We start from the raw sequence: 55,763 nt of genomic DNA, 5'->3' as shown, positions 1-55,763 counted from the left end.
GATTGCAGATGCGCCGGCGGTGACTCCATCGACCGGGCAGTATAACCATGTCCAATCAATCAGTGTGGTTGTACCGGATAAGTATACGGCATATTACACGACGGATGGATCAGATCCGGATCCGGAAAATAATTCTGCGACGCAGGAGTATACCGGGCCGATCGTAATGCCGGCGGGAAGTACGATTTTCAGCTTTGTTCTGCAGGACCAAAAAGGCAGATTAAGTGATGTCACAAGAAGAAATTATGAACTGAATACAGATTAAAACCCGATTATAAGAAGAGAGTATGCCGAGCCGTCCGCTTGTCAGAGCATGACTGGTAAAGCGTACTCTTTTTCGATTACTTTCATTTTTGAAAAATTTGCGTAAAATATGTGAAATATATCACAAATCAAATATTTTATGAATAGAGTGAGTATAATATGGTTTATTAAAAATGTATAATTGTATGGAAATAAGTACAATTTATTTGTGGTAAAATGTTGCAAAAAGCATAGAATTGAGATACAATATGATTGTCAAAAAGATAACATACTTTAAGGGCAAAGGAGTGTTTGAAATGAGCAGATTTACATTACCAAGAGATATTTACCATGGAAAAGGATGTCTTGAAGAACTGAAGAACCTGAAAGGAAAAAAAGCAATCCTGGTTGTCGGAGGAGGTTCCATGAAGCGTCAGGGATTCCTCGACAGAGCTGAGAACTATCTGAAAGAAGCAGGAATGGAAGTAAAGCTTTTTGAAGGTGTTGAGCCAGATCCATCTGTTGAGACCGTTATGAAAGGTGCAGCAGTTATGCAGGAGTTCCAGCCGGACTGGATCGTAGCTATGGGTGGCGGATCACCGATTGATGCTGCAAAAGCAATGTGGGCATTCTATGAATATCCGGATGTTACATTTGAAGATCTCTGTATTCCGTTCAATTTCCCGGAATTAAGAACAAAAGCAAAATTTGCTGCAATTCCGTCAACATCAGGAACAGCAACAGAAGTAACAGCATTCTCCGTTATTACCAACTATCAGACCGGAGTAAAATACCCACTTGCCGATTTTAATATTACACCGGACGTTGCAATTGTAGATCCGGATCTTGTTATGGGTCTCCCGGTAAAGCAGGTTGCTTACACAGGTATGGATGCACTGACACATGCGATTGAAGCTTATGTATCTACCTTGAACTGTCCATTTACAGATCCGCTTGCACTGCAGGCGATCGAGATGGTTCTGGATTACCTTCCGGCATCTTACAAATGTGATATGGTAGCAAGAGAGCAGATGCATTATGCACAGTGCCTTGCAGGAATGGCATTCTCCAATGCACTTCTTGGAATCGTACATTCTATGGCACATAAGACAGGTGCGGCATTCTCAACCGGACATATTCCGCACGGATGCGCAAATGCAATTTACCTTCCATATGTAATTAAATACAATGCAAAAGATCCGGTCGCTGCAAAACGTTATGCAGAAATCGCACGCAGAATGGGACTTCCGGGTACATCTGAGAAAGCGCTGATCAACAGCCTGTGTGCAAAGATCGATGCATTTAATGTAGAACTGAATATTCCGAAGACACTGAAAGATTTCGGTATTGACGAAGCAGAATTCAAAGAAAAAATTGCAAAGATTTCAGAACTTGCAGTTGGTGATGCATGTACAGGATCCAACCCACGTCCGATCGATCCGGCAGCTATGGAAAAACTTTTCAACTGTACATATTATGGAACAGAAGTAGATTTTTAAAAAAGAGAATACAGTTCTTACAGAGACAGACGGCCTCGATACTGACCGTCTGTCTCATTTTATATCCGGTCAGCAGGTACAAATTCGTGCCGGCACAAGATTTAATACGGTTGAAAAATTTGGTAATCGGAAGAATTTTGGCAGATTTATAGAAGAAATATTAGTACTTATAGATAAAAAAGATAGTTATATTTATGACATAAATAATTTTTTAACAAATTAAAAAGAAATACTTGCTATTTACTTTGCAATAATTTATCATAAAGAGAGTAAATATTTTAGGAGGCAATGCAATGTACAAGATAAGAAAAGCTGAAAAACTGGCTGATAAGATTTATCTTATGGATGTAGAAGCACCACGTGTGGCAAAGCACTGTGAGCCAGGACAGTTCGTAATTGTCAAGATGGATGACAAGGGGGAAAGAATTCCGCTGACAATCTGCGATTATGACAGAGAAGAAGGAACAATTACCATCGTATTCCAGACAGTAGGAGCATCTACTGAGAAGATGGCACAATTAAAAGCAGGAGACTCTTTCAGAGATTTCACAGGACCGCTCGGATGCCCATCTGAATTGATTTCAGAAGATATTGAGAGTCTGAAGAATAAAAAGATCTTATTTGTAGCCGGTGGTGTTGGTGCAGCCCCTGTATACCCGCAGGTTAAATGGATGCACGCACATGGGATCGATGTAGATGTTATCGTTGGTTCTAAGACAAAAGATATGCTGATTCTCGAAAAAGAGATGGAAGCAGTTGCAGGAAATTATTACCCATGTACAGATGACGGTACATACGGACATGCAGGTATGGTAACAACAAAGATCGAAGCACTTGTTGCAGAAGGTAACAAGTATGATGTCTGTGTTGCAATCGGTCCGATGATCATGATGAAATTCGTATGTCTGCTCACAAAGAAACTCGAAATCCCGACTATCGTCAGCATGAACCCGATCATGGTAGACGGAACAGGTATGTGTGGTGCATGCCGTCTCCACGTAGGCGATGAAATCAAATTTGCATGTGTAGACGGACCGGAATTTGACGGACATCTCGTTAACTTTGATGAAGCAATGAAGAGACAGCAGATGTATAAGACTCAGGAAGGCAGAGCTATGCTGAAATTACAGGAAGGTGACACACATCACGGTGGATGCGGTCATTGCGGAGGTGACGAATAATGGCAGACGTATTAAAGAAAGTACCTGTAAGAGAACAGGATCCGAAGGTACGTGCAACAAATTTTGAAGAAGTATGTTATGGATATAATCAGGAAGAGGCAATAGAAGAAGCAAGCCGTTGCATCAACTGTAAGAATGCTAAATGTATTCAGGGATGCCCGGTAGGAATCAATATTCCTGCATTCGTTCATGAAGTAAAAGAAGGCAATATCGAAGAAGCATATAAGATTATCGGACAGTCTTCTGCACTTCCTGCTGTTTGTGGACGTGTATGTCCTCAGGAATCACAGTGCGAAGGAAAATGTATCCGTGGTATCAAAGGAGAATCTATTTCTATCGGTAAGCTGGAAAGATTCGTTGCTGATTACGCTCTGGAGCATGACATCAAACCGGTTGGAGCTGACAAGAAGAACGGACACAAAGTTGCCGTTATCGGTTCAGGCCCTGCAGGACTTACCTGTGCAGGCGACCTTGCAAAGCTTGGCTATGATGTAACTGTATTTGAAGCACTTCATGAACTCGGTGGAGTACTTGTATATGGTATTCCGGAATTCCGTCTTCCAAAACAGAAAGTCGTTGCAAAAGAGATCGCAAAAGTAAAAGAGCTTGGTGTTCACTTTGAGACAAACGTTGTAATCGGTAAATCTACTACAATTGATATGCTGATTGAAGACGAAGGATTCGAAGCAGTATTTATCGGATCAGGAGCAGGACTTCCAAAATTCATGGGAATCCCGGGAGAAAATGCCAACGGTGTATTTTCTGCAAATGAATACCTGACAAGAAGTAACCTTATGAAAGCGTTTGATGATTCTTATGATACACCGATCGCAGCTGGTAAGAAAGTTGCAGTTGTTGGTGGTGGTAACGTAGCAATGGATGCTGCAAGAACAGCACTTCGTCTTGGAGCAGAAGTTCATATCGTATATCGTCGTAGCGAAGAAGAGCTTCCGGCCCGTGTAGAAGAAGTTCATCACGCAAAAGAAGAAGGTGTACAGTTCGACCTACTGACAAACCCGGTAGAAGTCCTTGAAGAAGATGGATGGGTAAAAGGAATCAAATGTGTTCGTATGGAACTTGGTGAACCGGACGCATCAGGAAGAAGACGTCCTGTACCGGTTGAAGGTTCTGAATTCGTGATCGATGTTGATACAGTTATCATGTCACTCGGAACATCACCGAACCCGCTGATTTCTTCTACAACAGAAGGACTGGAAGTTAACAAGTGGAAATGTATCGTTGCAGACGAAGAACACGGAAAGACTTCTAAAGAAGGCGTATACGCAGGTGGAGATGCCGTAACAGGTGCAGCTACAGTAATCCTTGCTATGGGAGCCGGAAAAGCTGGTGCAAGAGGTATCGACGAGTATCTTTCAAATAAATAAGGGTTATGACCGCAGTTTCTTTTGATAGGGACTGCGGTTTTTGTATAGGTTGTGTAGACCACTTTGAAAAAATAATCGTTCCAATTCAAGTTGTGCAAAGGGGAGAAAACTGGCGATTATAAAGGGCGGAGAAACGGACGCTGGTTTGTATGTTTTGGCTGATTTTAAAGGAGGTTTGGAGATTAGGGTTTCTGGACAAGAAGAGTCAAAAATGGTACAATAAAAAGAGTATTATTTTGTGAAAGAGGGTTATTATGAAGTATAAATATATCTTATTTGACTTGGATGGGACGATTACGGAATCGGGACCGGGGATCATGAATTCGGTGGAGTATGCGCTGAATAAAATGAACCGGGAGGTTGGTGAGCGGGATACTTTAAAGAAATTTATCGGACCGCCGTTGACGGAATCAATGGAGAAATATTATGGGATGTCTGAGGAAGAGGCACTGCTTGGAGTAAAGTATTACCGGGAATATTATGCGGTGAAAGGCATTTTTGAGAATTCGGTGTATGAAGGGCTTGCGGAGACGCTGGAATCCTTGAAAAATGAAGGATATATACTTGCAGTGGCGACTTCCAAACCGGAAGAGTATGCAAAAAGGATTGCGGACAAATTTGACTTTGCAAAATATTTTGCAGGGATTTACGGGGCTACGATGGATGGCTCTCTGATCCGGAAGGCGGATGTGATCCGGTATGCGTTGGATAACCTGGGCGTGGAAAGGGAGAATTACGATCAGGTCGTTATGGTCGGTGACAGAAATAATGATATCTATGGTGCAAAGGAGAATGGGATCCAGGTGATCGGTGTCCTGTATGGATACGGAGATCTTGCGGAGCTTCAAAGTGCCGGTGCAGATTACATTGCAAAGATGCCGGAAGAGATTGCACAAATCATCGGAAGATGTAATCATGAGAGGGTTTGAATATGAGTAATAACGACGCAATGAACAGTGAGATTCGGTTTCTGGAAGAGGTTGAAGAGAAACTGAAGACACGCATTACCGAGATCAACGCATTGTTTCTTGAAGGAGAAAAACAGATTGAGAGCATGCATGATTATTATTGGGAAAACTATACGGAGATGGATGAGTATGGTTATGAAAATTATGATAATCAGCAGGCACTTCTCGGAGAAGTTAATGCGAACAATGAACGTCTGATGAAAAAACAGCGCCTTAAGAAAATGATCGACTCCCCATATTTCGGAAGAGTGGATTTTCTCTTTGAGGGGGAAGAAGAAAGCGAAAGTTTTTACATCGGAATCGGCAATTTTGCGCCTAAGGCAGGAATGACGCCACTGATCTACGACTGGAGGGCGCCAGTGAGCGGTCTTTTTTATGATTATGACAGAGGACAGGCTTCTTATGAAGCACCGGGAGGAACCATTGAAGGGGAGATTACTTCCAAATGGCAGTATAAGATCAAGAAAGGGAAGATGGTTTATGCATTTGAAAGTGACACCAAGATTGATGATGAGATCCTGAAACAGGAGCTTGGAAGTAACGGGGATGTACAACTGAAGAATATTGTCCGTACTATCCAGAAAGAACAGAATGAGATCATTCGGAATGTAAAGGACAAAGTTCTGGTCATTCAGGGAGCCGCAGGAAGTGGGAAAACCTCCGTTGCACTGCACCGGATTGCATATCTTTTGTATCACGACAGGAAAAATTTAAAAGCATCGGATATCCTGATCCTTTCACCGAACAGCGTATTTGCGGATTATATTTCCCACATTTTGCCAGAGCTTGGAGAAGAAAATATCCAGGAGATGAGTTTTGATCTGTTTGCGTACAGAGAATTGAAAGGAATCGTATCGGACTGTGAGGACCGTTATGATTATCTGGAGAAGCTGATCCATTTTCCGGAGATGGGAATCCGGGAGAGCTATTTGAAGAAGCAGTCTGCCGGATTTGTCGGAGAGATGGAAGGCTTTCTGGCAGTTCTGGAAGATCAGCTGATGGATTTTAAGCCGGTTAAGATCCGTACTCTGGAAAAAACCGAAGAGGAGCTGATCCATTTGTTCTATTTCAAATTTCAGGATATTCCGATCCTTGCAAGAATGGATGCGGTGATGGAATATCTGGTGGATGAATACGAGACATTGTATAACCGGAATCTTCCGGAAGATGAGGTAGAAGAGATCCGGGAGAAATTCAACCGGATGTATGTCACCCGTGATATTTACAAAATATATAACTGGTTTTTGGAGGACAGTGGGTATGAGACACTGGCAAAAATTCCGTATGAGAACAGAAAACTCCAGTATGAAGACGTATTTCCGGTACTTTATCTCAAATACCGGATGCTTGGAGGAACCAGACATAAGCATATCAAGCATCTGGTGATCGACGAGATGCAGGATTATTCATATTTGCAGTACGTGGTACTGTCCCAGCTGTTTTCCTGCCGGATGACGATCCTTGGCGACCGGGCGCAGACACTGGACAGTCAGATGCAGGATGTACTGACATTCCTGCCAAAGATTTTCGGACGTACGATCCGCAAGATCATCATGAATAAAAGTTACCGGAATACCATTGAAATCGCAGAGTATGCAGCGAAATTTACCGGGGAAAAGGATCTGGAATATCTGGAGCGTCATGGCAAACCAGTGACCGAAAAGACATTTGATTCGGATGAGGAACTGTTAAATGAACTTATCCGGGAGGCAGATGCCGGAATGGATAAATATGAGACCGCCGCAGTTCTGACGGAGACGATGGACGAGGCGTATACAATGACCAGGATGCTTTCAAACCGTGGACTTCCGGTAAACTGTATTGACCGGGACAGCAGTACCTTTGAAAAAGGCGTGACAGTAACGACTTTCTATATGGCAAAGGGACTGGAATTTGATCAGGTATTCGGTGTGTTCCCGAAGAAAAAAAATCCGATGACCGGGCAGGCAAAATACATTTGTGCAACAAGAGCACTGCATGAGCTTTATATGTATGAAAGGGCATAACTGTACAGACTGATACAGCGAAAGAGAGGAAAGAACAGGATGAAGATAACCGTACTGACGGTTGGAAAAATAAAAGAAAAGTATCTGCGGGATGCGATCGCGGAATATACGAAGAGACTGAGCCGCTACTGCAAGCTGGAGATCATTGAGGTGGCGGATGAAAAGACACCGGACAATGCCAGCGAAAATGCAGAGGAAATGATCCGGCAAAAAGAGGCCGAACGTCTTTTGAAATATATCCGTGAGGATGCATATCTTATTACACTGGAGATAGGCGGAAAGCAGCTGACCTCCGAAGAATTTTCAGAGAAAATTGAAAAACTTGGCATTCAGGGAACCAGTCACATTATTTTTGTGATTGGCGGATCCATAGGGATCGGGAAGGCAGTTCTGGAAAAATCGGATTATGCACTTAGTTTTTCAAAAATGACATTTCCGCACCAGCTGATGCGTGTAATCCTGCTAGAGCAAATTTACCGTGGATACCGGATCATGTCGGGAGAACCCTATCACAAATAGAAAAGAGGCTGATTCATATGAAGATGGTAGTATTAGTAGAAAACAGTTCCAGATGCAGACTTTGTGCAGAACATGGACTGTCGGTTTATATCGAATATGAGGGAAAGACGTACCTTCTGGATACTGGCGCAACAGCGCTCTTTGCAGAAAATGCAAAGGAGCTGGGGATTGATCTTTCGAAAGTAGATACGGCGTTTTTATCCCATGCACATTATGACCACAGTGGCGGTTTCGAGGAGTTTTTTAAGGAGAATGACAAAGCAGCGGTCTATATGCAGGAGACGTCTGCTGAGAACTGTTTTTACCGGACAGAAGGAAAAGATAAATATATTGGAATTCCGCAGCATCTTCTGGAAAATTATAAAGAGCGGTTCCGTCCGTTAAATGCAGTCTGTGAAGTTGAAAAAGGCGTCTGGGTCGTACCGCATTTTACCGGCGGTCTGGATGAGATGGGACGCAGGGCGCACATGTACCGGAAAATCGGTGAAGAGTTTATTGCAGATGATTTTGCACATGAGCAGAGTGTGGTTTTTGAGACGGGAAAAGGACTGGTGATATTTAATAGCTGTTCCCATGGGGGAATTGTCAATATTGTGCGAGAAGTGCAGATGGCACTCGGCGGGCAAAAGGTCTATGCGGTTGTCGGTGGATTTCATATGATGAAGCTTTCGGGCATGGATACACTTGCCATACCGGAGGAAGAGGTTGTGGAAACTGCGCAGGAATTGAAAGGGCTTGGCGTAGAGGAAATCTATACCGGTCACTGTACCGGAAATATTGCATTCGGGATTCTGAAAAAAGAACTTGGCGAAATGGTACATGCACTTGGAACAGGGGAAACGGTGATATTTTAAATGAAGGAAGTCCCAGGATTTATCACGGGTAATGAGTTGATAGATCCTGGGGTTTTTGTCTTGTTACATTGCTTCTTTTATGAGTATGACTTCAGGTTCGGTCATTGCATAAGCATCCAGAACTTCATCCAGCTCGTCTGCCTTGATCAGATTTTCTTCCAGAACCAGCTTATAGTGAGGGTGATAAAACAGAAGTTGAATTCTGAAAATAATTGTTAAATATGGCTATTGAATGGAATTGTGTATATAATAACTAAAAAACATTGCCGTTGACTAACCAATATGAAAACGAGTATACTGTAGTAAAGTCAAAGGAGAAAAAAGAAGGTGTAAAAATGCAGGCATTATCAACAGCTGTTCCGGGAAAATGGTACACGATCAAATGGATGTTCGGAGTACCGGAGGTGCTGGAAAAATTAAAGGAATTCAAAATCAAAGAGGGCAGCGAAATCCATGTGATCCAGAATGATGCCAGTGGTATGATGATTATAGCATCTGACCAGAAGCGGTTCGCTATCAGCCAGGATGCCGCTGCGAGAATTCAAGTATAACAAAGAAATGAAAAATCGATCTTACAATCACAGGAAAAGTAGGATCGATTTTTTTGTATATCCGGATCATGGAGGAGCCAGTCTGTTCGATTTTATAAAGTTTTCACAGAATAACGGATTGTTTTCAGCTGCGATTGAAGATATAATACTTTTATGTAACAAAATAGAAGCGCGAAAGAGGGAAAACAAATGTTAGAAATTATTTGTCTTATATGGCTTTGGCGTGTGAATGGAAAGCACGCGATAGAAAGAGGACAGAATCCAAAAAAATATCGTGCATTGACACTGGGATTGTGGTTTGGCCTTGAATTTACCGGTACTTTTGTCGGAGCCTGGCTGATGCAGCTTTTGAATGCAGGTGATAATGCATTTTACGGGGCATATTTTTTTGGAATTATCGGAGCTGCAATTGGCGGTTTCACTTCTTACTGGGTTGCAAAAAAAGCACCGATGGGAAATTACAGACCAGAAGACCAGCCAAATGGATGGAATAATCAGTCAGGTGGATGGAATCAGAGCCAGAACGGCTGGGATAATCAGCAAAATGGATGGAACCGGAATCAGAACGGCTGGGATAATCAACAGAATGTCTGGGGACAGACACAGCAGGAACCGGATTGCCTTTTTGCTCCGGCAACGATCCGTATTATCGAAGAAGAGGGCGGTTATAACGGCGGACAGGATGCATTTTTCTTAAATGGCAGACCCATCTGTTCTCTGCAGCCGGGCAGTGAATATACCTTTACAACTTACGCAAAGAAGAATGTGCTTACGATTGGCAGACCGACACCGGAACCGTCAGATGAGACAACGGTATTAAAGTTTATTGCCGGAGAAAAAGGTCAGATCGAAATTCATGCATGTGCGGGAAGACTGCTCCCGGGAAAATTCAGTAATTATACAGCATAGGAATATTATGTGGTTCTGAAGCATACACTGTCAACAAAACGGTATATGCGGCAATATGAGACAGAGATCCGAACAAGAAGACGGGACACGAAGGTATCGCATGGCAGATGCAGCAAATTTGCCGAAGGATGTGGTGCTGGGTGTCCCGATTCTGACTCTTACAGGGCATTATGAAGTGAATATAGAGAATTACCGTGGAATTCTGGAATATACCGAACAGCTGATCCGTATAAATGTACGTAGCGGGCAGATTCGCATCACAGGGAAATCACTTGAGATCAATTACTATACAACAACCGATATGAAGATTACCGGAAAGGTAGAGAAAATTGAGTATTCTTAGGAAGGGATGACGAAGATGCTGCGATATATTCTGAATAATCTTGCCGGATACCTGCGCATCAGAGTCGAAGGATATTCACCGGAACGTTTTTTAAATCTTTGCTGTTATCATGGGATTTTTCTCTGGAATCTGAGACCGGCAAAAGGGGCATATGAGATGAATATCCGCGTCCGGGATTTCCGCAGACTGCGACCAATGGTCAGGAAGAGCAGGGCAAAGGTACGGATCATCCAGAAAAGAGGAGCCCCGTTTTTTATACATAAATACCGTGGACGGAAGCTTTTTTTTACAGGATCGGTCATCGCAATCTGTCTGATCTTTCTGCTTTCTTCTTTTATATGGAGGATTCAGATTGATGGAAACCTTGCAAGGACAGATGAGGTTTTGCTTTCTTTTCTGACGGAAAAAGGAATTGCCTGTGGAATGGCAAAAAAGAATGTAGACTGTGACCGGATTGAAAAAGATATTCGTATGGAATACGACGATATTATCTGGGTTTCAGCCTATGTTCATGGGAGTTGTCTGAAGATTAAAGTCAGGGAGAATCCTGACCGGAAGGAGCTGCAGACAGAAGCTGAGGCGGAAGCGCCGATGGATATTGTGGCAGAAGCGGACGGGATCATTCAGAAGATCATTACACGAAAAGGGAATCCGCTTGTCCGGGAAGGCAGTGAGGTAAAAAAAGGAGAGATCCTTGTGAGTGGAAGTGTGGAAGTAAAGAATGATTCAGATGAGGTGACAGGATACCAGTACCGGGTATCGGATGCAGACATAATAGCACAGACAACGGTTGCGTATACAGATATTCTTGACAGGATGCATCCGGTATGGAAAGATACCGGCAAGAAGAGCTGGAGGTTCTGGATAGAAACACCGGGAAGGCTGTATCTTTTTGGAAGGCGGGAATTACCTTACCCGGAATATAATGCGCTGACCTGCAGATATATCCTGTATTTGGAGAGACATTTTCCATTTCCGGTCTCGGTAAGAGTTGAACGGAGCAAAGAGAGCAGAAAAGAGGAGATTTCTTATACAGACAGGGAAGCAAGAGAAATTCTGTCCTATAATTTTGAGAAGTTTTGCGCCCGATTAGAGAAAAAAGGGGTTCAAATTTCAGAGAATGATGTTAAAATATACAGGGAGACGAACCGGTATTCGGCAAAGGGGAAACTGGTTTTATCCGGACCGTTCGGAATTGTACAAAAAGGAACGGTACATGAACTGCCGAAGGCAGATGCAGAAAATATACAGCAGGAAGGAAACTGATTTATGGGAATTCTTGAGACCATGATAGACATACCGGCTGAACATGAAAAAAATGTGTTTGGCCAGTTCGATATATTTGCAAAAAAAATTGAGAGAGCTTTACATGTTACACTGATCGCGCGAAATGGAAAGGTGAAAGTCCTTGGAGAGGAAAAGAATGTAGAGAGGGCGCAGCAGGTATTGTCGCAGCTTACCGAGCTTTCCAGGCGCGGAAACACGATCCAGGAGCAGAATGTAGACTATGCCCTGTCCCTTACGATGGAAGACAGCGCGGAAGATATTCTGACAATTGATAAAGACCTGATCTGTCATACACTTCAGGGAAAGCCAATCAAACCAAAGACGCTCGGACAGAAGAAATATGTGGATGCGATCCGGGAAAAGATGATTACCTTTGGCCTTGGCCCTGCCGGAACCGGTAAAACTTATCTGGCGATGGCAATGGCAATCACGGCGTTCAAACGCAATGAAGTGGGGCGTATCATTCTGACACGTCCGGCAATTGAAGCAGGAGAAAAGCTTGGCTTTTTGCCGGGAGATTTGCAGAGCAAGATCGATCCATATTTAAGACCACTTTATGATGCACTCTATCAGATCATGGGAGCAGAAAGCTTTATCAAGAATTCAGAAAAAGGGCTGATCGAGGTTGCGCCTCTTGCCTATATGCGAGGCAGAACCCTTGACAACGCTTTTATTATTCTGGATGAGGCGCAGAATACCACACCGGCGCAGATGAAGATGTTCCTGACACGTATTGGTTTTGGATCCAAAGTCGTGATCACCGGAGACTCTACACAGAAAGACCTTCCGGCAGGACAGACATCCGGACTTGATGTGGCAGTGAGTGTAGTCAAGAATCTGGAAGATATTTCGATTTGCCGTCTGACCAGCCGGGATGTTGTCAGACATCCGCTGGTACAGCGAATTGTTAAAGCGTACGAGGAATACGAGCAAAAGCAGGAACAGAAAAAATCCCACACTAGAGACAGAAAGAAACGAGGAACAAGATGAGACTATTTTTAGAGGATGAGGGAGCATTGGATTTAAAGCTGCCTTATGAAGAACTGGCGACAAAAGTTGCAGATGCAGTCCTGGATTATGAGAAGTGCCCATACGAGGCGCAGGTAGAACTTCTTCTTACGATGAATGAGGAGATCCGACAGATGAACCTGGAATTTCGCGGAATCGACCGTGCAACCGATGTCCTGTCATTTCCGATGACGGAATTCCCGTCACCGGCTGATTATGCATATCTGGATACAGATGACAGTTCATTTGATCCGGAGACCGGAGAACTGATGCTCGGCAATATTGTGATTTCCAAAGAGCGCGCAAAGGAGCAGGCAGAAGAATATGGTCATTCGGTAGAACGTGAATTTGCTTTCCTTATTGCGCACAGTATGTTGCACTTGTTAGGTTATGACCATATGGAAGATGAAGAACGGCTCGTGATGGAAAAGAAACAGCGGGAAGTTCTGGAGATGCTGGGAATTACAAGATAGATAAAAGTATGAGGTTTTAACGTATGGGTAAAAAGAAAAAATCAAAAGGCGGCAGTTTTCTGATGCAGGGAAGCATCCTTGCGGCAGCCGGTATTATCACAAAGATCATCGGGGCAGTATACCGGATCCCGATGCTCAATATTATGGGGCTTAAAGGACAGGGCTATTATGATATGGCATTTCAGGTGTATTCTATTGCTCTGATCATTTCGTCTTACAGTCTGCCGGTTGCGGTATCAAAGCTGGTGTCTCTCAAAATGGCGGCAGGAGAGCGGAAAAATGCATTCAGGGTATTGAAGGCATCGCTGATCATAGCTACGCTATCTGGTGTCACGATCATGGTGATCGTATTTTTTGGAGCAGAGGCGATCGCAGAATATCTGATGGGAGCCAAAATGAGCTGCTATTCTTTGAAGGTGCTTGCTCCCGGGCTCCTGATTTGTGCGATTATGGCAGTTTTTCGTGGCTATTTTCAGGGGCTGGGAACGATGATCCCGACTGCAATTTCGCAGATCATTGAACAGCTTCTCAATGCGATTGTCAGTGTTGTAGGTGCAGCCGTTCTTCTGGAAAATGGAAAACAGATGGCTAAGGTGCAGGGGAATAACCTTTTTGGACCAGCCTATTCCGCAGCAGGAGGTACACTTGGTACAGTAGCCGGTGCTCTGATCGGTCTGCTGTTCTTACTGTTCTGCTATGTGGTATTCCGCAAGCCGATGATGCGGCAGATGAAGCGGGATACCTCGAAAGAACTGGATGATTACCGTGCGATTTTCAAGATCCTGATTCTGACGATCGCACCGATCATTTTAAGTACAACGATTTATAACAGTGCAAATGTTATTGACAGTGCTATGTTCAATAAGATCATGGGCGCACAGGGAACCAGTGAGGCGGTCTGTGCAGAGCTTCTTGGTAAATTAGGACAGTATTATACCCTGTTCAACGTACCGCTTGCCGTTGCGAGTGCATTGGGATCATCTGTGATCCCGGGGCTTGTAAGCGCGGCAGAGAATCATGACAGAAGACTGTTACATAACCGGATTTATACAGTTATCCGTTACACGATGCTGATCGCGATTCCAAGCGCATTTGGATTCTTTGCACTTGGTCAGCCGATCATGGATTTCCTGTGGCCGAATGTAGATAATGTAACACAGGGAATTATGCTGAAGATCGGAGCGATTTCTTTGGTATTTTATTCACTTTCAACCGTTACGAATACAGTGCTTCAGGGGCTGGACCGTATGATGGAACCGGTAAAAAATGCAATGGTATCCCTGATACTACATATTGTATCTCTGTTTATTATGCTTGTTATGTTCAAATGGGGCATTTATGCACTGATTGGAAGTAAGATTGTGTTCTCTTTATGCATGTGTATCATGAATGCACATGATATCCGTGAAGCATGTGGATATCTTCAGGAGAGCCGTAAGACTTTTGTCATTCCGTCTATCGCCGGAGCTGTTATGGCAATTTTGGCATGGGCAGTGCATTTCGTACTTGACACCTTCATCGGAGGAAGAATCGCAACCCTGATCGCCCTCATCGTGGCAGTAGCGGTATACGCAGTCGTTCTCCTTAAAATGGGTGGCATGTCTGAAAAAGAACTCCTCGGTCTCCCAAAAGGTCGCCAGATCGTAATAGTCTGTAAAAAATGCCATTTATTAAAAGAACGCAGATATTACTAAGCTGTGGAGGATTTGGTATCACAACCTAAAAATCCCCCCACAATGAATAAAATCCTCCAAGCAGACCAATACTTGTAGAAAAAGGAGTGTTCCTTATGGAAACAAGATATCATATTGGTCTTTTAACGGGGACTCTTCTGATTCTTGCGATCCTGTCTTATGCATATTATGCAGATTATAATTACAGGAAAGAAATTGCAAGGACAGAACAGACGGAGCAGCAGAAAACAGAACAGACAGTCAGCACTCAGGGTGGCGCACACAAAGAAGGGGTGTATTATTTGAAAAACCGCAACGGATATGTGATTGTTTATCTGGACGACCAGACAAGTATTTATGAATATACGAATATCCGTGTCGAAGAGCTTCCGGAAGAACTGCAGAATGAGATCCGGGAGGGAAAGCGGTTAGAGGGAAAAGACAAGCTTTATGGGTTCCTGGAAAATTATTCCAGCTGATTAAAAAGACAACATTATTATATAGAAAAACAAAGAAGGGACAAAAGAAAAATGGAGACAGCAAAAATTGAACGCATTAATGAATTATATAGAAAATCAAAAGCAGAAGGACTGACAGAGGAAGAGAAAAAAGAACAGCAGATTCTCAGACGGGAATATGTAGATGCATTCAAAAGAAATCTTCGTGGACAGCTTAATAACATTTCAATCAAGGAGAAGGATGGATCCATTACAAATCTGGGTGAGAAATATGGACAGAAAAAAGGAAATTAGGGCAAAAATTCTGAAAATGAGACAGGCACTTCCAAAAGAAGAGGTTCGGGAGAAGAGCCTGCGGATCATGAGGCGCATTGAAGAGACAGAGACATTTAAAAATGCAGACAACCTTCTTGCGTATATTGATTTTCGTGGAGAGGTGGCAACCGGAACACTGATCGAGAAGGCATGGGAGCTTGGAAAAAAGGTCTATGTGCCACGGGTAGCGGGAAAAGAGATGGAGTTTTATCGGATATATTCTTTTGAGGATCTGGAAAAGGGGGCTTATGGCATCCTGGAGCCGAAAAAAGAATGCCCTGTTTATGAAGCCGGAGAAGGGCAGACTACACTGGCAATCCTGCCGGGAAGTGTTTTTGATGAAAAAAAGAACCGTGTCGGTTATGGCGGTGGATTTTATGATCGTTATTTTGAAAAACGGAAAGATATCTGCCGGATCGCAGCTGCTTATGAAATGCAGATCGTAGAAGAAATTGAGACCGAAGAATTTGATCTTCCGGCAGATTATGTTACAACGGAAGAGAGGTTCTGGTAGAAATTCCGGAAGTGTATCATAGAGAGTTTTGATTGAAAACAGGAATGGGAGCAAACATACAGGAACATTTGAAGAAAATCAATGGATAGTATGTTTGGCTCCCATTTTCAGGTTCATATAGTAAGGCTTATTCAGGATAAACCAGCTGTTTTTCTGTAATATTTTCCAGAACCTCAGTCAGATATCTTTTTGCCATATAATTTGCCATCGGAAGGTTCATGTCCAGATAGTTTCCGCAGTCTTTTGCAGCAGCTCCCGGTACGTCCCCATTGAAGTCTGCGATAAAAGCAAACATTTCTTTCATCAGTGGAACGATATCTTTTGATTCATAATCACCTACAAGAAGAAGGTAGAAGCCGGTACGGCATCCCATTGGTCCAAAGTAAAGTGTTTTTGATGCGTAGTCCCTGTGGTTACGAAGGAAGGTTGCACCAAGATGTTCGATGGTGTGAACCTCTGCAGTATTCATAACCGGTTCTTCATTCGGATTGGTCATGCGGATATCAAAGGTTGTAATGACCTGTTTGCCGGCACAATCCTTACGTGAGACGTAAAGCCCAGGAACAAGCTTCAAATGGTCTATTGTGAAACTGGTAATTTTCTCCATAATCAAGTATCTCCTTTTTTGTACTACGTTTATTATAACTGTCATAAAGTTTAATAACAAGCCTTTTGGTGGAAGAAAGGTGAAAAATGTGCTATAATCGTTACTGTTAACTCCCGTGCCAATCGCTATGCTGACTGGCACGGAGGATGCGTGTGTTTTTAATGATAGCAGGAGGAAACTAAGAGATGAAAATATATATGATCCGTCATGGAGAGACGGACTGGAATAAAAAAAGAAAATTACAGGGACAGGTGGATATTCCACTGAATGAATTTGGAAAACTACTTGCAAAAGAGACGGCTCCGGCACTTGCAGATGTTCCATTTGCGGTCTGTTACACAAGCCCGCTGAAAAGAGCGGCAGAGACGGCACGGCTCGTCCTGGGGGACAGGGAGGTTCCGATTGTTCCAGATAAGCGGATTCAGGAGATGAGCTTTGGAGAATTTGAGGGACTTTGTTGCAGAGAAGAGGGATGGAATATTCCGGATCCGGGATTTCGCAACTTTTTTAATGCACCGGAAGTGTATCAGCCACCAAAAGGAGGGGAATCCTTTGAAGAAGTGCGGGCACGTCTGAATAATTTTCTGGAAGAGCTTTATCAGAAAGAAGAGCTTCAGGATAAAAATGTACTTTTATCCACACATGGTGCAGCACTTTGCGGGATTCTGAGCCTGATGAAAGGTCTGCCGATTTCCGGGTACTGGCAGCAGGGGGTACATAAGAACTGTGCGGTATCAATTGCGGAAGTAAAAGATGGGAAAATAGAAATTTTACAGGAAAATGTGACTTATTATCAAGAGTCAGTACAGGACTGGTAGAAAGTTATTTGATGTCCTAAAGGCTTTCTGATAAATTGCTTAATAAAAAAACTCCCATCCGGAGAAATGTGAGCTAATTATAACTCATTTCTTCTCCGGATGGGAGCTTTTTGATGTTAGATAAAATTCATTGGTATATTTAGACAGATAAGGAGCTATTTTTCAATCGCTTTACACGAATTCCGGACAACCAGCTTACACGGCAGTTTGATCTTAAGTGCAGGTCCCGGATGCTCCCTCAGGAGATGCTGCAGAATAGAAGCTCCGTACATTCCCATATGATAAGCTGGTGCACTGACCGTTGTCAGCGGTGGAGCAGAAAACTGTGCCATATTGATATCATCAAAGCCTACGATGGAAATATCCTCCGGAACACGGATCCCGTGTTCGGTAAAGGCTTTGATCGCACCAAAAGCGATCGGATCGCTTGCTGCAAAGATCGCCGTCGGCAGCTTGCCACCGTTGATCAGATTGCATGCCATCTCATAACCGGAAGAAATCTGGAATACACCCTCCTGGATATAAGGCTCATAAATCAAATCGTGTGCATCACAGTAATCAATAAAGACTTTTTTTCGGTAATCCGGATAGAGATGATTTTCGCCGATATATTCTTTTCCGGTAAAGAAACCAATCTCCCGGTGCCCGATCCCAGTCAGATAATCCAGAGCTTCTGTAACTGCTTCGCCGAAATCCGGAATGATCGTGGAAATCCGGTCATCGTTTACCGGCATATCTAGGAACAGGATGCACGAATTCATCTCATACAGATAAGAAATTTCCTCCTGACTGAATTTGCCGATACAGATCAGACAGTCTACATCCTTCAGAACGTCCATGTAATTGATGTCGCTTTTGTAGGTACGCACGATCTGGATATTGTGTGAGAGGCAGTAATCTTCAATTCCCTGACGGATCAGAAGATAATAATTATCCTCCAGTTCCTGCTGGGAAGAGAACCACTGAATGATCCCAAGGGTAAAAAGTGATTTGACAGAAGGACGTCCGCGCTTTACATAATGCAGCTCTCTTGCAGTATCCAGTACTTTCTGTCGGGTTTCCGGTGAGACATTGAGCGTCTCATCATTATTCAGTATACGTGAAACTGCTGCGGCAGAAACACCGGCAGCAGAAGCAATATCTTTGATTGTTGCCATAAGCGGCCCCCTTGTTAAAAAATTTCTGATTCTTCTATTATAACAGAGGAGTAAAAAAATGGAAAGTGAAAGAATTATGTAGAACTGTACAAAAATTCACTAGTAAATTTATCAAAATATTTAGTAAATATATATTGCAAATTTACTAAATATATTTTATAATGCAATTATCAAAGCAGAATCGAAAATGTATTTGGAGGAAATGAAGATGAAACAGCTTACAAAACTTATGGAAGAAATGAAACAAGGCGTGTACCGTGATACATTAAAAGATATTTATATTGATGAAAGTGTGATTGCACATCAGGAAGAACGCTATGTAAAAGCGATGGCAGAGTATCAGAAATTGTATGGGGACAGAGAAGTAGAAGTATACAGCGCACCGGGACGAAGTGAAGTTGGTGGAAATCATACAGATCATCAGCACGGAATGGTGCTTGCAACCTCTATTAATCTGGATGCGATCGCAATTGTAAATAAAAATGAAGATATGACCGTCCGTGTGGTATCTGAAGGATATGATATGATCGTTATCGATGCGAATGATGTAGAAAAGGTTGACAAAGAAGAAGGGACATCTATCGGACTGATCCGTGGCGTACTTGCAGGACTGAAAGAACGCGGATACAAGATTGGTGGATTCAATGCTTATGTGACAAGTGATGTGCTGATCGGAGCAGGACTTTCTTCGTCTGCTGCATTTGAAACAATCATTGGAACCATTGTTTCCGGACTTTACAACGATATGCAGATCAGCATGGTAGAGATTGCACAGATTGGTCAGTATTCTGAAAATGTTTACTTTGGAAAGCCAAGTGGTCTGATGGACCAGACAGCCTGCGCGGTTGGTGGACTGATCCACATTGATTTCAAAGATCCAAAGGCTCCGGTTGTAGAAAAAGTAGATGTAGATTTTGAAAATCATGCATGCAGTCTGTGCATCGTAGATACCAAAGGTTCTCATCAGGATCTGACACCGGATTATGCACAGATTCCGGCGGATATGAAAGCTATTGCAACATATTTTGGAAAAGAAGTTCTCCGTGACGTAGATGAAAAAGAATTTTTTGCAGCGATCCCGGCACTCCGCGAGAAGCTTGGAGACCGTCCGGTGCTTCGGGCTATGCATTTCTTCGGTGATAATGCGAGAGTTGCAGCACAGGTTGCATCCCTTCGCGAAGGAAGATTTGAAGATTTCCTTAATATGATCAAAGCATCCGGAGATTCCTCTTTCAAATATCTTCAGAATGTATATACTAACCGTGACGTGCAGAACCAGGCAGTATCCATTGCCCTTGCAGTCAGCGAAAATGTACTCGGAAACCATGGAGTATGCCGTGTGCATGGAGGCGGATTTGCCGGAACCATTCAGGCATTTGTGAAGAATGATTTTGTAGAAGAGTACAGAAAAGCATTGGATGCAGTATTTGGAGAAGGATCCTGCCACGTATTAAAGGTTCGTAAATATGGCGGAATGAAAGTAATCGCGTAAACGAAAATATGCTAGCTGTCAAGGTTAGACATAAATACAGATTTTAGTTTGCTATCTGAATAAATAAAGGATTCGGTGTAAAAAAATGTGCCGCATTGAAAATGGATGGATAAAGGACGAGCAAAAAGATTTGGAGGAAGAAAAATGATCGATCAGGCAATTACAGAACTGGTACAGTATGGATTAGATACGGGGCTTGTAGCACCGGAAGATAAAATATTTGTTACCAATCAGATTTTAGAGGCACTTGGGCTGGAGTCTTACGAGGAGACACCAGGAAGCAGGGGTGCAGAGGAGCTGGAACAGATTCTGAAGGAGATTACAGATTATGCAGTGGAAAAAGAACTGATTGCAGATTCAATCGTGTACCGGGATTTGTTTGATACAAAAATCATGGGAAAACTGGTCCCGCTGCCGAGCATGGTAAGCCATAAATTCTATGAACTGTATCAGGAAGGACCGAAAAAGGCGACCGATTATTTTTACAAGCTTAGTCAGGACAGCGATTATATCCGAAGATACCGGATTAAAAAGGATCAGAAATGGATCACAGAGACACCGTATGGGGAGATGGAGATCACCATCAATCTGTCCAAACCGGAAAAAGATCCGAAAGCGATCGCGGCAGCAAAAAATGCTACACAGAGTGGTTATCCGAAATGCCAGCTGTGTAAGGAAAATGAAGGCTACGCCGGTCGCGTCAATCATCCGGCAAGACAGAATCACCGGATCATTCCGGTCAGGATCGATGGAAAAGACTGGGGATTCCAGTATTCACCGTATGTATATTACAATGAACACTGCATCGTTTTCAACGGAGAGCATGTGCCGATGAAAATTGAGCGTGCAACCTTTGCAAAGCTGTTGGATTTTGTCAGCCAGTTTCCACACTATTTTGTTGGTTCCAATGCAGATCTTCCAATCGTAGGAGGATCGATCCTAAGCCATGATCATTTCCAGGGTGGAAATCATGAATTTGCAATGGCAAAAGCTCCGGTTATTAAAGAATATGTGATTCCGGGGTATGAAGATGTGCGCGCCGGAATGGTAAAATGGCCAATGTCTGTTATCCGTCTGCAGTGCAAAGACAAAGAACGTCTGATCAGCGCAGCTGACCATATTTTAATGTGTTGGAGATCTTATACAGACGAAGCAGCATTTATCTTTGCCGAGACGAACGGAGAAGCGCACAACACGATCACTCCGATCGCCAGAATCAGGGATGGGTATTTTGAGCTGGATCTTGTTCTCAGAAATAATATTACGACAGAAGAACACCCGCTTGGCGTTTACCATCCGCATGCAAAATTACATCACATCAAGAAAGAGAATATTGGTCTGATCGAGGTGATGGGACTTGCAGTGCTGCCGTCAAGACTGAAAAGTGAGATGGAACAGCTTGCAGATGCAATCCTTGAAGGAAAGGACATCCGCAGCAATGAAGTGCTTGAAAAGCATGCAGACTGGGTAGAAGAATTCCTTCCAAAATATACAGACATTACGAAAGAAAATATCATGGACATTCTCCATGAGGAAATCGGACAGGTGTTTAATCAGGTGCTGGAAGATGCCGGTGTTTATAAGCAGACAGAAGAAGGCAGGGCAGCATTTGAGCGGTTTGTTGGAAGCCTGTAATATAGAGCAAAAAAAGAATATAAAAGGATAAAAAAGGACTAAAACTCGGGTGTCGGACCGAACTTCAATTGTTCGGGGAAACTACCTGAGTTTTAGTCCTGATTTATTATACATCAGCACAAATGTACCGACAAGATAAATTTTTAGTCATCCTGTTCTTCTGTATTCAGATCCAGGATTGCCTGCCTTTTCGCGGCAGTTGCGTCAGACGCAAGGTATTCATCGTAAGTTGTGATCTTGTCGATCATCTTTCCACCCGGAAGGATTTCCATAATACGGTTTGCTGTCGTTTCAACGATCTGGTGGTCTCTTGAAGAGAACAGAAGTACGCCAGGGAACTTCTTCATTCCATTGTTGAGTGCAGTGATGGATTCCATATCCAGGTGGTCAGTAGGCTCGTCGAGGATCAGTACGTTGGCACCGGAGATCATCATCTTGGATAACAGACAGCGTACCTTTTCCCCGCCGGAAAGAACTTTAACCTTCTTTACACCGTCGTCGCCGGCGAAAAGCATTCTTCCAAGGAAACCTCGTACATAGGTAACATCCTTTTCTTCCGAATACTGAGTCAGCCATTCTACGATGGTATCGTCATTGTCAAATTCTTTTCCACTGTCTTTCGGAAAATATGCCTGTGTAGTGGTGATTCCCCATTTATAAGTACCTTCATCCGGCTCCATTTCTCCGATCAGGATCTGGAAGAGAACAGTTTTGGCAAATTCATTTCCACCGACAAATGCAACTTTGTCGTCCCGGTTCAGTGTGAAGGAAAGATTGTCCAGGATTTTTTCCCCGTTGATGGTTTTGGATAAGCCTTCGACCATCAGAACTTCATTACCGATCTCGCGGTTCGGTTTGAAATCGATGTAAGGGTATTTACGGCTGGATGGGCGGATCTCATCAAGCTGGATCTTTTCCAGAGCGCGCTTACGGGAAGTTGCCTGACGGGACTTGGACGCATTGGCACTGAACCGGGAAATAAAGTCCTGTAACTCCTTGATCTTTTCTTCTTTTTTCTTGTTGGCTTCTTTCATCTGACGGATCAGCAGCTGGCTGGATTCGTACCAGAAGTCGTAATTACCGGCGTAGAGCTGGATCTTACCGTAATCGATATCGGCAATCTGTGTGCAGACCTTATTCAGGAAATAACGGTCATGGGAAACAACAATAACGGTATTGTCAAAGTTGATCAGGAATTCTTCCAGCCATGCGATCGCATCCAGATCCAGGTGGTTGGTAGGCTCATCCAGAAGAAGAATATCCGGATTACCAAAAAGTGCCTGTGCAAGAAGGACTTTGACCTTCTGTGCACCGGTCAGCTCGCTCATCATATTGTAGTGAAGCTCTGTCTCAATTCCAAGTCCGTTCAGAAGAGATGCGGCATCAGATTCTGCTTCCCATCCGTTCAGGGTTGCAAATTCTGCTTCCAGTTCACTTGCCTTGATCCCGTCCTCGTCTGTGAAATCTTCTTTGGCATAGATCACTTCTTTTTCCTTCATGATCTCGTAAAGACGGGCATTTCCCATGATTACAGTATCAAGAACCGGATACTGGTCGTATTTGAAGTGGTCCTGCTGTAAGAAAGAAAGACGCTCACCTGGTGTGAGGATGACTTCTCCGCTGGTCGGCTCAAGCTGCCCGGAAAGGATCTTAAGAAATGTAGATTTTCCGGCCCCGTTCGCTCCGATCAGACCGTAGCAGTTGCCTTCTGTAAATTTGATATTTACATCTTCAAACAAGGCTTTCTTCCCTACGCGGAGGGTGATATTACTTGTACTAATCATAAAAATTCTCCTTATTCAAATAGAATTATCGTTTCAATTTTTGCATTACGTTCATTATGGTAACATGACTGCACAATTTTCGCAAGAGAATAAGCATTAACATAAGGAAGAATTTGTGGTATACTTATAAATCATACACGAAATATACAGCATGGTAGGACGAAAGGAGCGAGTGTTTTGACAGAAGCAGGACTGGTGTTGGAAGGCGGTGCAACAAGAGGTGTATTTACTTCCGGCGCATTGGATTATTTGATGGAAAAAGATCTGTATTTTTCATACGTGGTCGGTGTATCGGCAGGTTCCTGTAATGCAGTCGATTATGTCTCAAAGCAGATCGGCAGGACAAGGGACTGTATGATCCACAGAGGAAAGGAATACAGCTATTATTACGGACTTAAAGATTTCGTAAAAGAAAGAAGTCTTCTGGATATGGATATGATATTCAATAAATATCCGAATGAACTCTTTCCGTTTGATTTTGATGCTTATTTTTCAAATGGAATGACCTGTGAGATCGTGACAACCAATTGTCTTACGGGAAATGCCGAATATATGACCGAAGAGAACGACAGTGACCGGCTGATGAAGATCTGCCGCGCCAGCAGCAGTATGCCACTTGTATGTCCGATCGTAAATATAGACGGGATTCCGTATCTGGATGGTGGACTTGCCGATTCCATTCCGGTAAAGCATGTGCAGGAAAAGGGACTGAAAAAAATAGTTCTCATTTTGACGAGACCGGAAGGCTACCGCAAAAAACCAACTTCCAAAGCGGTCGGTAAGTTATACCGGAAGATGTACAGCAAATATCCGGCACTTGTCCGCACCTGTATCCGAAGACCGGTGATGTATAACCGGACAGAAGAATACATAGAAAAGCTGGAAAAAGAAGGAAATATCTTCGTCCTTCGCCCGGAAATGAAGCCGGTATCCAGACTGGAAAAAGATTATGATAAGCTGATGGCTTTCTACGATCATGGCTATGAAATGATGAAAAGAGAGCTTCCGAGACTTAAAGCTTATCTGGAAAAATAAGGAGGTGTGCATATGCATCTGTACGAACATCAGATTGCGACAAACGCATCGCAGCAAATGACAAAGGTAACAGAAATGGTAAGGGAAGACATCGAAAGAAGCGGTGTAAGAGAAGGGATTGCTGTGATCTTCTCACCACATACGACAGCCGGATTTACGATCAATGAGAATGCAGATCCGGATGTGGTGCATGATATGTTGTGTGGCTTTGAAAAAGTATTTCCGGCAGAACAGTTCTTCTACCAGCATGCAGAAGGAAATTCGCATGCACATATGAAGACGACGGTGGTCGGACCGTCACAGACGCTGATCATCCATGATGGAGAGATCGTCTTTGGCATCTGGCAAGATCTGTATTTCTGCGAGTTTGACGGACCAAGAAACCGTACCTTTTATGTGAAGATCATCGAAGGATAGATTAACGGAGTTGTACATCCGTCAGGGTGAATGCATGCGAAGGACAGGCAGGAGCTGCTGATTCTACACCAGCGAGAGTCAGCGTAGTTCCGTCTGCCTTTTTTTCTTTTCCAGCTGTGAGAATGGTACCGGCAAGAAGCTGCGGCATATGCCGGAGAAAACTATTTGCAGTCAGCTGAATCTGTATCAGTTGATCTTCGCGGTTAATTTTGATCGTTTCTACAGTGCGTACTGTACTTTTTCTGGTACGTCCGTTTGAAAATGCGGCAAAGTCATGCGTACCGGTAAGAAGCTGCGCTGCCTGCTGCATGGATTTCAGGTCAAGAGACTCGGCTACAACACAGGTGTACGGACGGGAAAATAATGCTGCGGCAGGATCTGTGGCAATCCGACAGGTATAGGTACAGCTTTTTACCGCGAGAGAAGCCACAAAACGTTCATCTGCGATTTCCAGCGAGGTGACTGCAATATCCGCCGGAAGAGCTGCGTTTAATTTCATTTTTAACAGTTCTGTATTGTCTGAAAAAGATTCTTTTTCTAATTGAAAACTTACAATCTGGTGTGTTGCGTGAACACCCGGTTCCGTCTTTACGGCAGCAAAAAGCTGTGTGGATTGTCCGGTTACATCCCTGATCGCCAGTGTAAGCTTTGATTCGATACTGGTACTTTTTTTCTTTGTGGAAAAGCCCGGATAGCGGCTTCCGTCGTATTCTATGGTAAGTTTGATCGTTGTCATAAGCTCCTCCTGAAGTGCATTTCTGCCGTTCATTATAGCATTGATTGTCGGGCAAGGCAATTTTTATTGCCTTCCGGATCTTGGTGGCTGTTTTCCTGCCTGTATTGTCCGGATCATCTGCACCATCTGGTCGATCTGTGCCTGCTCCTGTTTGCTTTTCCCTTCTTTGATCGCTGAAAGAATCAGCGAAATCTCATTAGGGGTAAACCGGATTCCCCGTTTATTCGCACCGGTGATCAGTGACATCATCACCGGGACCAGTGCTTTCCCGTTCTTGCCGCCGGCTTTCAACGCTGCTGTCCGGATCAGCTCCTGTTTCAGCGGATCCAGATCCGCAAGATCCGGATGCTCCATCCATTCGTTCATTTTCATCCATCCTTTCTGTCTGAAATCCACTCATCATATCCGTCATATCCTGTGCTGCCTGAAATCCATTCATCATATCTGCCATATTTGCAGGATCTCCAAAGTCCATCTCTTTCATCATTTCCATCATTTGCCATATTCCGGAAAAGGAATCGAACATTTCTCTTTTTTCAGGAGAAAGATAGGGTACAACTGCTTCAAACATGCTGCCCGGATCTTTCTCCTGCTTTCGTAGCCGCCCTCTGCGATTATGATAATAAGGAGGTTGGAAACAGTAAAAGGCATTCATAAGTTCCGTAAGTTTCACATAAATGCCAGCTATACGCTGAACGTGATCGGGCAGATAGGGAAGAATGATTTTGACAAGTTGCAGAAAATCATTCGTGAGAGACTCGTCAAATGGCGTCATGACAAGGGGCGGTTTCTTTTCCATACGTCCTCCACGGTTCAGCGTTATAAATATATATGTAAAGAAGACGGAAAATATGAGATCCACATATAATAAAGCAAAGGAAGAACTAATGGAAGGATTTTATTAAATGAGCAGCCGGATTATCATTGATGGGAATGCGATCTATGAAGTGGATGAAGAATGTTTGCGAAAGAAAAAGGAAAAGGAGCAGGAAGAGGAACACGAAAAGCAACAGGAGAAGCGCAAAAACAAAACATAAAAAAGGCGGGGATATAATTTGCCCCGCCTCTGGTCTGTCTGAACGAATAAGATCTGAGTTTCGTAACTAGCAGCCGCATCCGCCGTTGCCACAGCCGTTTCCACATCCGCATCCATTACCGCATCCGTTACCGAATCCGTTACCGAATCCACCACAGCAGCAGAGAAGAAGGATGATCCACAGGCAGCTGTCATTTCCACATCCACATCCGTCGCCATTGCGTCCCCATCCACCACAGCAGCAGAGGAGAAGAATGATCCATACGCAGGAAGACATTCCGCAGCCACATCCACAGTTATCCATAGAATTTCCACATCCGCAGTTTGTTGCACTTAATTCACTCATATTTGATAGCCTCCAGTAAGGTTTCTTTACACTTCATCATATGTAAGGAGGCATGTCAGTGTTTCAAAAAAGTTCCGAAGAAATTGGCATCTGATTTCAGAAAGAATATTCTAATAGAAAAAGGATATTTTAAATATGAAAGATTTGAAACGGAAAATCCACTACTGGTGTTCGGATACAATGCGAAACAAAATCACTGGAAAGGGCGTCGTTTGTGCCGTTCTGGATACAGGGATCACACAGCACCCGGATCTTGTCGGCCGCATCGTGGGATGGAAGGACTGTGTACAGGGGAAGAAAACCATATATGATGACAACGGACACGGAACCCATGTGGCAGGAATTCTTGCCGGAAATGGAAAAAGCGGAAGAGGCCTGTACAGCGGAATGGCACCGGAGGCGCAGATCTTTGCTGTCAAGGTGCTGAATCAGAGAGGTGGTGGAAAAATCCGGGATGTGATAAACGGGATCCGGTACGTGTTGTTAAAACAAAAGGAAATGAAGATCCGGATCGTCAATATTTCGATTGGAACTCTTCCTCATAAGAAGGATCCGGAAGATGAATTGTTCCTGTTCTGGGTAGAACGGCTCTGGGATGCCGGTCTGGTAGTCGTAACGGCGGCAGGAAACAAAGGACCAAAGGAAGGGAGCGTCACGATACCGGGAAACAGCCGGAAGGTGATCACAGTTGGGGCGGATGAAGAACTGGGAAAGAAATATTCCGGCTGTGGGCCGACCGGAGATTGTATTAAAAAACCGGATCTTGCCGTGCCGGGGAACCGGATCTATTCCTGCAATTACCTGTATCCGGTGCGGAGCCCTTATGCCTATATTCCGAAAACCGGGACTTCTATGGCAACTCCGGTAGTGTCCGGGGCAGCGGCTCTGGTTTTGCAGAAATACCCGGATATGTGTAATCTGGAACTTAAATACAGACTGTGGAATTCCTGTGAAAAGGGCAGGTATTATGACCAGAGACAGGGACATGGGAACCTGCATGTAGAAAAATTTCTTGAATGTCAAGAAAAAATACTTGACACCAATGAAAATCTGTTATATGATAGCACAGGTGATAAGTGATGGACGAGATTTTAAAGCAGACATTATTATATGATTTTTATGGTGAGCTTTTAACAAAACATCAGAAAGAGATTTATGAACAGGCAGTTCTTGAAGATTATTCGCTCAGCGAGATTGCAAGAGATGCGGGGATCAGCAGACAGGGTGTTCATGATATGATCCGGCGCTGTAACAAGAGCCTGGAGGATTATGAAGCGAAGCTGCATTTGGTGGAGAAGTTCATGTCTGTGAAAAAAAAGGTCCATGAGATCGATCTGCTTCTTGAGAATTATGAAGAGCAGGACGAAAAAGAACTGATAAAGAAAGTGAAAAAGCTTTCAGGAGAGATCATAGAGGAGTTATAACATGGCATTTGACAGTTTGACAGAAAAACTTCAGAACGTATTCAAGAATTTAAGAAGCAAGGGACGACTTACAGAAGATGATGTAAAAGCGGCTCTGCGTGAAGTTAAGATGGCTCTTCTGGAGGCAGATGTTAACTTCAAAGTTGTCAAAAATTTTGTAAAAAGTGTGCAGGAGCGTGCAGTCGGACAGGATGTGATGAGCGGACTGAATCCGGGACAGATGGTGATCAAGATCGTGAATGACGAGCTGGTGAATCTGATGGGCTCTGAGACAACGGAGATTAAATTCCAGCCGGGAAGCCAGAAGACGGTTATTATGATGATGGGTCTTCAGGGAGCAGGTAAGACAACGACCACAGCAAAGCTTGCAGGAAAGTTCAAGCTGAAAGGTAAGAAGCCTCTTCTGGTAGCATGTGATGTCTACAGACCAGCAGCTATTAAACAGTTGCAGATCAACGGAGAGAAGCAGGGTGTGGAAGTGTTCTCCATGGGAGATAACCAGAAACCGGCGAATATCGCTAAAGCAGCACTGGAGCATGCTGAAAAGAATGGCAATAACGTGATTATTCTGGATACTGCAGGACGTCTTCATATTGATGAAGAGATGATGGAAGAACTGCAGGAGATTAAGAACACGGTCGAGGTTCATCAGAGTATTCTCGTTGTCGATGCAATGACCGGTCAGGACGCCGTGAATGTTGCAGAGAACTTTAATGAGAAGATTGGTATAGATGGAGTAATCGTCACAAAACTTGACGGCGATACCAGAGGTGGTGCGGCACTTTCGATCAAGGCAGTCACCGGATGCCCGATCCTTTATGTGGGTATGGGTGAGAAGTTATCAGATCTGGAGCAGTTTTATCCGGATCGTATGGCTTCCAGAATCCTTGGTATGGGGGATGTACTCAGCCTGATCGAGAAAGCCGGCGAAGAGATCGACGAAGAACAGGCACGTAAGATGACAGAAAAACTCAAAAAGTCGCAGTTTGATTTTGAGGACTATCTGGAAAGTATGAAACAGATGCGCAAGATGGGCGGTCTTGGAAGTATCATGAATATGCTTCCCGGACTTGGCGGCATGGGTGGTCTTGGTAAAGGCAAGATGCCCGATATCGATGCGGATGATGCGGAACAGAAGATGGCAAGAGTCGAAGCAATCATTTATTCCATGACGATCAAGGAACGTCAGAATCCGGACATCATCACTCCGCAGAGAAAGCGAAGAATCGCAGCAGGAGCAGGAGTTGACATTTCGGAAGTCAATAAGATGATGAAGCAGTTCGAGCAGATGCGCAAGATGATGAAGTCTTTCCCGGGAATGATGGGCGGGAAAGGTAAAAAAGGCAAGTTTAAGATGCCTTTCTAAAGCAGATATATTCCGCAGACCATGCGTGATATATAGATAAACTATTATAAATACAAATTGTTTTATGGAGGAAAGTAAAATGGCAGTAAAAATCAGATTAAGAAGAATGGGACAGAAGAAAGCTCCTTTCTATAGAATCGTTGTTTCTGATTCTAGATCACCAAGAGACGGAAAATTCATCGAAGAAATCGGAACATACGATCCAACTCAGGATCCTAGCGTATTCAAAGTAGATGAAGAAGCAGCTAAAAAATGGTTAAACAACGGTGCTCAGCCTACAGAAGTAGTTGGAAAAATCTTTAAGGCAGCAGGTATTGAAAAATAGGTTGCTTCGCGGAGGTGCGAGTGATGAAAAATTTAGTAGAAGTAATTACGAAAGCACTTGTGGACAATCCTGAAGGCGTCGTGGTTACGGAAAAACAGGAAGGCAAGACTACCGTGATCGAAGTACATGTCGCAGATAATGATATGGGAAAGGTGATCGGTAAGCAAGGCCGAATTGCGAAAGCAATCCGTTCCGTTGTAAAGGCAGCCGCGGCCAAAGAAGACAAAAAAGTCGTGGTTGAAATTATGCAATAGCATAAAAATAAAACGCAGGTAAATTTATTTTTATCTGCGTTTTTTATCATGCCTTAGTATGCAAGTGAAGCTGCCAATGACAGATTCACTGTATCTGGGGATGGAGAAAAAGTCGCTTCAAAAGACTAAAACAGACTTTTTCGGTGTAAAGTTTATCTTATGCTAAGAAAGGACAAAGTATGCAACAAAATGATTACCTGCAAGTTGGCGTGATCACATCTACCCACGGAATCAAAGGTGAAGTCAAAGTATTTCCGACAACGGATGATCCAAACCGCTTCCGTGCTCTGAAAGATGTGGTTCTTGATACAGGAAAAGAACAGATTCCCCTTGAAATTGAAGGTGTAAAATTTTTTAAACAGTATGTGATTCTGAAGTTCAAAGGGATCGATAACATAAATGATATTGAAAAATACAGAAAGATGCCGCTTCTTGTATCTCGTGAGAATGCCGTGGAACTGGAAGAGGATGAGTATTACATGGCAGATATCATCGGCATGGATGTCTACACTGAGGACGGTGAAAAATTCGGTGTCCTGGAAGATATTATGGAAACCGGTGCGAATGATGTCTATGTGGTATCGACAGAGGCGCACACAGAGGTGCTTCTTCCGGCAATCCATGACTGTATTTTAGATGTAGATACTGAGAATAGGAAAATGACTGTTCATCTGATGGACGGACTGATTTAAGCGACAGAATAGTAGGAGAACAATATGAGATTTGATATCATGACGCTTTTTCCGGAGATGGTGATGAACGGTCTGGAAACCAGTATTATCGGAAGAGCCGTGAAGAATAAAATTCTTGAGATTGAAGCCTGGAATATCCGGGACTACGCATTTAACAAGCACAGCAGTGTGGATGATTATCCGTATGGCGGCGGCGCAGGAATGCTGATGCAGGCAGAGCCGGTTTACCAGACTTATCTTGCCATTCGGGAAAAAGCAACCCTCCCGGAAGGAAAGAGACCACGTGTGATTTATCTTTCCCCGCAGGGGAAGCCGTTTAACCAGAAGATGGCAGAAGATTTTGCGAAAGAAGACGAACTGGTGCTTTTGTGCGGACATTACGAAGGAATCGATGAACGTGTGCTGGAGGAGATCGTAACGGATTATGTGTCAGCCGGCGATTATGTACTGACAGGCGGTGAACTTCCGGCAATGATGATCGTGGATGCGGTATCCCGCCTGATCCCGGGTGTTCTGCATAATGATGTATCTGCCGAATTTGAGAGTTTTCAGGACAATCTCCTGGAATATCCGCAGTATTCCAGACCGGAGATCTGGCACGACAGGCAGGTTCCACCAATCCTTTTATCCGGTCATCATGCCAATGTAGAGAAATGGCGCAGAGAGCAGTCAGTGATCCGTACTGCAAAATGGCGTCCGGACCTTCTGGAAGACGCAGAGCTTACCATGAAAGAAAGAGAACTTGCAGAAGAGATTATAGAAAATCGAGAAAAAGACTTGAAAAATGAAGAATAATGTGTTAATATATAGCACGTTGTGATGAAAACAGAGATGGTCCTCTGATACGATAGAAAAGCGTATTAAGAACGTCAAAATATGAAGGAGGTTCACACATGAACGAAATTATTAAGAACATTGAAGCAGCTCAGTTAAAAGAAAATGCTCCGGAATTCCACGTAGGAGATACTGTAAAAGTTTATGGTAAGATCAAAGAAGGAAACCGTGAGAGAATTCAGGTATTCGAAGGTACTGTATTAAAGAGACAGGGCGGCGGAGCAAGAGAAACATTTACAGTAAGAAAGAGCTCTAACGGAATCGGCGTTGAGAAGACATGGCCGCTTCACTCACCAAACGTTGAAAAAGTAGAAGTTGTTCGTAAAGGTAAAGTAAGACGTGCAAAACTGAACTACTTAAGAGATCGTGTAGGTAAGAGAGCAAAAGTTAAAGAATTAGTAAAATAGTAAATGCTTAAAGAGGGACAAATACGACAGGTACTTGTCCCTTTTGCTAATATAGGATATGATAACAGATGAGACATAGAAAAAGAAAAGAACTCAGATTTGACAGAAAGCATAGAAAACATATCAATTTGAAATGGATTCCCGAAGTATTTGGATGGGTATTCCAAATTGTGCTCGTCTGCCTGTGCGCATTTGTGTTTGTGTGGTATTTCGGGCATCAGATCAGTAATATCGGAGAGTCCATGAACCCGGTGATTCGGAATGGGGATGTGGTTTTGGTAAACCGGATCGTATATGATGCCAGTACACCGAAGCGCGGAGACATTATCGTGTTCAAACCAAAGGGGAATGAGAACCTTCATTCCTATATTAAAAGGATTATCGGACTTCCGGGCGAAAGTGTTGAGATCAGGGATGGAGAGATTTATATCAACAACAGAAAGCTGAATGAAAAGTATGAGACTACTGCAATTGCAGATACAGGTATTGCCAGTGAGAAGATCGTTCTCGGTGGAGATGAGTATTTTGTCCTTGGCGACAACCGGGAGAGCAGTGAAGACAGCCGGATGGCTGATATTGGAAATGTAAAGCGTTCCGAGATTGAAGGGAAAGTATGGTTTATCCTTTCCCCGAAAGACCGTTTCGGACTGCTTGGTAAATAGAAGGAGGAAACTGGATGAATTTTCAATGGTATCCGGGGCATATGACAAAGGCCAAAAGGATGATGCAGGAGAATATCAAACTGATCGATCTTGTGATCGAACTGGTTGATGCAAGAGTTCCGATGAGCAGCCGGAATCCGGACATCGATGAACTTGGAAAGAATAAAGCAAGACTGATCCTGCTCAATAAGGCAGATCTTGCAGATGAGAAGCAGACAGAAGAGTGGATCGGCTATTTCCGCGGAAAAGGATATTCTGCAGTTAAGGTTAATTCCCGTAAAGGCGGTGGGATTAAGTCTATTCAGGGAGTAATCCAGGAAGCATGTAAAGAAAAGACAGAGCGTGACCGTAAGAGAGGGATTCTGAACCGTCCGGTCCGTGCGATGGTAGTCGGAATCCCGAATGTCGGAAAGTCTACTTTTATCAATGCACTTGCCGGAAAAGCCTGTGCAAAGACCGGTAACAAACCGGGTGTGACCAAAGGAAAGCAATGGATCCGTCTAAACAAGAACGTAGAGCTTCTCGATACACCGGGAATTCTCTGGCCGAAGTTTGAGGACCAGCAGGTGGGACTGCGCCTTGCATTTATCGGGTCGATCAAGGATGAGATCATGAATCTGGAAGAGCTTGCGGCGGAGCTGATCAGCTTTATGCAGGATGCTTATCCGGGTGTTCTTGCTGAGAAATATACGATCAACGAAAAGCAGAACAGCTACAGCGTATTGGAAGCAATTGCTGAGAGCCGCCATTGTCTGGTGCGTGGAAATGAATTAGATACCGCAAAAGCAGCTGGTATGCTGCTGGATGATTTCCGAAATGGAAGACTTGGAAGGATCACACTTGAATTTGTAAAGGAGTATACAAATGAGTAAGGAAGACAACAAGGAAGAAGCTCCGGAGCAGGAGCAGAGTATATGGAGATCACTGGGAGGAACTCTTCTGTATCTTCTGGTCATTGTTCTGCTGACATGGGTGATCGTCACCTTTGTCGGACAGCGCACAAAAGTAGACGGTCATTCAATGGAGCCGACACTTTCAGACGGAGATAACCTGATCGTGGATAAGCTCAGCTACCGCTTCCGCGATCCGGAAAGATATGATATTATTGTATTCCCTTACCAGCATGCAGAGAATACCTATTATATCAAACGTATCATTGGACTGCCCGGTGAGACTGTGCAGGTGATCGATGGATATATGTATATTAATGGCAAAAAGCTGGATGAACATTATGGTGCAGAGGTGATGGAAGATCCGGGAATTGCAGCAGAGCCGATTAAACTGGGAGATGATGAATATTTTGTCCTGGGAGATAACCGGAATCACAGCTCGGATAGTCGTGTGGCAAGTGTGGGTGTACTTACCCGTGATATGCTGATTGGGCGTGCCTGGGTAAGAATTTATCCGTTCAATAAAATCGGAGTGATAAAGCATGAGTAAAGAAAGTATCAAAGAGATCGACAGCCGTTTAAAAATGGCAGAGGATGCCGAAAGAGAGCAGCTGATGAAGGTCTATGCGCCGGATGACAGAGCCGGTGTGCAAAAGCTTCTGGAAAAGTACAGAAAGCAGAAGGAAAAGCTGCTTGCCGAAAAAGAGCGCCTTGCGAAAATGCGTCAGTACGAAGAAAAATATGCTGACTATGCGTTTATCTGTGGAATTGACGAGGTGGGAAGAGGACCACTTGCGGGTCCGGTGGTTGCAGGAGCCGTGATCCTGCCCAAAGAGTGCGAGATCCTTTATATAAATGATTCCAAGAAGCTTTCCGCAGCAAAAAGAGATGAGCTTTATGATGAGATCATGGACAAAGCAGTTGCGGTAGGTCTCGGGATGGCTTCTCCTGTAAGGATTGACGAGATCAATATTCTGCAGGCAACTTACGAAGCCATGCGTCAGGCGATTGGCAATTTGAAAGTCAAGCCGGATCTGCTTTTAAATGATGCAGTTACCATTCCGGAGGTTGTGATTCCACAGGTTCCAATCATCAAGGGAGATGCGAAAAGCGTATCCATCGCTGCGGCAAGTATTGTGGCAAAGGTAACAAGAGATCGTCTGATGGAAGAGTATGATAAGGTACTTCCGGGATATGGATTCGCGTCCAACAAAGGTTATGGATCAGCAGAACATATCAAAGCGCTTCAGACACTTGGACCGACACCGATCCACAGAAGAAGTTTTATCGGACACTTCGTATAAAAATCCGTCAGAACAGGTAGAAGATCAGATCCAAAAGGCGATTGGAGAATGAAAAAAACCGGCGAAGGACCGGTACAAAATATGAAAAAATAGCAGGTGAATTTCTGGAAAAGCAAGGATATCGGATACTGGAGTATAATTTCCGCTGCCGTTATGCGGAGATTGACATTGTTGCAAAAGACGGAGAATATCTGGTCTTTTGTGAGGTGAAATTTCGCAAAACAGGAGGGCTTTCGGCTGCTCTGGAGGCGGTATCTGTGCCCAAACAGATGCGCCTGTCCGGAGCGGCCGTTTATTATCTGATGAAGAACGGCTGCACAGAGATACCATGCCGCTTCGATGTAATAGGAATCGCGGGGAATAAGATTTCTTTGCGGAAAAATGTATTTGAGTACTGCGGAGATTTTGGAATTGTATGATTTATGATACCGGGGAAAGGCAGATGGCTGCCTGCAGATATCACAATACGGGAGAGTACAGATGAAAATAGGATTAAAATATAAAAACGAGGAGCATATCTTTGACGAATGCATAAGTGCTGGCGTACCATTTCTCAAATATCCGATCCTTGAAAAGGAAGGGCTTGTAGAACATGGAATTTCGACCAGACTTGGAGGAGTGAGTGAAGGTTTCCTGGGAAGCATGAACCTGAGCTATACCAGAGGGGATGATCCCGCGCATGTGGACGAGAATTACAGAAGAATGGCAGCTGCAATCGGCGTGAAGCCGGAGCATATGGTCTGCACGCATCAGACCCATACGACGAACGTACGGATCGTGACAAGAGAAGATGCCGGCAAAGGTGTTACAAGAGAAAAAGATTACACAGATGTAGATGGACTGATCACAAATGTACCGGGGATCTGTCTGGTGACATTTTACGCGGACTGTGTACCGCTTCTGTTTCTGGATCCGGTGAAAAAGGTGGTAGCATCCAGCCATTCCGGCTGGAGAGGCACTGTGAACCGGATGGGACAGGTGACGGTTGAAAAGATGCAGAAAGAATTCGGTTGTGATCCAAAGAATATCCTTGCCTGTGTGGGACCGTCCATCTGTCAGGAATGCTATGAAGTCAGTGAAGATGTGATCGATATGTTCCGCGCAAATTTCAGAGAGTCTGAATATGACCGTCTGTTCTATGCCAAGGAGAATGGAAAGTTCCAGCTGGATCTCTGGAAGGCAAATGAACTGGTTCTCACAGATGCAGGGATCAGACCGGAACATATGGCGGTTACTAATGTGTGTACCTGTTGCAACCCGGAGCTTTTATTTTCCCATCGCGCATCCAAAGGAAAGAGGGGGAATCTTGCAGCATTTATTGCACTGAAGGAGGGATAAAACATGCTTTTGACACAGACAGCCGCAGGAAGTGAGGTAGAGGAGACCGTGCAGGATACGGTGGATACAATCACCGGATTTAACAAATTCATTCAGGAGAAAGGTCCGGACCTGATTGCGTTTGGAATCCGGATTCTGATGGCGCTGCTCATATTCATCATCTGCCATAAGGTGATCAACTGGATCCGCAAGATTACGCGGGCATCCATGGAACGCGCCAATTCGGATACCGGTGCAAGACAGTTTGTGGATTCTCTGTTGAAATACGGACTTCATATTCTGCTGTTTCTGGCAATTATCAATTCGCTCGGTGTAGAATCTGCATCGATTGCAGCAACGGTTGCATCGGCAGGTGTGGCAGTTGGTCTTGCCCTGCAGGGAAGTCTTTCCAACCTTGCCGGTGGGATGCTGATTTTATTTTTGAAACCTTTTGTTGTCGGGGATTATATTATAGAAGACAGCCATGGCAATGAAGGAACGGTCAAAGAGATCCAGATCTTCTACACTAAGCTTGCCACCATTGACAACAAGACGATCATTGTGCCGAATGGAACACTTGCCAACACAAGCCTTACCAATGTGACGGACAAAGATTACCGTCAGCTGGATCTGAAGGTGGATATTGCATATGAAGCGGATCTGCGCCTTGCCAAGAAACTGCTGCAGGAACTTGTAAAAAATGATCCGTCCGTCATCCAGAGTATGGAACATAATGTCTTTGTAAATGAGCTTGGGAGCAGTTCAGTGGTGCTTGGTGTCCGTGCCTGGGTAAAAAGTGAAGAGTATTGGCCGACAAGATGGCGGATGCTGGAAAATATCAAGTTGACACTGGATGAAAATCATATTGATATTCCATATCAGCAGATCACTGTCCATCAGGCACATATGGAGTCGGAAAAATAGAGCTTTGTATCTGAAAAAAGACAGATATAAAAAATGTATCTGGTAAAATACAAGCGGGGAAATTGACAAAATAATCACAAATAAGTATAATATGTTGTCAGGGTTAAAAGACAAAACACCCTATGTTTTGAAATGATGGAGTAGTTTCTGACATCATAAATCAGGAGAACGATAAGATGAGAGTCATAGCAGGGAAAGCCAGAAGAATACCACTTGTGACGGTAAAAGGAATGGAGACACGTCCGACAACCGACAGAACCAAAGAAACCTTATTCAATATGATCGCACACGGACTTTGTGACTGTACATTTCTGGATCTTTTTTCCGGAAGCGGGGCAATCGGGATTGAGGCGATCAGCCGAGGTGTAAAAAAGGCGGTTTTTGTGGAAAACAATCCGAATGCAATCCAGTGCATTATGGAGAATCTGAAAAAGACACAGCTTGCAGACCAGGCGGAAGTAATCCGGGAGGATGTATTTTCGGCACTTCGCAGGCTGGATGGAAGAGAAAAATTCGATTATGTGTTTATGGATCCACCGTACAACCATATGCTGGAAAAAGAGGTGCTTACTTATCTTGCAAAATCAGACTTGCTGGAAAAGGATGCACTGATCATCGTGGAAGCATCTTTGGCGACTGATTTTTCTTATTTGGAGGAACTTGGTTTTTTAATGATCAAACAAAAGAAATACAAGACCAATATGCATGTATTTATATCTGTGGAGGAGTAGACTCATGATAAGAGCAATTTATCCGGGAAGCTTTGACCCGGTAACTTTCGGACATCTGGATATTATTACCCGGAGCAGTAAAATTGTAGACGAACTTATAATCGGAGTATTGATGAATAAAGCAAAAACCCCGTTGTTTTCTGTAGAAGAACGTGTTAAAATGTTAAAGGAAGTGACAAAAGATCTCGGCAACGTGAAAGTAGTGCCTTTCGACGGGCTGCTTGTAGAATTTGCAAGACAGCAAAAGGCACGTCTTGTGATTCGCGGACTGCGTGCGATCACAGATTTTGAATATGAGATCCAGATGTCACAGACGAATCATAAGCTTGAACCGGAAGTAGAAACCATGTTCCTTACAACCAATCTCAAGTATTCTTACCTTAGCTCTACAATCGTAAGAGAAGTCGCAGCTTTCGGAGGGGATATTTCCCAGTTCGTGCCGGAGACTGTCGCCAAAAGTATAAAAGAAAAGATGTCACAGTAGGTCTGTGACAAGAAGGAGAGTGCAAAATTATGAGCAGCCGTATTGAGCAGATTATTGAAGAAATTGAAGAGTACATTGACAGCTGTAAGTTTCAGCCATTATCAACTACAAAGATTATCGTGAATAAAGACCAGATCGATGAACTTCTCCGTGAACTTCGTATGAAGACACCTGATGAGATCAAGCGTTATCAGAAGATCATTGCGAACAAGGATGCGATCCTTGCGGATGCACAACAGAAAGCAGAAAGCATGATTGAAGAAGCACATGCACAGACAAGTGAACTGGTAAGCGAGCATGAGATCATGCAGCAGGCATATGCACAGGCAAACGAGATCGTTATGGCAGCAACAGACCAGGCACAGCAGATTCTGGATAATGCGACTAATGATGCCAACGATATCCGTATCGGGGCAGTGCAGTATACAGATGATCTTCTTGCCAATGCTGAAAGCATCATCGGTCATACACTGAACAGTTACACAAGCAAGTATGACAGTCTGGTAACATCCCTTCAGGAATGTTATGATGTTGTCCGTAACAACCGTGCAGAACTGGAAGTTCCGGATAAGTCCTCACGCGGACTGGAAGCAGAATTCGGCGGAGAAGCCGGACAGACGGATCAGGGACAGAGGGAATAAGTTCTTTATCCGAACAATTTCATATAGCAAAAAGCGAACAGGCTGGTTACCATTGCGGTAATCAGCTTTTCTGCTATATAGCGAGGAAAAGACCAGTTCTGGGATCGGATCATGCATTTTGTCTGGAAAAGCGCGCAGACTCCTCCAAAAGAACAGTGCGCCATGACGAGAAGAAACCGCAGTTCAGAAGTAAGGTCCAGCTGGCAGAGCATGCGGATTCCCCCGGTCAGTTCCACTCCGGGAAGAAGCAACAATTTCCAGAAGAAATTTTGAAAGGAAAGTTTTGCCATAAAAGAAATGAGCACTGAAAAAACGATCATATATCCGCCGATTTTCGTGATGGAATCACATGCTGACAGAATACTTTCGTCAAGAGCCTTGGAAAAAGGAAGAAATTGTCTGGGATCAGCCTGTTCTTCTACGACCGCAAAAGGATTCCGTGGCAGATACCATCTGCGGAACAAAAAGGAGCAGCACAGTGCGGCAAGGATAGGAAAAAGCAGACAGATCTGCGCCATTTCAGGCTGCTTGAGGCTCTGTACTGCCACATACCCGGTCAGAAACGCAGGACTGACATTGTTACAGAAGGAAAGCAGGTATTCTCCTTCGGCAGAAGAAATTTTCCCTTTATCAGTCAGGTCAGAGCAGGATTTCGCCCCTACTGGAAAGCCACAGAGAAATCCACAGACCACCGAAAAAGAAGCATTTTCAGAAATGCCAAGAAAAGGCTTCAGAATTGGAGAAAGGGTATGGTTGATCAGGGAAATGCTCTCTGTGCGGATCATAAGACCGGTTATAAGAAGAAAAGGAAAGAGCACCGGAAGCACCTGCCTATACCAGAGCAGCAGTCCGTTTGCGGCACCTGTGGCAACGGTTTCCGGGGAAAAAAGCATCAGAAGGAAAAGTCCGATCAGAAAAAACACAGACAGTTTTTTTGTTTTCATCGTGTATACCTGCCGTATTCTTTTGCAATAGTTTATGAAAAAACGCAGACAGATATACCGGGGTACATGTGCATAGAAGAGATTCAGTGTGAATAGAATAAAAGAAAAATGGAGAAATCTTGAAAAAAAGACTGGAACGCAGATCGCTTCTGCTCCTTTTTTTATTACTGATTTTTTGCGTGGCAGCAAGCATACAGATCAACGAGAAAGCTAAAAAAAGCCGATTGAACCTAAAAACAGGAAGCACAGAAGAATTCAGAAAGCTTGGGATGGAGGAGACGTTTTTCCAGGTTCTTGCGAAGACAGATCATGAAAAAAGAGGAAGACTTTATGCCATTTATTTTCTGGAAAACAGCCTGTTTCCACAGGATAACGAAAAAGAGCTGTTTGAAAAATGGTCGGAAAAAGAAGAGTGGAAATCTTTTGAAAAGATCTGTACAGCTCTTTGGAATGATATCCGCTATTTTCCTGTTCCGGAATCACCGAAACATCCACAGTATCAGGTATCTTTTGTGGACAGCTGGATGGGAGAGCGCACCTACGGAGGAAAAAGGGGACATGAAGGCTGTGATCTGATGGCATCGAAAGATATCCCCGGTCTCTATCCTGTTGTGAGTATGACAGATGGGGTAGTATCGGCAAGAGGCTGGCTGGAAAAGGGAGGATACAGGATCGGGATTACCGCACCGTCCGGTGCATATTTCTATTATGCACATCTGGACTCTTATGGAAGTTATCAGGAGGGGGACGAGGTGAAGGCAGGGGATATCATTGGATTTATGGGAAATACCGGATATGGTCCGGAGGGGACGAAAGGGATGTTTGCCACGCATCTGCATCTGGGAATTTATCTCTATCCGGACGGCGAAGAAACCAGCTACAATCCCTATTGGATTTTAAGACTTGCCGGGGAGAAAAAACTTTCCTGTTCTTTCTAACTATGCTATACTTAAATGATATGGAGGACGAAAGAATGATAAATTTACCAAATGAATTTGAAGAGAAGATGAAGGCACTCCTCGGAGATGAATTTGAGGATTATATAAAATGTTATGACGAGCCGAGATATTACGGACTTCGTGTGAATACGGAGAAGATTTCTGTGGAGGATTTTGTGAAGATCTGTCCGTTTGAGATCACACCGATCCCGTGGATCGACAACGGTTTTTACTATGACGGAGAGAAGATATCTCCTGCGAAGCATCCGTATTATTTTGCAGGACTTTATTACCTGCAGGAGCCGAGTGCAATGACACCGGCGAACCGTCTTCCGGTAGAACCGGGGGACCGGGTACTGGATGTCTGTGCCGCACCTGGTGGAAAGGCAACCGAGCTTGGAGCGAAGCTTCAGAACGAAGGTGTTCTGGTCGCAAATGATATCAGCAGCTCCAGAGCAAGAGGACTCTTAAAGAATCTGGAAGTTTTCGGGATTGGCAATATGCTGGTCATGAGTGAAGAACCTGGACGACTGGAACGCTATTTCAGCGGTTATTTTGACAAGATCCTGATCGATGCGCCGTGTTCGGGGGAAGGGATGTTCCGCAAGGATAAGAAGATGGTACGCGCCTGGGAAGAACATGGACCGGAATTTTTCTCGAAGCTGCAGAGAAGCATTATCACCCAGGCGGCAAGAATGTTAAAGCCGGGTGGCATGATGCTGTATTCAACCTGTACGTTTGATCCACTGGAGAATGAGGGGACGATCGAATATCTGCTCGGTGAATATCCGGAATTCGAGATTCAGGAAATCGCAGGATATGAAGGATTTGCACCGGGCAGGCCGGAAGTAACCAAGTCAAAGGATCCGGATTTTGCTAAGACTGTCCGTATTTTTCCACATCATATGAAAGGGGAGGGACATTACCTCGCACTGCTGAAAAAGAGTGAGGATGCAATCTGCCCGTCTTCCCCGGTCGCAGAACAGAAAGTGAAGAAGATCCCGGCAGAGCTGGAGGAATTCTTCCGTGATGTAAAGTGGGATCTGAAGCCGTGGAGACTGGATATCCATGGAGAGCGCGTGTACTATATGCCGGAGAATCTTCCGGAACTGAAAGGCGCAAGATTTTTAAGAAGCGGACTGCTCCTTGGCGAACTGAAGAAAAAGCGTTTTGAACCGAGCCAGGCACTGGCGATGAACCTGAAAATGGAAGAGTACGCGCATACTTTGAACCTGTCTTCTGATGATAACCGACTGATGCGTTATCTGAAAGGTGAGACAATCGATGTGGAGGATCTGATTCCGGCTAAGGCAAAAGGCTGGCATCTGGTCTGTACAGACGGTTTCCCGCTTGGATGGGGAAAAGTCACGAACGGAACTTTGAAGAACAAATATCTGCCTGGATGGAGGAATCAGTCTGCATGATGCGCATAGACAAATATCTTGCCGAGATGGGGCAGGGAACCAGAAGTGAAATCAAAAAACTGATCCGCAGCGGACGTGTTATGGTTGATGGGGAGACGGTGAAAAAACCGGAACTTAAAATCGATGAGAACACACAGAGAGTAAGTCTTGAAGGAAAACAGATTGGATACGCTAAAAAAGAGTATTATATGCTCCATAAACCGGCAGGTGTTATTTCCGCAACAAAAGATGACCGGGACAAGACAGTTCTGGATCTGATCACAGATAAAAAAAGAAATGATCTGTTCCCGGTAGGACGTCTGGATAAGGACACGGAAGGACTTCTTCTGATCACCAATGACGGAGAACTGGCACACCGCCTGCTTTCCCCAAAAAAGCATGTGGATAAGGTGTATTATGCGAAAGTACAGGGAAAGGTAGATGAATCTGATGTGAAAGCATTTGCAGATGGAGTGGATATTGGAGACGATACGCCGGCTAAAAGCGCAGATCTTCGAATCCTGAAAAGTGGGGAGGAGTCGGAAATCGAGCTTACGATCACTGAAGGACGTTTCCATCAGGTGAAGCGGATGTTTCATGCAGTCGGCAAAGAGGTAATCTATCTGAAGCGGCTTTCTATGGGAAGCCTTGCTCTGGATAAGACACTTACAAAGGGAGAATACCGGTCACTGACCGAAGAGGAGATAAAAAAATTATGTTAGAGCATACTAAAGCTGTCATTTTTGATCTGGATGGGACTCTGGTAGATTCCATGTGGGTGTGGACAGCGATAGATGAAGATTATATCAGAAAATATCATCTGAATCCGCCGGAAGATTTTCATGAGGCAATGGAAGGGATGAGCTATACCGAGACAGCGCAGTACTTTTTGAAGATTTTTCCGGAGCTTCCGCATACTGTGGAGGAGATCAAAAAAGAATGGTATGATATGTCTGTGGATAAATATACAAAAGAGGTCACACTAAAGCCAGGGGTAAAGGAATTTCTGGAGATGCTGAAAGAGAAAGGGATCCGGACAGGAATCGCAACCAGCAATGACCGGAAACTGGTGGAAGAATTTTTAAAGGCAAGGCAGATCACCCATCTTTTCGATACGATCTGTACAAGCTGCGAAGTGAATAAAGGGAAACCGGCACCGGATGTTTATCTGAAGGCGGCTGGGCAGCTGGGTGCAGATCCTTCTGCCTGTCTGGTATTTGAAGATGTTCCGATGGGAATCCTTGCCGGGAAAAATGCAGGAATGCGTGTATGCGCGGTGGACGACTGGTTTTCACGCCCACAGGATGCGAAAAAGCGGGAACTTGCCGACTATTTTATTCACAGTTATGAAGACATTACCAATCAGACATACGAGGTATTATAATGAATCATGGATTTTTACCGATCAGCAGGAAAGAGATGGAAGAACGGGGGTGGAATCAGGTAGACTTTGTCTATGTAAGCGGAGATGCCTATGTAGACCACCCGTCTTTTGGACATGCGATCATCACCCGCCTTTTAGAGGCACATGGCTTCCGCGTGGGGATCATTGCACAGCCTGACTGGAAGGATAAAGAAAGTATTACAGAATTTGGAGAGCCGCGGCTTGGATTTATGGTGTCGGCGGGAAATATGGATTCCATGGTCAACCATTATTCTGTATCAAAGAAAAGACGGCAGCAGGATTCTTATACACCGGGCGGAGTGATGGGAAAGAGACCGGATTATGCAGCAGTTGTGTACGGCAATCTGATCCGTCAGACATATAAGAAGACACCAATCATTCTGGGTGGTATCGAGGCGAGTCTTAGAAGACTTGCACATTATGATTACTGGTCCAACCAGCTTAAGCGTTCCATTCTTCTGGATTCGGGTGCAGACCTGGTTTCTTATGGAATGGGCGAACGCTCGATCATTGAGATTGCAGAGGCACTGGATGCCGGACTGGATATCAAGGACATTACCTATATCGATGGAACAGTCTGCAAGGTCAAGAATTTGGACAGTGTGTATGATGCAGAGATTCTGGAACCGTATGAAGAGATGAAAAAAGATAAGCTTCTGTACGCCAAAAGCTTTTACAGACAGTACTGCAACACAGATCCATTTTCTGGAAAGCGGCTGGTTGAGCCCTATTCGGATCATCTGTATGTGGTACAGAACCCTCCGGCAAAACCGCTGACCCAGCAGGAGATGGATGATGTCTACGCACTTCCTTACATGCGGACCTATCATCCATCTTATGAGACGGCAGGTGGAGTTCCGGCAATCCGGGAGATCAAATTCAGTCTGATCAGCAACAGGGGATGTTTTGGAGGCTGCAGTTTTTGTGCACTGACATTCCATCAGGGAAGGATCATTCAGACACGAAGTAAGGAATCACTGATCGCTGAAGCAAAGACATTTCCGGAAGATCCGGAATTCAAAGGATATATTCATGATGTAGGCGGACCGACCGCGAACTTCCGTGCACCGGCATGTAAGAAACAGTTAAAATACGGGGCCTGTACGAACAAACAGTGTCTTTTTCCAAAGCCGTGTAAAAATCTGATCGCAGATCATAAAGAATACTTAAGCATTCTCAGGGATCTCAGAAAGATACCTGGAGTCAAAAAAGTATTTATCCGTTCCGGTATCCGGTTTGACTATCTGCTGGCGGATCCGGATGACACGTTTTTCAAAGAACTGTGTCAGTATCATGTCAGCGGTCAGCTGAAAGTTGCACCGGAGCATGTAGCAGACCCGGTTCTTCAGATGATGGGCAAGCCGGAAAATGCAGTTTATGAACGTTTTACCCACAAATACGAAGAGATCAATAAAAGGCTTGGACTTAAACAGTACCTGGTTCCGTATCTGATGTCGTCCCATCCGGGTTCTACTATGAAAGAAGCGGTAAAGCTTGCCGAATACCTGCGGGATCTCGGTTATATGCCGGAGCAGGTACAGGATTTCTACCCGACACCGTCTACGATTTCCACTTGTATGTATTATACCGGTGTAGATCCGCGGACGATGAAGCCGGTGTATGTGCCGAAGAATCCGCATGAAAAAGCAATGCAGAGAGCACTGATCCAGTACCGGAATCCGAAGAATTATGATCTGGTCATGGAGGCACTGCGAATCGCAGACCGTATGGATCTGGTAGGATTCGATGAAAAATGTCTGATCCGTCCGAGAAAACTGCATTCTGAAAAAATGCAGGAGAAGAATGGATACAGCGGAAGAAACCATGGCGGAACTCATGGCGGCACGGACCGAAAGAGCAAAAACCCGAATGGAAATAACAAAAATCCAGGAAAGACAAACGGAAATTATAAAAATTCAAATGCAGGGCATAAGAATACAAAACCTGCATTTACAGGAAACGGCAGAGGTGAGTCCTCGTCAAGACCGCAAAAAAAGAAATCCATCCGTAATGTACACAAACGGAAGTAGTCACAGGAGAAAGGAGAACCGCTTATGAAGATTGCGATTGTTACCGGGGCATCCTCCGGCATGGGAAAAGAATTTGTCAGACAGATTGAACGTTTTTACAAGGAACTGGATGAAATCTGGGTGATCGCCCGCAGTGAAAAGAAGCTGGAAGAGATTAAGAAAAGCCACAAGATCTATATCCGGATCTTTGCAGGGGACATGGAAGAGGATCTGGTATACAAGCAGGTGAAAAACCGGCTGGAGAATCAGAATCCTGATATCCGTATGCTGGTCAATGCAGCAGGATTCGGAAAGACCGGGACAGTAGAGGAGATTGCAAAGGAAGACAAGAAACTTCAGCTCCGCATGATCGACCTGAACTGCCGGGGACTGACCGAAATGACCTGTACCTGTCTGCCCTGGATGCATAAAGGAACCAGGATCATCAACCTGGCAAGCGCAGCAGCTTTTTGCCCGCAGGCAAAATTCGCAGTTTATGCAGCGACAAAGTCGTATGTACTGAGCTTTTCAAGAAGCCTTGCAGCTGAACTTAAGGAAAAAGGAATCTTCGTCACAGCGGTCTGCCCGGGACCTGTGGACACCCCGTTTTTTGAAGTGTCAGGGAAGTTGCCCGGTGGCATGAAAGAGGCTGTGATGGCAGATCCGGTACAGGTTGTAAAGCAGGCGCTCATTGATGCCAAATACAAAAAAGAGGTTTCTGTATATGGCACGGCAATGAAAGGGGCAGAAGCAGCAACCAAAGTGCTTCCGCATGGAATGATCTTAAAAGCCATGTCAATGATGGAGAAAATAACGAAGGAGTAAGCGAAAGACAAGATGAAGATACAAAAAGGAGATGCAGGTTATCTGCGCAGAAGAAAACGATTATTGATACTGGAAGCTGTTGTCTCTTTTGGACTGGTTGCCGCACTGGTGATCGCCGGTTATGTAACAACAAAGACAAAGCTCAATCTGCTCACTGTAGTAGCGGTACTCGGATGTCTTCCGGCAAGCCGGATCCTGGTCAATCTGATCATGGTCATGCCGCATGATTCCATTGATGAGGCAACTGAGCTTGAAATCTCGGCTGTCACCGAAGAACTTACCGTTGCATACGATCTTGTGATCACCAGTGAGAAAAAGGCAATGCCGATAGCAGCTGTTGCAATTTACAACAATACGATCTGCGGCTATGTGCCGGTGAAAAAAGTGGATGTGGACTATGCCGCAAAGCATATCAAATCCATTATGAAGCAGAACCAGTTCGACAAGGTGGTGGTCAAGCTTTTCCATGATTATAAAGCATTTCTGACCCGCGCCGAGGGAATGAACAACATTGCTTCTGTAGAACAGCAGGATACAAGAAAACACGAAGAGATGATCAAAGGACTCCTTCTGGACATTTCACTGTAAAAGGCAGGAGGAATTAAAAGCATGCAGAAAATAACCGTTTCGTCAAATGAAGCAGGACAGCGTCTGGACAAGCTTCTTGGAAAATATTTAAGTAATGCGCCGATGAGCTTTGTTTACAAGATGCTGCGGAAAAAGAACATCAAGTTAAACGGGAAAAAAGCGCAGGGAAATGAAAAACTGACAAAAGGAGACCAGGTTGAAGTATTTCTCTCAGATGATACCTGGCAGAAATTCGCAGGGGCACCGGGAGCAGAAAAGCAACTTCCGGCAGATCTTGCACGGGCAATAGAAAGCAGCATCCGGCTGTCGGTAATCTATGAGGATCCGGATATTTTGATCCTGAACAAACCATCAGGCATGCTTTCCCAGAAAGCAGCACCGTCTGACCTTTCCCTGAATGAATATATGATCGCTTATCTGCTGAAAAAAGGCGATTTGAAACTTGCTGAGCTTGCTACTTTCCGCCCATCTGTCTGTAACCGCCTGGATCGGAATACCAGTGGTCTTGTAACCGCAGGGAAAAGCCTTGCGGGATTACAGCAGCTCAGCGAGATTTTAAGAGACAGGACCGTGAAAAAATATTATCTCACGATCGTGGATGGGGTGATAAAAGACCGTCAGAAGATCGAAGGATATCTTCTGAAAAATGAGATGACCAATCAGGTGAAAATTCTGAAAGAAGCAAAAGGCGAGGCAAAGCCGATAGCCACAGAGTATATTCCGCTTGCGGATAATGGTCAGCAGACGATTCTGAAGGTGCATCTGATCACGGGACGGACCCATCAGATCCGTGCACATCTGTCTTCGACCGGTCATCCGATCATCGGGGATAGCAAGTATGGTAATCCAAAGGTTAATTCTATTTTCAGGAAAAAATATGCGTTAAAATATCAACTTTTACATGCATGGAAAATGCAGTTCCCGAAAAGAGAGGATGCGCTTGCAAAGGTATCGGAAAAGGAGGTTACCGCGCCTCTTCCGGAAAGATTTACAACCATCATAAAAGGAGAAGGATTAGAATGGGAACCTGGAATTCAAGAGGGCTAAGAGGTTCAACGCTGGAGGATTTTATTAACCGGACGAATGAACGCTATCAGCAGCAGGGACTGGCGCTCATTCAGAAAATCCCGACACCGATCACTCCGGTACGAATGGACAAAGATCACCGCCAGATCACGCTGGCCTATTTTGACCAGCGCAGTACGGTCGATTATATTGGAGCAGTACAGGGAATTCCCGTATGTTTTGACGCAAAAGAGTGCAGTATGGATACCTTTCCACTACACAATATCCATGAACACCAGATGAACTTTATGCGGGATTTTGAAAAACAGGATGGAATTTCCTTTTTTCTTATCTATTACAGTACAAAAAACCTGCTTTATTACATGCGCTTTGAAGAAATAGAAGTGTTTTGGGAGCGGATGAAGCAGGGCGGACGAAAAAGCGTACGCTTTGAAGAACTGGATGAGGAATATTTTATGCAGCTAAGGCAGGGCGTATTCGTTCCGTATCTGGAGATGCTCCAGAAGGATCTGAATCACCGGGAAGAAAGATAAGAAGCATGGAAAAGAGATTAGCAGGATAGAACTTCTGAGTATGCAGGCTTGACAAGCCGCGTCAAAGTTCGTATAATACAACAAGGTCACGTTTTAATATGGTAACATGCTAAAGTGACAAATAAACAAAAAAGAGGAGTTACAATCTATGGAGCAGTTATTACATACACCCGAAGGGGTCCGAGACATTTATCATGAAGAATGCGCCAAAAAGCTGGCACTTCAGAACCGACTTCATAAGACTCTGCATTTGTACGGATATCATGATATCCAGACTCCTATGTATGAATATTTTGATGTATTCAGAAAAGAGATCGGAACCATTCCTTCAAGGGAATTATATAAATTTTTTGACAGAGACGGCAACACACTGGTGTTAAGACCGGATATCACTCCGCAGATCGCACGTGCGACGGCAACTTTATTTAAGGATGATGAGCTCCCGGCAAGGCTTTGCTATGTGGGGAATACATTTATCAATCATTCCAGTTATCAGGGACGATTAAAGGAAAGTACCCAGATGGGCGCGGAGATGATCGGACTGGATGCGGCGGATGCTGATGCGGAGATGCTGGCACTTGTCATTGACTGTCTGAAGAATGCCGGACTGGAAGAATTTCAGATCAGTATAGGAAATGTAGACTTTTTCCAGAGTCTGATCGAGGAATCCGAGATTGATGATGAGACAGAAGAACGTCTGCGTGAGCTGATTAACAACCGGAACTTTTTCGGTGCAGACGAACTTTTAGAAGAGGCTGATGCAAAACCGGTGTCAAGAAAAGCATTTTCTGCACTTTCAGAGATGGTCGGTGGTGTGGAGATCCTGGAGGAGGCGAAAAAGGTAGCGCCAAGCAAAAAAGCGATGAAAGCAATCCGGCGTCTCGAAAAAATCTACGCGATCTTATCTGTCTACAAAATGGAACAGTACATTACGTTTGATCTGAGCATGAGCGGAATTTACGGATATTATACCGGTATTATCTTCCGGGGATACACTTTTGGGACCGGGGATGCCATTGTAAAAGGCGGACGTTATGACCACCTGGTTGAAAAGTTTGGAAAAGAAGAGCCGGCAATCGGTTTTGCGATCGTAGTAGATGAACTGATGAGCGCACTTTCCCGCCAGAAGATCCAGATCTCAAGTGGCGAGAAGAGTTCCCTGATCTTATATGATAAAGAACGGTTGAAGGATGCAATCCAGCTTGCCATGGAATTCAGAGGGAAGGACAAGAATACCCAGATCCTTCAGAAAGCATCGGATAAGTCGCTGGAATTCTATGTGGATTATGGAAAACGCAGTCTTGCAGGAAGCATGCTGTATCTTCGCAGCAAAGGAGATGTGCAGATGGTGAACCTGATGACCGGCGAAGAGAAAATTGTAGGGTAGGGGTGAGACGATGAAAGACACAAGATATTTGACATTTGCGCTCTGTAAGGGGCGGCTCGCAAAACAGACACTGGAGCTTCTGGAAGAACTGGGCATCACCTGTGAGGAAATGAAAGATAAAGATTCCAGAAAGCTGATTTTTGTGAATGAAGAATTAAAACTCAAATTTTTCTTATCGAAGGGACCGGATGTACCGACCTATGTAGAATATGGTGCGGCGGACATCGGCGTGGTCGGAAAAGACACGATTCTGGAAGCGGGAAAGAAGGTACATGAGGTACTGGATCTTGGTTTTGGTAAATGCAGGATGTGCGTATGCGGACCGGCAGATGCGAAAAAATATCTGGAGAATCACGAACTGATCCGTGTGGCAACAAAATATCCGAATATTGCAAAGGATTATTTTTATAATACCAGACACCAGACGGTAGAGATTATCAAATTGAACGGTTCGATTGAACTTGCACCGATCGTTGGCCTTTCAGAGGTGATCGTGGATATCGTGGAAACCGGATCCACCCTGAAGGAGAACGGACTTGTAGTTCTCGATGAGGTTTGCCCGTTATCAGCACGTATGATCGTAAACCCGGTCAGCATGCGTCTGGAAAATGACAGGATCAAGGAACTTCTTTATAAACTCAGAAGTATATTAAAAAGGGAGGCTTAATGCACATGAGAATACAAAAGCTGAACAGCGATACAAAGAAAAATCTGCTGGAAGATCTGCTGAAAAGAAGTCCGAACAATTATGGACAGTATGAGGCAAGCGTAAAAGAAATTTTAGATAAAGTAAAAGAAGAAAAAGATGCGGCAGTTTTTGCATACACTTCCAAATTTGATGGAGCAGAGCTTACTGCAGATACGATTGAAGTCACAGATGCAGAAATTGAAGAAGCATATGCGCAGGTTGATGATACACTTCTTACAGTCATCCGCAAAGCAAAAGACAATATCGAAAGTTATCATGCAAAACAGCGTCAGAACAGCTGGTTTGACAGTAAACCGGACGGAACCATTCTTGGGCAGAAGATCACTCCGCTTCACAGAGTCGGCGTGTATGTGCCGGGAGGAAAGGCAGTTTATCCGTCTTCGGTACTGATGAATGTGATGCCGGCAAAGGTTGCCGGTGTGGATGAGATCATCATGGTAACACCTCCTGGAAAAAATGGAAAAGTAAGTCCGAATACACTGGTTGCAGCCAAAGAAGCCGGTGTGGATAAGATCTACAAGGTCGGCGGTGCACAGGCAATTGCAGCCCTTGCTTACGGAACAGAGAGTATCCCGAAGGTTGACAAGATCGTAGGACCTGGAAATATCTATGTAGCACTTGCAAAGAAAGCAGTTTACGGTCATGTCAGCATTGATTCCATTGCAGGACCAAGTGAAATCCTGGTTGTGGCAGATGAGACAGCTAATCCGAGATATGTTGCGGCAGACCTGCTTTCCCAGGCAGAGCATGATGAGCTCGCTTCCGCAATTCTTGTTACGACAAGTGAAAAGCTGGCACATGAGGTATCCGATCAGGTAGATGGTTTCTTAAAAGAACTTTCAAGAGCAGAGATCATTTCCAAATCTCTGGATAATTACGGATATATTCTGCTTGCCGATACGATGGAAGATGTGATCGACGTGGCAAATGAGATCGCATCCGAGCATTTGGAAATCCAGACAAAAAATCCATTTGAAGTGATGACCAAGATCCGCAATGCAGGAGCTATCTTTATCGGAGAATATGCAAGCGAGCCACTGGGCGATTATTTCGCCGGACCAAACCATATCCTTCCGACCAACGGAACCGCTAAATTCTTTTCCCCGCTTTCTGTAGACGATTTCATTAAGAAATCCAGTATCATCTCTTATTCAAGAGAAGCACTGCAGAAGGTACATAAGGATATCGAAAGCTTTGCAAAAGCGGAACAGCTGACTGCGCATGCCAATTCGATCCATGTACGTTTTGAAGAGGAGGACTAAAAGATGGAGAGCAGAGTTGCATCCTGCAGTCGTGTGACAAAAGAGACACAGATCGAGATGACACTGAATCTGGACGGAACAGGAATAACTGACATTTCTACTGGTATCGGTTTCTTTGACCATATGCTTTCCGGCTTTGCAAGACATGGACTTTTTGATCTGACTGTCAAAGTTACCGGAGACCTGGAGGTAGACAGCCACCACACGATCGAGGATACCGGAATCGTGCTGGGGCAGACCATTGCAAAAGCACTGGGAGATAAAAAAGGAATCAAGCGGTATGGACATTTTATGCTTCCGATGGATGAGGTACTGGTGCTTTCGGCAATCGACCTTTCCGGAAGACCATATCTGAATTTTGACGCCACATTTACCTGTGACAAATTAGGAGAACTGGACACGGAGATGGTAAAAGAATTTTTCTATGCTGTTTCCTACAGCGGTGCAATGAACCTGCACCTGAAAGTCCTGGATGGCGGCAACAACCATCATATGGCAGAGGCGTTATTTAAAGCATTTGGAAAAGCGCTTGATATGGCTGTATCCGAAGAACCACGGATGAAAGAAGTGTGGTCTACAAAAGGCAGTCTGTAAAAAGATAAAAGGAGTTTCTCGTATGAGTTATAAAAGATTGATTCCCTGCATTTTTATCCTTGGAGGGAAGGCGGTAAAATGGTTTGATGACCCGACAGTTGTATCTGAAGATGTGATCGCGCTGGCAAAAGAGTACAGTGATAACGGGGCGGATGAACTTCTGGTATTTGACCTGTCAAGTACGGACCAGGATCATGATGAGTCCATTGAACTGATGAAAAAGATCAACCGCGTGATTCGGATCCCGATGGTTGCCGGAGGAAATGTAAAGCGGCAGGAGGATGTAAAGAAAATCCTCTACACCGGTGCAAAGCGTGCCATGCTGAATTTTTCAAAGCCGGATTCACAGAAACTGATCGAAGAGGTGGCAAAGCGGTTTGGAAAAGAGAAGATCGCGGTGTCACTGAATGACTTTGATGCATTATTTAAGCAGCAGCATCTGATCCAGACTTACAGTAGCCAGATTGTATTTATGCACCGTCTGGATCTGAATTCCGTTGTAAATATTACAGATATTCCGTGTGTGGTTGTGACCGATACACTGGAAAAGGAAGAGCTTTTTAAGATCCTGGAATGCCCGGGTGTGAAAGGACTTTCTGGAATGTATGTGAGTCAGAGAGAAATCAATTGTGCTGATTTCAAAGAAGAGTGCAGCCAGAAAGGAATTCGTATGACATCCTTTGAGAGTCTGATGGATTTTTCCGAATTTAAATTAAATTCCGATGGATTACTTCCGGTTGTCACACAGCATTATAAGACGTCCGAAGTGCTGATGGTGGCATACATGAATCAGGAGGCATTTGAAAAAACAGTGAAAACCGGACGGATGACCTATTTCAGCCGGAGCAGACAGAGTCTCTGGACAAAAGGCGAGACATCCGGACATTTTCAGTATGTCAAATCCCTGACCATCGACTGTGACAAAGATACCCTGCTTGCAAAAGTCGATCAGGTAGGAGCGGCATGTCATACCGGCAATCCGACCTGCTTCTTCCAGCCAATCGTAGGGGATCAGTATGAAGAAATCAATACGCAGCAGGTATTCGAGAGCGTGTATCATACGATCATGGATCGCAAAGAGCATCCAAAGGAAGGATCTTACACGAACTATCTGTTTGAAAAAGGTATTGATAAAATTCTGAAGAAGGTTGGAGAAGAGGCTGCCGAGATCATCATTGCAGCGAAGAATCCGAACCCGGAAGAACTCAAATATGAGATGTGCGATTTCCTGTATCATATGATGGTGTTGATGGCAGAACGCGGGATCACCTGGGATGACATCATGGAAGAGATGGCAAAACGGTAAAAATAGCATATTTGAAAAAAAGAGGGACATATACTGAGGTAGAGGTATATGTCCTTTTTGTTTGTCTGAAATTGGGAAAGAACTTTTTGGTAAATGAAAAGAACTACCTGCCAAAGATGCGCACTCGCGCAAAGAAGAATGTTGCAAGTAACTGCGTTCGGTGTAGAATGCACCGAGGCATATTTATTTTAGTTGGATGCTTTAGCAGAAGGGAGAGATTGGAATGAATGAATCACAGGAACGCCGCGAGGAGTTGCTTAGGATGTCACGTCAAAAATGGAGAAAGGGCAGTATCCCGGCGGTGCATCCAAGGTATCAGCATGTATACAGGGGATTATATGGAGAACATTCTTCAGAAGAAAATGGCGGAAGCAGTTTCTTTGCGCGGATGTTTATCAGTTTCCTTATCTTTGGGATGTTTGTGGCGGCAGATTATACAGGAGAGAAAATCTGGAAATATACGCCCTCACAGATCGTGTCACAGATTGAGTATCAACCGGATATTATGACTGGGGTCTGGTAAGAGAAGATAGGAAAGCAGTTCTATGGCGGAGACGGACTTGTAGAAAAAGGTGTAGAAAATACAATCCGCAATATCGGAGAGTTTGCAAAGAAGGGAATGCGTGAAACGGATAAGACGATCATCCAGATCATAACAAGGTAACATATTGACAAAGTAATATGAACAGGAACCATAAATGTAGAAATTGTGTATTTTTACCAAAAAAACACCACATATGGTTAAATTTGTGCTATAATTAAAAATAATCAAACAAAAGATGAATGGAACTCCTAAATTTAATGTTTTATACATTTTATTAATGCAATTGTTAATGCGAAGAAGAATTTTTTGAAAACTTCAAAAATTAACATACAACTTATAGTCTATTTACGAGAGGAGGATCAATTATTGAAGTTTAGGAACAAATTTGTATCAAAAAGGATCGGGACAAAGACACTGGCAAGTCTTCTGGCATTTGGAATGGCTCTTGGTTCGCCAATGGCGGTATTTGCCGATGATGGAGAAACGGCCGTTGTGGCAGAGAATACAGTGCAGGCAAAAAAGACAGATGGATCGGAAGTATTTGTGAGTGTATCTGATTATGTACGGGGAATGATGGAAAGAGGAGCAGTCAGGCTGAATGATGAAACCGGCTATCTGGAAGATACCTCGACTGGTCAGAAAGTGGATCCGGAGACAGGAGAACGCCTGACAGAGACACCAGCTATACCGGACAATCCTGGAAATGAAGAAAATCCAGAGACACCGGAAAAACCAGAGACTCCGGAAACCCCGGAGAATCCAGAAATTCCAGAGGCTCCAGAAAAA

At 44.2% G+C, this 55,763-nt stretch carries 66 protein-coding genes and 1 pseudogene (1 of these 67 cut by a window edge); 59 read left to right on the top strand and 8 right to left on the bottom strand.

Going from position 1 to position 55,763, the window contains the following annotated elements; all coding sequences use genetic code 11:
• The 18 genes from PGR14_RS08195 to PGR14_RS08110 form a co-directional block, all read left to right on the top strand.
• Positions 1-265: the 3' portion of a chitobiase/beta-hexosaminidase C-terminal domain-containing protein gene (locus PGR14_RS08195; RefSeq protein ID WP_270223222.1), read on the top strand. It extends 1,109 nt beyond the left edge of the window; 265 of the gene's 1,374 nt are visible here — the last part of the coding sequence; its start codon lies beyond the left edge, outside the window; the stop codon is at positions 263-265.
• Positions 266-560: 295 nt separating this feature from the next.
• On the top strand, positions 561-1,742 hold the full coding sequence (locus tag PGR14_RS08190; RefSeq protein WP_022219898.1) for an iron-containing alcohol dehydrogenase: 1,182 nt from the start codon (positions 561-563) through the stop codon (positions 1,740-1,742).
• A gap of 293 nt (positions 1,743-2,035) precedes the next feature.
• Positions 2,036-2,923 (top strand): sulfide/dihydroorotate dehydrogenase-like FAD/NAD-binding protein, encoded by an 888-nt coding sequence (locus PGR14_RS08185; RefSeq protein WP_055156711.1) that lies wholly within the window; start codon positions 2,036-2,038, stop codon positions 2,921-2,923.
• Positions 2,923-4,308: an NADPH-dependent glutamate synthase gene (gltA, locus tag PGR14_RS08180; RefSeq protein WP_270223221.1), complete on the top strand. Its 1,386-nt coding sequence runs from the start codon at positions 2,923-2,925 to the stop codon at positions 4,306-4,308. Before PGR14_RS08185 ends, gltA begins: the two co-directional genes overlap by 1 nt.
• 254 nt (positions 4,309-4,562) lie before the next feature.
• Positions 4,563-5,237 carry an HAD family hydrolase gene (locus PGR14_RS08175; protein ID WP_055260520.1) on the top strand — a complete coding sequence of 225 codons (675 nt, stop codon included), beginning with the start codon at positions 4,563-4,565 and terminating at the stop codon, positions 5,235-5,237.
• A gap of 20 nt (positions 5,238-5,257) precedes the next feature.
• Entirely contained in the window at positions 5,258-7,282 is a 2,025-nt protein-coding gene (locus PGR14_RS08170) for a HelD family protein (protein WP_172680479.1), read from the top strand.
• Between the two features lie 39 nt (positions 7,283-7,321).
• Positions 7,322-7,801 carry a 23S rRNA (pseudouridine(1915)-N(3))-methyltransferase RlmH gene (rlmH, locus tag PGR14_RS08165; protein WP_022219903.1) on the top strand — a complete coding sequence of 160 codons (480 nt, stop codon included), beginning with the start codon at positions 7,322-7,324 and terminating at the stop codon, positions 7,799-7,801.
• 17 nt (positions 7,802-7,818) lie between these two features.
• On the top strand, positions 7,819-8,655 hold the full coding sequence (locus PGR14_RS08160) for an MBL fold metallo-hydrolase (RefSeq protein ID WP_055248855.1): 837 nt from the start codon (positions 7,819-7,821) through the stop codon (positions 8,653-8,655).
• A 335-nt stretch (positions 8,656-8,990) separates the two neighbouring features.
• Positions 8,991-9,206, top strand: coding sequence for a FeoA family protein (locus PGR14_RS08155; protein ID WP_008370804.1), 216 nt, complete (start codon positions 8,991-8,993; stop codon positions 9,204-9,206).
• Between the two features lie 189 nt (positions 9,207-9,395).
• Positions 9,396-10,115 carry a hypothetical protein gene (locus PGR14_RS08150; protein WP_270223220.1) on the top strand — a complete coding sequence of 240 codons (720 nt, stop codon included), beginning with the start codon at positions 9,396-9,398 and terminating at the stop codon, positions 10,113-10,115.
• A 100-nt stretch (positions 10,116-10,215) separates the two neighbouring features.
• Entirely contained in the window at positions 10,216-10,458 is a 243-nt protein-coding gene (gene yqfC / locus PGR14_RS08145; RefSeq protein ID WP_022219963.1) for a sporulation protein YqfC, read from the top strand.
• Positions 10,459-10,473: 15 nt separating this feature from the next.
• Positions 10,474-11,724 carry a sporulation protein YqfD gene (locus tag PGR14_RS08140; protein WP_055248850.1) on the top strand — a complete coding sequence of 417 codons (1,251 nt, stop codon included), beginning with the start codon at positions 10,474-10,476 and terminating at the stop codon, positions 11,722-11,724.
• 3 nt (positions 11,725-11,727) lie between these two features.
• On the top strand, positions 11,728-12,735 hold the full coding sequence (locus tag PGR14_RS08135; protein WP_022219964.1) for a PhoH family protein: 1,008 nt from the start codon (positions 11,728-11,730) through the stop codon (positions 12,733-12,735).
• Positions 12,732-13,226 (top strand): rRNA maturation RNase YbeY, encoded by a 495-nt coding sequence (ybeY, locus tag PGR14_RS08130; RefSeq protein ID WP_008370797.1) that lies wholly within the window; start codon positions 12,732-12,734, stop codon positions 13,224-13,226. The genes PGR14_RS08135 and ybeY overlap by 4 nt, the downstream gene beginning before the upstream one ends.
• Before the next feature lie 23 nt (positions 13,227-13,249).
• Entirely contained in the window at positions 13,250-14,920 is a 1,671-nt protein-coding gene (locus PGR14_RS08125) for a putative polysaccharide biosynthesis protein (RefSeq protein WP_055248847.1), read from the top strand.
• Positions 14,921-15,015: 95 nt separating this feature from the next.
• The gene (locus PGR14_RS08120) at positions 15,016-15,378 is read left to right on the top strand and encodes a hypothetical protein (RefSeq protein WP_008370795.1); all 363 of its coding nucleotides are present in this window, start codon (positions 15,016-15,018) and stop codon (positions 15,376-15,378) included.
• Positions 15,379-15,429: 51 nt separating this feature from the next.
• A complete protein-coding gene (locus tag PGR14_RS08115) occupies positions 15,430-15,651 on the top strand; it encodes a DUF896 domain-containing protein (protein ID WP_055157151.1) in 222 nt (73 codons plus the stop codon).
• Positions 15,629-16,186 (top strand): 5-formyltetrahydrofolate cyclo-ligase, encoded by a 558-nt coding sequence (locus PGR14_RS08110; protein ID WP_055248844.1) that lies wholly within the window; start codon positions 15,629-15,631, stop codon positions 16,184-16,186. The genes PGR14_RS08115 and PGR14_RS08110 overlap by 23 nt, the downstream gene beginning before the upstream one ends.
• Positions 16,187-16,313: 127 nt before the next feature.
• Here PGR14_RS08110 and PGR14_RS08105 read toward each other — a convergent pair whose 3' ends face one another.
• Entirely contained in the window at positions 16,314-16,793 is a 480-nt protein-coding gene (locus PGR14_RS08105; RefSeq protein WP_055248839.1) for an S-ribosylhomocysteine lyase, read from the bottom strand.
• 185 nt (positions 16,794-16,978) lie between these two features.
• Between PGR14_RS08105 and PGR14_RS08100 the strand changes: the two genes are divergently transcribed.
• Complete coding sequence (locus PGR14_RS08100) at positions 16,979-17,611, top strand: histidine phosphatase family protein (RefSeq protein WP_055248837.1); 633 nt, start codon at positions 16,979-16,981, stop codon at positions 17,609-17,611.
• Positions 17,612-17,766: 155 nt separating this feature from the next.
• Here the strand turns inward: PGR14_RS08100 and PGR14_RS08095 are convergent, their stop codons facing one another.
• Positions 17,767-18,768 carry a LacI family DNA-binding transcriptional regulator gene (locus PGR14_RS08095; RefSeq protein WP_008370790.1) on the bottom strand — a complete coding sequence of 334 codons (1,002 nt, stop codon included), beginning with the start codon at positions 18,766-18,768 and terminating at the stop codon, positions 17,767-17,769.
• Positions 18,769-18,976: 208 nt separating this feature from the next.
• On the opposite strand from PGR14_RS08095, the gene PGR14_RS08090 reads away from it, so the two are divergent.
• On the top strand, positions 18,977-20,260 hold the full coding sequence (locus PGR14_RS08090; protein WP_022220631.1) for a galactokinase: 1,284 nt from the start codon (positions 18,977-18,979) through the stop codon (positions 20,258-20,260).
• Between the two features lie 144 nt (positions 20,261-20,404).
• A complete protein-coding gene (gene galT / locus PGR14_RS08085; RefSeq protein ID WP_055260522.1) occupies positions 20,405-21,895 on the top strand; it encodes a UDP-glucose--hexose-1-phosphate uridylyltransferase in 1,491 nt (496 codons plus the stop codon).
• Between the two features lie 143 nt (positions 21,896-22,038).
• Here the strand turns inward: galT and PGR14_RS08080 are convergent, their stop codons facing one another.
• Positions 22,039-23,679, bottom strand: coding sequence for an ABC-F family ATP-binding cassette domain-containing protein (locus PGR14_RS08080; RefSeq protein WP_022220629.1), 1,641 nt, complete (start codon positions 23,677-23,679; stop codon positions 22,039-22,041).
• 177 nt (positions 23,680-23,856) lie between these two features.
• Between PGR14_RS08080 and PGR14_RS08075 the strand changes: the two genes are divergently transcribed.
• Positions 23,857-24,714: a patatin-like phospholipase family protein gene (locus tag PGR14_RS08075; protein ID WP_055260523.1), complete on the top strand. Its 858-nt coding sequence runs from the start codon at positions 23,857-23,859 to the stop codon at positions 24,712-24,714.
• A gap of 12 nt (positions 24,715-24,726) precedes the next feature.
• Entirely contained in the window at positions 24,727-25,131 is a 405-nt protein-coding gene (locus PGR14_RS08070) for a secondary thiamine-phosphate synthase enzyme YjbQ (RefSeq protein WP_008370619.1), read from the top strand.
• A 1-nt stretch (position 25,132) separates the two neighbouring features.
• On the opposite strand, the gene PGR14_RS08065 is transcribed toward PGR14_RS08070, so the two are convergent.
• The 3 genes from PGR14_RS08065 to PGR14_RS08055 all read right to left on the bottom strand — a co-directional run bounded on the left by PGR14_RS08065 (position 25,133) and on the right by PGR14_RS08055 (position 26,370).
• Positions 25,133-25,867 carry a tRNA pseudouridine synthase A gene (locus tag PGR14_RS08065; RefSeq protein WP_055296643.1) on the bottom strand — a complete coding sequence of 245 codons (735 nt, stop codon included), beginning with the start codon at positions 25,865-25,867 and terminating at the stop codon, positions 25,133-25,135.
• Between the two features lie 63 nt (positions 25,868-25,930).
• Positions 25,931-26,233 (bottom strand): hypothetical protein, encoded by a 303-nt coding sequence (locus PGR14_RS08060; RefSeq protein ID WP_055260525.1) that lies wholly within the window; start codon positions 26,231-26,233, stop codon positions 25,931-25,933.
• Positions 26,234-26,235: 2 nt separating this feature from the next.
• On the bottom strand, positions 26,236-26,370 hold the full coding sequence (locus tag PGR14_RS08055; RefSeq protein WP_264471514.1) for a hypothetical protein: 135 nt from the start codon (positions 26,368-26,370) through the stop codon (positions 26,236-26,238).
• A 128-nt stretch (positions 26,371-26,498) separates the two neighbouring features.
• Between PGR14_RS08055 and PGR14_RS08050 the strand changes: the two genes are divergently transcribed.
• Together PGR14_RS08050 and PGR14_RS08045 are read left to right on the top strand one after the other, a co-directional pair.
• Positions 26,499-26,735, top strand: a complete 237-nt coding sequence (locus tag PGR14_RS08050) for a hypothetical protein (protein ID WP_270223218.1) — start codon at positions 26,499-26,501, stop codon at positions 26,733-26,735.
• 37 nt (positions 26,736-26,772) lie between these two features.
• The gene (locus PGR14_RS08045) at positions 26,773-26,904 is read left to right on the top strand and encodes a hypothetical protein (protein ID WP_022220625.1); all 132 of its coding nucleotides are present in this window, start codon (positions 26,773-26,775) and stop codon (positions 26,902-26,904) included.
• Positions 26,905-26,970: 66 nt separating this feature from the next.
• On the opposite strand, the gene PGR14_RS08040 is transcribed toward PGR14_RS08045, so the two are convergent.
• Positions 26,971-27,249 carry a hypothetical protein gene (locus PGR14_RS08040; RefSeq protein ID WP_022220624.1) on the bottom strand — a complete coding sequence of 93 codons (279 nt, stop codon included), beginning with the start codon at positions 27,247-27,249 and terminating at the stop codon, positions 26,971-26,973.
• 135 nt (positions 27,250-27,384) lie between these two features.
• On the opposite strand from PGR14_RS08040, the gene PGR14_RS08035 reads away from it, so the two are divergent.
• The 18 genes from PGR14_RS08035 (at position 27,385) to PGR14_RS07950 (ending at position 39,504) form a co-directional block, all read left to right on the top strand.
• On the top strand, positions 27,385-28,329 hold the full coding sequence (locus PGR14_RS08035; RefSeq protein ID WP_055260526.1) for a S8 family peptidase: 945 nt from the start codon (positions 27,385-27,387) through the stop codon (positions 28,327-28,329).
• A complete protein-coding gene (ylxM, locus tag PGR14_RS08030; protein ID WP_008370603.1) occupies positions 28,329-28,673 on the top strand; it encodes a YlxM family DNA-binding protein in 345 nt (114 codons plus the stop codon). Before PGR14_RS08035 ends, ylxM begins: the two co-directional genes overlap by 1 nt.
• Before the next feature lies 1 nt (position 28,674).
• Positions 28,675-30,039: a signal recognition particle protein gene (ffh, locus tag PGR14_RS08025; RefSeq protein ID WP_008370602.1), complete on the top strand. Its 1,365-nt coding sequence runs from the start codon at positions 28,675-28,677 to the stop codon at positions 30,037-30,039.
• Positions 30,040-30,118: 79 nt separating this feature from the next.
• The gene (gene rpsP, locus PGR14_RS08020) at positions 30,119-30,364 is read left to right on the top strand and encodes a 30S ribosomal protein S16 (RefSeq protein ID WP_022220623.1); all 246 of its coding nucleotides are present in this window, start codon (positions 30,119-30,121) and stop codon (positions 30,362-30,364) included.
• A gap of 23 nt (positions 30,365-30,387) precedes the next feature.
• Complete coding sequence (locus PGR14_RS08015) at positions 30,388-30,618, top strand: KH domain-containing protein (protein ID WP_008370600.1); 231 nt, start codon at positions 30,388-30,390, stop codon at positions 30,616-30,618.
• A 179-nt stretch (positions 30,619-30,797) separates the two neighbouring features.
• On the top strand, positions 30,798-31,310 hold the full coding sequence (gene rimM, locus PGR14_RS08010; RefSeq protein ID WP_008370599.1) for a ribosome maturation factor RimM: 513 nt from the start codon (positions 30,798-30,800) through the stop codon (positions 31,308-31,310).
• A gap of 24 nt (positions 31,311-31,334) precedes the next feature.
• Positions 31,335-32,105, top strand: coding sequence for a tRNA (guanosine(37)-N1)-methyltransferase TrmD (gene trmD, locus PGR14_RS08005; protein WP_055260527.1), 771 nt, complete (start codon positions 31,335-31,337; stop codon positions 32,103-32,105).
• Positions 32,106-32,203: 98 nt separating this feature from the next.
• Positions 32,204-32,551 carry a 50S ribosomal protein L19 gene (rplS, locus tag PGR14_RS08000; RefSeq protein ID WP_008370594.1) on the top strand — a complete coding sequence of 116 codons (348 nt, stop codon included), beginning with the start codon at positions 32,204-32,206 and terminating at the stop codon, positions 32,549-32,551.
• A 68-nt stretch (positions 32,552-32,619) separates the two neighbouring features.
• Positions 32,620-33,213: a signal peptidase I gene (gene lepB / locus PGR14_RS07995; RefSeq protein ID WP_008370592.1), complete on the top strand. Its 594-nt coding sequence runs from the start codon at positions 32,620-32,622 to the stop codon at positions 33,211-33,213.
• 14 nt (positions 33,214-33,227) lie between these two features.
• On the top strand, positions 33,228-34,085 hold the full coding sequence (ylqF, locus tag PGR14_RS07990) for a ribosome biogenesis GTPase YlqF (RefSeq protein ID WP_008370590.1): 858 nt from the start codon (positions 33,228-33,230) through the stop codon (positions 34,083-34,085).
• Positions 34,078-34,653 (top strand): signal peptidase I, encoded by a 576-nt coding sequence (gene lepB / locus PGR14_RS07985; protein ID WP_008370589.1) that lies wholly within the window; start codon positions 34,078-34,080, stop codon positions 34,651-34,653. The genes ylqF and lepB (PGR14_RS07985) overlap by 8 nt, the downstream gene beginning before the upstream one ends.
• Complete coding sequence (locus tag PGR14_RS07980; RefSeq protein ID WP_055260528.1) at positions 34,646-35,407, top strand: ribonuclease HII; 762 nt, start codon at positions 34,646-34,648, stop codon at positions 35,405-35,407. The genes lepB (PGR14_RS07985) and PGR14_RS07980 overlap by 8 nt, the downstream gene beginning before the upstream one ends.
• A 41-nt stretch (positions 35,408-35,448) precedes the next feature.
• Positions 35,449-35,826, top strand: a complete 378-nt coding sequence (locus tag PGR14_RS07975; protein WP_055260529.1) for a YraN family protein — start codon at positions 35,449-35,451, stop codon at positions 35,824-35,826.
• A gap of 61 nt (positions 35,827-35,887) precedes the next feature.
• Positions 35,888-36,745, top strand: a complete 858-nt coding sequence (gene pgeF, locus PGR14_RS07970) for a peptidoglycan editing factor PgeF (RefSeq protein WP_055157169.1) — start codon at positions 35,888-35,890, stop codon at positions 36,743-36,745.
• Positions 36,746-36,748: 3 nt separating this feature from the next.
• Positions 36,749-37,648: a mechanosensitive ion channel family protein gene (locus PGR14_RS07965; RefSeq protein ID WP_055260530.1), complete on the top strand. Its 900-nt coding sequence runs from the start codon at positions 36,749-36,751 to the stop codon at positions 37,646-37,648.
• A 155-nt stretch (positions 37,649-37,803) separates the two neighbouring features.
• On the top strand, positions 37,804-38,379 hold the full coding sequence (gene rsmD / locus PGR14_RS07960; RefSeq protein WP_270223227.1) for a 16S rRNA (guanine(966)-N(2))-methyltransferase RsmD: 576 nt from the start codon (positions 37,804-37,806) through the stop codon (positions 38,377-38,379).
• A gap of 4 nt (positions 38,380-38,383) precedes the next feature.
• A complete protein-coding gene (coaD, locus tag PGR14_RS07955; RefSeq protein ID WP_008370580.1) occupies positions 38,384-38,863 on the top strand; it encodes a pantetheine-phosphate adenylyltransferase in 480 nt (159 codons plus the stop codon).
• A 29-nt stretch (positions 38,864-38,892) separates the two neighbouring features.
• Positions 38,893-39,504: a hypothetical protein gene (locus PGR14_RS07950; RefSeq protein ID WP_008370579.1), complete on the top strand. Its 612-nt coding sequence runs from the start codon at positions 38,893-38,895 to the stop codon at positions 39,502-39,504.
• Between the two features lie 5 nt (positions 39,505-39,509).
• On the opposite strand, the gene PGR14_RS07945 is transcribed toward PGR14_RS07950, so the two are convergent.
• On the bottom strand, positions 39,510-40,448 hold the full coding sequence (locus PGR14_RS07945; protein WP_055260532.1) for a nucleoside recognition domain-containing protein: 939 nt from the start codon (positions 40,446-40,448) through the stop codon (positions 39,510-39,512).
• A gap of 119 nt (positions 40,449-40,567) precedes the next feature.
• Here PGR14_RS07945 and PGR14_RS07940 point away from each other — a divergent pair, with 119 nt between their 5' ends.
• From PGR14_RS07940 to PGR14_RS07860, 16 genes and pseudogenes are all read left to right on the top strand, one after another.
• The gene (locus tag PGR14_RS07940; RefSeq protein WP_070098603.1) at positions 40,568-41,386 is read left to right on the top strand and encodes a M23 family metallopeptidase; all 819 of its coding nucleotides are present in this window, start codon (positions 40,568-40,570) and stop codon (positions 41,384-41,386) included.
• 38 nt (positions 41,387-41,424) lie between these two features.
• The gene (locus PGR14_RS07935) at positions 41,425-42,810 is read left to right on the top strand and encodes an RsmF rRNA methyltransferase first C-terminal domain-containing protein (protein WP_270223226.1); all 1,386 of its coding nucleotides are present in this window, start codon (positions 41,425-41,427) and stop codon (positions 42,808-42,810) included.
• Positions 42,807-43,511, top strand: a complete 705-nt coding sequence (locus tag PGR14_RS07930; protein ID WP_082424094.1) for a pseudouridine synthase — start codon at positions 42,807-42,809, stop codon at positions 43,509-43,511. The genes PGR14_RS07935 and PGR14_RS07930 overlap by 4 nt, the downstream gene beginning before the upstream one ends.
• Entirely contained in the window at positions 43,505-44,173 is a 669-nt protein-coding gene (locus PGR14_RS07925; protein ID WP_008370570.1) for an HAD family hydrolase, read from the top strand. Before PGR14_RS07930 ends, PGR14_RS07925 begins: the two co-directional genes overlap by 7 nt.
• Entirely contained in the window at positions 44,173-46,224 is a 2,052-nt protein-coding gene (locus PGR14_RS07920; RefSeq protein WP_055296641.1) for a YgiQ family radical SAM protein, read from the top strand. Before PGR14_RS07925 ends, PGR14_RS07920 begins: the two co-directional genes overlap by 1 nt.
• 24 nt (positions 46,225-46,248) lie before the next feature.
• Entirely contained in the window at positions 46,249-47,028 is a 780-nt protein-coding gene (locus tag PGR14_RS07915) for an SDR family NAD(P)-dependent oxidoreductase (protein ID WP_055296639.1), read from the top strand.
• 12 nt (positions 47,029-47,040) lie between these two features.
• A complete protein-coding gene (locus PGR14_RS07910; RefSeq protein ID WP_055296637.1) occupies positions 47,041-47,616 on the top strand; it encodes a hypothetical protein in 576 nt (191 codons plus the stop codon).
• Positions 47,617-47,637: 21 nt separating this feature from the next.
• Complete coding sequence (locus tag PGR14_RS07905; protein ID WP_055157185.1) at positions 47,638-48,663, top strand: RluA family pseudouridine synthase; 1,026 nt, start codon at positions 47,638-47,640, stop codon at positions 48,661-48,663.
• On the top strand, positions 48,636-49,175 hold the full coding sequence (locus tag PGR14_RS07900) for a Holliday junction resolvase RecU (protein ID WP_055296634.1): 540 nt from the start codon (positions 48,636-48,638) through the stop codon (positions 49,173-49,175). Before PGR14_RS07905 ends, PGR14_RS07900 begins: the two co-directional genes overlap by 28 nt.
• A 148-nt stretch (positions 49,176-49,323) precedes the next feature.
• Positions 49,324-50,562, top strand: coding sequence for an ATP phosphoribosyltransferase regulatory subunit (hisZ, locus tag PGR14_RS07895; protein ID WP_055260536.1), 1,239 nt, complete (start codon positions 49,324-49,326; stop codon positions 50,560-50,562).
• A gap of 10 nt (positions 50,563-50,572) precedes the next feature.
• The gene (hisG, locus tag PGR14_RS07890) at positions 50,573-51,229 is read left to right on the top strand and encodes an ATP phosphoribosyltransferase (RefSeq protein ID WP_022220614.1); all 657 of its coding nucleotides are present in this window, start codon (positions 50,573-50,575) and stop codon (positions 51,227-51,229) included.
• Between the two features lie 5 nt (positions 51,230-51,234).
• A complete protein-coding gene (gene hisD, locus PGR14_RS07885) occupies positions 51,235-52,533 on the top strand; it encodes a histidinol dehydrogenase (RefSeq protein ID WP_270223215.1) in 1,299 nt (432 codons plus the stop codon).
• A 3-nt stretch (positions 52,534-52,536) separates the two neighbouring features.
• On the top strand, positions 52,537-53,127 hold the full coding sequence (gene hisB, locus PGR14_RS07880; RefSeq protein ID WP_270223212.1) for an imidazoleglycerol-phosphate dehydratase HisB: 591 nt from the start codon (positions 52,537-52,539) through the stop codon (positions 53,125-53,127).
• Positions 53,128-53,149: 22 nt separating this feature from the next.
• Positions 53,150-54,433, top strand: a complete 1,284-nt coding sequence (hisIE, locus tag PGR14_RS07875) for a bifunctional phosphoribosyl-AMP cyclohydrolase/phosphoribosyl-ATP diphosphatase HisIE (RefSeq protein ID WP_173685467.1) — start codon at positions 53,150-53,152, stop codon at positions 54,431-54,433.
• A gap of 223 nt (positions 54,434-54,656) precedes the next feature.
• A complete protein-coding gene (locus PGR14_RS07870; RefSeq protein WP_147357714.1) occupies positions 54,657-54,956 on the top strand; it encodes a hypothetical protein in 300 nt (99 codons plus the stop codon).
• Between the two features lie 387 nt (positions 54,957-55,343).
• A pseudogene (locus PGR14_RS07860) lies at positions 55,344-55,763 on the top strand (NlpC/P60 family protein); the annotation flags it as partial.

This window comes from Coprococcus sp. AF99-45 (genome assembly GCF_027663865.1).
GTDB lineage: Bacteria > Bacillota > Clostridia > Lachnospirales > Lachnospiraceae > Allocoprococcus > Allocoprococcus comes.
Note: the sequence above shows the minus strand (reverse complement) of the source record. Positions and strands in the feature narration are given on the sequence as shown.

What these genes read in the sequence shown, in the direction of transcription:
- PGR14_RS08190 (WP_022219898.1), top strand. Translation starts at nt 561, where the DNA reads ATGAGCAGATTTACATTACCAAGAGATATTTACCATGGAAAAGGATGT.
- PGR14_RS08185 (WP_055156711.1), top strand. Translation starts at nt 2,036, where the DNA reads ATGTACAAGATAAGAAAAGCTGAAAAACTGGCTGATAAGATTTATCTT.
- gltA (WP_270223221.1), top strand. Translation starts at nt 2,923, where the DNA reads ATGGCAGACGTATTAAAGAAAGTACCTGTAAGAGAACAGGATCCGAAG.
- PGR14_RS08175 (WP_055260520.1), top strand. Translation starts at nt 4,563, where the DNA reads ATGAAGTATAAATATATCTTATTTGACTTGGATGGGACGATTACGGAA.
- PGR14_RS08170 (WP_172680479.1), top strand. Translation starts at nt 5,258, where the DNA reads ATGAACAGTGAGATTCGGTTTCTGGAAGAGGTTGAAGAGAAACTGAAG.
- rlmH (WP_022219903.1), top strand. Translation starts at nt 7,322, where the DNA reads ATGAAGATAACCGTACTGACGGTTGGAAAAATAAAAGAAAAGTATCTG.
- PGR14_RS08160 (WP_055248855.1), top strand. Translation starts at nt 7,819, where the DNA reads ATGAAGATGGTAGTATTAGTAGAAAACAGTTCCAGATGCAGACTTTGT.
- PGR14_RS08155 (WP_008370804.1), top strand. Translation starts at nt 8,991, where the DNA reads ATGCAGGCATTATCAACAGCTGTTCCGGGAAAATGGTACACGATCAAA.
- PGR14_RS08150 (WP_270223220.1), top strand. Translation starts at nt 9,396, where the DNA reads ATGTTAGAAATTATTTGTCTTATATGGCTTTGGCGTGTGAATGGAAAG.
- yqfC (WP_022219963.1), top strand. Translation starts at nt 10,216, where the DNA reads ATGGCAGATGCAGCAAATTTGCCGAAGGATGTGGTGCTGGGTGTCCCG.
- PGR14_RS08140 (WP_055248850.1), top strand. Translation starts at nt 10,474, where the DNA reads ATGCTGCGATATATTCTGAATAATCTTGCCGGATACCTGCGCATCAGA.
- PGR14_RS08135 (WP_022219964.1), top strand. Translation starts at nt 11,728, where the DNA reads ATGGGAATTCTTGAGACCATGATAGACATACCGGCTGAACATGAAAAA.
- ybeY (WP_008370797.1), top strand. Translation starts at nt 12,732, where the DNA reads ATGAGACTATTTTTAGAGGATGAGGGAGCATTGGATTTAAAGCTGCCT.
- PGR14_RS08125 (WP_055248847.1), top strand. Translation starts at nt 13,250, where the DNA reads ATGGGTAAAAAGAAAAAATCAAAAGGCGGCAGTTTTCTGATGCAGGGA.
- PGR14_RS08120 (WP_008370795.1), top strand. Translation starts at nt 15,016, where the DNA reads ATGGAAACAAGATATCATATTGGTCTTTTAACGGGGACTCTTCTGATT.
- PGR14_RS08115 (WP_055157151.1), top strand. Translation starts at nt 15,430, where the DNA reads ATGGAGACAGCAAAAATTGAACGCATTAATGAATTATATAGAAAATCA.
- PGR14_RS08110 (WP_055248844.1), top strand. Translation starts at nt 15,629, where the DNA reads ATGGACAGAAAAAAGGAAATTAGGGCAAAAATTCTGAAAATGAGACAG.
- PGR14_RS08105 (WP_055248839.1), bottom strand. Translation starts at nt 16,793, where the DNA reads ATGGAGAAAATTACCAGTTTCACAATAGACCATTTGAAGCTTGTTCCT.
- PGR14_RS08100 (WP_055248837.1), top strand. Translation starts at nt 16,979, where the DNA reads ATGAAAATATATATGATCCGTCATGGAGAGACGGACTGGAATAAAAAA.
- PGR14_RS08095 (WP_008370790.1), bottom strand. Translation starts at nt 18,768, where the DNA reads ATGGCAACAATCAAAGATATTGCTTCTGCTGCCGGTGTTTCTGCCGCA.
- PGR14_RS08090 (WP_022220631.1), top strand. Translation starts at nt 18,977, where the DNA reads ATGAAACAGCTTACAAAACTTATGGAAGAAATGAAACAAGGCGTGTAC.
- galT (WP_055260522.1), top strand. Translation starts at nt 20,405, where the DNA reads ATGATCGATCAGGCAATTACAGAACTGGTACAGTATGGATTAGATACG.
- PGR14_RS08080 (WP_022220629.1), bottom strand. Translation starts at nt 23,679, where the DNA reads ATGATTAGTACAAGTAATATCACCCTCCGCGTAGGGAAGAAAGCCTTG.
- PGR14_RS08070 (WP_008370619.1), top strand. Translation starts at nt 24,727, where the DNA reads ATGCATCTGTACGAACATCAGATTGCGACAAACGCATCGCAGCAAATG.
- PGR14_RS08065 (WP_055296643.1), bottom strand. Translation starts at nt 25,867, where the DNA reads ATGACAACGATCAAACTTACCATAGAATACGACGGAAGCCGCTATCCG.
- PGR14_RS08060 (WP_055260525.1), bottom strand. Translation starts at nt 26,233, where the DNA reads ATGAACGAATGGATGGAGCATCCGGATCTTGCGGATCTGGATCCGCTG.
- PGR14_RS08055 (WP_264471514.1), bottom strand. Translation starts at nt 26,370, where the DNA reads ATGGCAAATGATGGAAATGATGAAAGAGATGGACTTTGGAGATCCTGC.
- PGR14_RS08045 (WP_022220625.1), top strand. Translation starts at nt 26,773, where the DNA reads ATGAGCAGCCGGATTATCATTGATGGGAATGCGATCTATGAAGTGGAT.
- PGR14_RS08040 (WP_022220624.1), bottom strand. Translation starts at nt 27,249, where the DNA reads ATGAGTGAATTAAGTGCAACAAACTGCGGATGTGGAAATTCTATGGAT.
- PGR14_RS08035 (WP_055260526.1), top strand. Translation starts at nt 27,385, where the DNA reads ATGAAAGATTTGAAACGGAAAATCCACTACTGGTGTTCGGATACAATG.
- ylxM (WP_008370603.1), top strand. Translation starts at nt 28,329, where the DNA reads ATGGACGAGATTTTAAAGCAGACATTATTATATGATTTTTATGGTGAG.
- ffh (WP_008370602.1), top strand. Translation starts at nt 28,675, where the DNA reads ATGGCATTTGACAGTTTGACAGAAAAACTTCAGAACGTATTCAAGAAT.
- rpsP (WP_022220623.1), top strand. Translation starts at nt 30,119, where the DNA reads ATGGCAGTAAAAATCAGATTAAGAAGAATGGGACAGAAGAAAGCTCCT.
- PGR14_RS08015 (WP_008370600.1), top strand. Translation starts at nt 30,388, where the DNA reads ATGAAAAATTTAGTAGAAGTAATTACGAAAGCACTTGTGGACAATCCT.
- rimM (WP_008370599.1), top strand. Translation starts at nt 30,798, where the DNA reads ATGCAACAAAATGATTACCTGCAAGTTGGCGTGATCACATCTACCCAC.
- trmD (WP_055260527.1), top strand. Translation starts at nt 31,335, where the DNA reads ATGAGATTTGATATCATGACGCTTTTTCCGGAGATGGTGATGAACGGT.
- rplS (WP_008370594.1), top strand. Translation starts at nt 32,204, where the DNA reads ATGAACGAAATTATTAAGAACATTGAAGCAGCTCAGTTAAAAGAAAAT.
- lepB (WP_008370592.1), top strand. Translation starts at nt 32,620, where the DNA reads ATGAGACATAGAAAAAGAAAAGAACTCAGATTTGACAGAAAGCATAGA.
- ylqF (WP_008370590.1), top strand. Translation starts at nt 33,228, where the DNA reads ATGAATTTTCAATGGTATCCGGGGCATATGACAAAGGCCAAAAGGATG.
- lepB (WP_008370589.1), top strand. Translation starts at nt 34,078, where the DNA reads ATGAGTAAGGAAGACAACAAGGAAGAAGCTCCGGAGCAGGAGCAGAGT.
- PGR14_RS07980 (WP_055260528.1), top strand. Translation starts at nt 34,646, where the DNA reads ATGAGTAAAGAAAGTATCAAAGAGATCGACAGCCGTTTAAAAATGGCA.
- pgeF (WP_055157169.1), top strand. Translation starts at nt 35,888, where the DNA reads ATGAAAATAGGATTAAAATATAAAAACGAGGAGCATATCTTTGACGAA.
- PGR14_RS07965 (WP_055260530.1), top strand. Translation starts at nt 36,749, where the DNA reads ATGCTTTTGACACAGACAGCCGCAGGAAGTGAGGTAGAGGAGACCGTG.
- coaD (WP_008370580.1), top strand. Translation starts at nt 38,384, where the DNA reads ATGATAAGAGCAATTTATCCGGGAAGCTTTGACCCGGTAACTTTCGGA.
- PGR14_RS07950 (WP_008370579.1), top strand. Translation starts at nt 38,893, where the DNA reads ATGAGCAGCCGTATTGAGCAGATTATTGAAGAAATTGAAGAGTACATT.
- PGR14_RS07945 (WP_055260532.1), bottom strand. Translation starts at nt 40,448, where the DNA reads ATGAAAACAAAAAAACTGTCTGTGTTTTTTCTGATCGGACTTTTCCTT.
- PGR14_RS07930 (WP_082424094.1), top strand. Translation starts at nt 42,807, where the DNA reads ATGATGCGCATAGACAAATATCTTGCCGAGATGGGGCAGGGAACCAGA.
- PGR14_RS07925 (WP_008370570.1), top strand. Translation starts at nt 43,505, where the DNA reads ATGTTAGAGCATACTAAAGCTGTCATTTTTGATCTGGATGGGACTCTG.
- PGR14_RS07920 (WP_055296641.1), top strand. Translation starts at nt 44,173, where the DNA reads ATGAATCATGGATTTTTACCGATCAGCAGGAAAGAGATGGAAGAACGG.
- PGR14_RS07915 (WP_055296639.1), top strand. Translation starts at nt 46,249, where the DNA reads ATGAAGATTGCGATTGTTACCGGGGCATCCTCCGGCATGGGAAAAGAA.
- PGR14_RS07910 (WP_055296637.1), top strand. Translation starts at nt 47,041, where the DNA reads ATGAAGATACAAAAAGGAGATGCAGGTTATCTGCGCAGAAGAAAACGA.
- PGR14_RS07905 (WP_055157185.1), top strand. Translation starts at nt 47,638, where the DNA reads ATGCAGAAAATAACCGTTTCGTCAAATGAAGCAGGACAGCGTCTGGAC.
- PGR14_RS07900 (WP_055296634.1), top strand. Translation starts at nt 48,636, where the DNA reads ATGGGAACCTGGAATTCAAGAGGGCTAAGAGGTTCAACGCTGGAGGAT.
- hisZ (WP_055260536.1), top strand. Translation starts at nt 49,324, where the DNA reads ATGGAGCAGTTATTACATACACCCGAAGGGGTCCGAGACATTTATCAT.
- hisG (WP_022220614.1), top strand. Translation starts at nt 50,573, where the DNA reads ATGAAAGACACAAGATATTTGACATTTGCGCTCTGTAAGGGGCGGCTC.
- hisD (WP_270223215.1), top strand. Translation starts at nt 51,235, where the DNA reads ATGAGAATACAAAAGCTGAACAGCGATACAAAGAAAAATCTGCTGGAA.
- hisB (WP_270223212.1), top strand. Translation starts at nt 52,537, where the DNA reads ATGGAGAGCAGAGTTGCATCCTGCAGTCGTGTGACAAAAGAGACACAG.
- hisIE (WP_173685467.1), top strand. Translation starts at nt 53,150, where the DNA reads ATGAGTTATAAAAGATTGATTCCCTGCATTTTTATCCTTGGAGGGAAG.
- PGR14_RS07870 (WP_147357714.1), top strand. Translation starts at nt 54,657, where the DNA reads ATGAATGAATCACAGGAACGCCGCGAGGAGTTGCTTAGGATGTCACGT.